A 56590-nucleotide genomic window follows, 5' to 3' on the forward strand; every position below is an offset into this window, starting at 1 on the left:
CCCAACAGCAGATCCACGCGCGCAACACCACCGGTTTTGCCCCGGTTACGGGCGACATCCATTAACTCATTGTTTTTATACAGGTCGCCCCAAAACGGAGGCAGCTTCGAGGCGAGCCTCAGAAAACCGGAGCGGCCGCCGCAGGACGATCGACGGTTCGGGTCGGCATGCTCGGCACTGGCCGACGGTCCGCAGGGATCAGTTTGCGAGCCACGACGTAAATCGCAAACACGACGATGGCGGCGACATAGCCGTCAATTGCATAGTGCCACGCCAGATAGACCGAACTGACCGCAACAACGGCCACGTAGAGCAAAGCGAAGGCGCCGAGCGGGCGGCTGTATTCGCGCACGAACAATGCGTTGAGCATCGCAAGGCCGACGTGAACACTGGGGAACGCCGAGATACCTGTGGCAAAACCAGTCCGCTTGGCCTCATACAGCGACCATAGATATTGCTGATAAGCGGCAGCGGAGTTGCTTGACGCAGCCCCGCGGGCGAGGAATGCAAGCTGTTCGCCAAACCGCGCCGTGTCCCCCGTGACCGCGCCGTAAAATGCCGGACCTGCCGACAGGAACAGCGCCGCCAGGATGTTGCCGACGAGAATCCAGACTGCCATAAAGCAGGCGAGATAGCGCGTTCGGACCGATGCCACCATTGGCGATGTCGCGACGAAGAACAAGGCGCCGAAATTCAGTAGAAACCAGAAGACGTTGTAGTTCCACTCTACTATGTCTCGCACCCGATCGCTTTCGGCCACGGAGTAGAGCCAGCGCCATGGATCGGTGCCAAAATGGAGGAAAGCATCGATGTTGGCCTGCACGACATCGAATCGAAAACCGCCTTGCCAGACCGACATCCCGTTTTTCACGGACGTGAAGTTGCCTTGAAAGATCATGAGCGCCATGAGAAGGCACAATCCCGATAGCGAGTATGCCAAACGCTCGGTGGAAAACACTCGTTTCGCAACCACGCGCCGCCGGGAATTGAAACGATGTATAATGAAAATTGTGTCGGCAAGAATGGCTATTGTGGGCAATACGAAGCCGTTGAGAGAAATCCAGGACCCGAAATATATCGAGAACGCGAGGCGGTCGGCGGCGCCTATCGCGTTCAGAAAGATCAGCCCAGCCAAAACATAGATGACGATGGCCAGATAGAGGCCCGAATCCCTGCGAACGAGTTGGGCTGCCTCCCTGACGATCGCCCACAGGCAGCGGAGGACCGAATAGCTTTCCGTCATTGCCTTACCCCAGGCTGCAATAGCTGACTGTCTTTATGAGAGAAAGTTATAGATTTGGTTAGCTTGCGGGCGCCGTCACCCGCCGCAGCGTCAGATTGATACGGCCGCCATTCTTCAGCAGCGCCGAGGTCGCGGGGTAGATGCGGTCGACGCCGTGGAAACAGAGACGCCCCTCGCCGCCGAGCACGACGACATCGCCGCTCTTCAGCCTGAACGACTTCGTGCCGCCTTCGCGCGTGGTCTGGCCGACCCGGAACAGGCAGTCGTCGCCCAGCGACACCGAAACGACGGGCGCGGCGAAATCCTGCTCGTCGCGGTCCTGGTGCAGGCCCATCTTGGCGTCCGCCGAATAGAAATTGACGAGGCAGGCCTCCGGCGGATGCGGATAGGCCGACACCTCGCGCCATACGTTTAGCAAGGCTTCGGGGATCGGCGGCCATGGCTCACCCGTCACCGGATGCGTCGGCTGGTAGCGATAGCCGCGCTCGCGGTCCGTCACCCAGCCGAGCGTGCCGCAATTGGTCATGCGCACGCTCATCTCCTTGCCGGTGCGCGGCATGGCCGGCACGTAAAGCGGCGCGGCCTGCACGACGCGCCTGATCTCCTCGACCAGCGCTTCCTGCGCCGCGCGCGGCAGATAGCCCGGCATGTGGCGAACGCCCTTGGGCAGAACGAGCATGGGATTCGATCCGATCAATTCGTCCGAGCATGCCACCGATGGAGCGGCTTCGCGACCCGAAAGCGGCCGCCGATCGGAACTCGGGCCTCAGTCGTTCTCCACCCGTCCGCGCAGCTTCTTCACCGTCGCGCGCCCGGCCTTGGTCTTGAGGCGACGCTCGACGGCGCCCTTCGAAGGCTTCGTCTTCTTGCGCGGCGGCGGCGGCGGCTCGGCCGCCTTGGCGACCAGTGTCGTCAGCCGTGCCCGCGCGTCGGCGCGATTCTGCTCCTGGGTGCGGAAACGCCCGGCTTCGATGACGATGACGCCATCCTTGGTGGCACGCTGGCCGGCAAGCCTGATGGCTCGCTCCCGCACCCGCTCCGACAGGCCCGACGCATTCGCGGCGTCGAAGCGCAACTGCACCGCGGTCGCCACCTTGTTGACGTTCTGGCCCCCCGGACCGGAAGAGCGGATGAAATCCTCGTGCAGGTCGCCCGGATGGATGACCGCGTCGCTGGCGATGATGATCCTGTCGTCGGCACTCATGCGCGCAGTCATGGCGCGGCGGCGGGAAAAAGAAAAGGCCCGGCAGAAGTCGGGCCCCGAAGGAAAGGATGCAAGGAGCGGCTATTCGGCCGCCTCCTGCAGACGGGGCGCAGCGCCCATGATGGTCGCGTCGACATGCTTCTCGAACTTCTCGAAGTTGACCGCGAACATGCCGACCAGCTTCGCGGCCTGACGGTCGTAGGCCGGCTTGTCGGCCCAGGTCGAGCGCGGATCGAGGATTGCGCCGTCGACGCCCGGAACCGCTACCGGCACCTCGAAGCCGAAATTGGCGTCGGTGCGGAATTCGGCGGCGTTGAGCGAGCCATCGAGCGCAGCACCCAGCAGGGCGCGCGTCACCTTGATCGGCATGCGGCGGCCGGTGCCGTAGGCGCCGCCGGTCCAGCCAGTATTGACCAGCCAGCAATCGACGCCGTGGCCGGCGATCAGCTCGCGCAGCAGATTGCCGTATTCGGACGGATGGCGCGGCATGAACGGGGCACCGAAGCAGGTCGAGAACGTCGCTTCGGGCTCGGTGACGCCCTTTTCCGTCCCGGCGACCTTGGCGGTGTAGCCGGAGAGGAAGTGATACATCGCCTGCGCCGGCGTCAGTCTGGCGATCGGCGGCATGACGCCGAAGGCATCGGCCGTCAGCATGATGATGTTCTTCGGATGGCCGGCGCGGCCGGTCCTCGAGGCATTGGGAATGTAATCCAGCGGATAGGCGCAGCGGGTGTTTTCGGTGAGGCTGCCGTCGTCGAAATCCGGCACGCGGCCAGCGTCCAGAACCACATTCTCCAGCACCGTGCCGAAGCGCTGCGTGGTGGCGAAGATCTCTGGTTCCGCCTCGGCCGAGAGCCTGATGGTCTTGGCGTAGCAGCCGCCCTCGAAGTTGAAGATGCCGCGCGGACCCCAGCCGTGCTCGTCGTCGCCGATCAGCGTGCGCGACGGGTCGGCCGACAGCGTCGTCTTGCCGGTTCCGGACAGGCCGAAGAAGACGGCCGCGTCGCCGCCGGGCCCCTCATTGGCCGAGCAATGCATCGGCATCACGCACTTCTCAGGCAGCAGGTAGTTCAGCATGGTGAACACCGACTTCTTCATCTCGCCGGCATACGACGTGCCGCCGATCAGCACGATCTTGCGGGTCAGATCGACCGCGATCACCGTCTCGGCGCGGGTGCCGTGACGGGCGGGATCGGCGCGGAAGGACGGCAGGTCGATGATCGTCATCTGCGGCAGGAAGCGGTCGAGTTCCGAAGCTTCCGGGCGGATCAGAAGATTGCGGATGAACAGCGAATGCCAGGCGAATTCGGTGACGACCCGAACCGGCAGCCGGAACTCGGTGTCGGCGCCGCCGACGAGGTCCTGCACGTAGAGATCCTTAGCCGCAGCATGGGCGCGGAAATCGGCATGGAGCGCCTCGAACTGCGCCGGCGAGATCGCCTTGTTGTTGTCCCACCAGACGTGCGGCCCGGTGCTGTCGTCGCGCACGACGAACTTGTCCTTCGGTGAGCGGCCGGTGTGCTGGCCGGTCTCGGCAACCAGCGCGCCCTGCGCCGTCAATTTCGCCTCGCCGCGGCGGATCGCTTCCTCATAGAGCTCGGCGGCGCCGAAATTATATCGCACCGTGCCCGTGGTCTTCAGGCCGATCGCGTCAATGGCGCAGTCGGGGTTGCGTTTGCCGGCTTCCGACATCAAGTTTCCTCTCTGGATTTTGGCCGCGTCTGACCGGTGAATTGCCGGAACGCGCAAGGGGCTAGATAGGTTCAGAACCAGAAAAGGCGAATGATATCAAATCATTAATCGATTTAAAAAATTTGAAAGTTGTTTAAATCGTTTATATGTGCAAAAAATCACAGAGGTTGCCCAAAGGATTGGCAGGCTTCGTTCGTCCAATCCCGTTACGGGTGCGATCGTGTGTAGCGGCAGGCCGCCCGTGACTTCGGACAGGGCCCGTGCCACATTTTGTACCCAATTTGTCCTGCAAAAGCCCTTTCTCGACGACAGAAGGGACAGCTCATGAGGGAGCCGCTTGAAATGGCAACAATCGCGCTTGTCGACGACGACCGCAATATTTTGACTTCGGTGTCGATCGCGCTCGAATCCGAGGGCTACCGCGTCGAAACCTACACCGACGGCGCGTCGGCGCTGGAAGGCCTGGCGGCGCGGCCGCCGAACCTCGCCATCCTCGACATCAAGATGCCGCGCATGGACGGCATGGAGCTGTTGCGCCGGATGCGGCAGAAATCCGATCTGCCGGTGATCTTCCTGACTTCGAAGGACGACGAGATCGACGAATTGTTCGGCCTCAAGATGGGCGCCGACGACTTCATCCGCAAACCGTTCTCGCAGCGCTTGCTTGTCGAGCGGGTACGCGCGGTGCTGCGCCGCACCAGCGCCCGCGAGGCGGCCGCCAAGGCGCCCAGCCAGCAGGCGCGCTCGCTCGAGCGCGGCCAGTTGGTGATGGACCAGGAGCGGCACACCTGCACCTGGAAGGGCGAGCCGGTGACGCTGACGGTGACCGAGTTTCTGATCCTGCATTCGCTGGCGCAGCGCCCCGGCGTGGTAAAAAGCCGTGATGCGCTGATGGATTCGGCCTATGATGAGCAGGTCTATGTCGACGACCGCACCATCGACAGCCACATCAAGCGGCTGCGCAAGAAGTTCAAGGCCGTCGACGACGACTTCGAGATGATCGAGACCCTTTACGGAGTCGGGTACCGGTTCCGCGAAGCATGAGATTGTGAATGGTGAATGGTAAAATGGTGCGAGCGGGCCACTTCATGACATGGGCTCCATCTCAAGCGCTCATTTTCCATTCGCCATTTACCATTCACCATTCACTAGGGACTGCTAGTCGATGGCAGTTGAGATAGAGCGAGGCAGGCGGGCGGGCGCGGCGAAGCGCCCGTCGCGGATCGTGCCCGCATTCCTGTCGAAGATCACCGTGCCGATGCGCCGGTTTCTCGGCCACCACATCTTCTCCAGCCTGACGCGGCGCATCCTGTTCCTCAACCTGGCCGGCCTTGCCGTGCTGGTCACCGGCATTCTCTACCTCAACACCTTCCGCGACGGGCTGATCGACGCCCGGGTCGAAAGCCTGATGACGCAAGGCGAAATCATTGCCGGCGCCATCGCGGCCTCGGCGACGGTCGAGACCGACTCGATCAGCATCGATCCGGAAAAGCTGCTCGAGCTGCAGGCCGGCGAAAGCCTGGGGCCGGGTTCCGACCAGCTCGACAACCTCGACTTCCCGATCAATCCCGAACGCGTGGCGCCGGTGCTGAGAAGGCTGATCTCGCCGACCCGCACACGCGCGCGCATCTATGATCGCGACGCGAACCTTCTGCTCGATTCGCGGCATCTCTATTCGCGCGGCCAGATCCTGCGCTACGACCTGCCGCCTGTCGACGACGAGCAGCCGGACCTTTTGGAGCGCGTCGAGAAATTCGTCTTCGACTTCTTCCGCAACAAGGACCTGCCCGTCTATCACGAGCAGCCCGGCGGCAACGGCGCGGCCTTCCCCGAAGTGGTCAAGGCGCTGACCGGCGGCCCCTCGACCATCGTTCGGGTGAGCGAGCAGGGCGAGCAGATCGTCTCGGTCGCGGTGCCGATCCAGCGCTTCCGCGCCGTGCTCGGCGTCTTGATGCTGTCCACCGAGGGCGGCGACATCGACAAGATCGTCGCGGCCGAGCGCAAGGCGATCCTGCGCGTGTTCGGCATCGCGGCGCTCGTCACCGCGATCCTCTCGCTGCTGCTGGCCTCCACCATCGCCAATCCGCTGCGGCGGCTTTCCGCCGCAGCCGTGCGGGTGCGGCGCGGCGTCAAGAACCGCGAGGAGATCCCGGACTTCTCCGACCGCCAGGACGAGATCGGCAACCTGTCGATCGCGGTGCGCGACATGACAAACGCGCTCTATGCGCGCATCGAGGCGATCGAAAGCTTTGCCGCCGACGTCTCGCACGAGCTCAAGAACCCGCTGACCTCGCTGCGCAGCGCGGTCGAAACACTGCCGCTGGCCAAGAACGACATCTCACGCGCGCGTCTGATGGAGATCATCCAGCATGACGTGAAGCGGCTCGACCGGCTGATCACCGACATTTCCGATGCGTCGCGCCTCGACGCCGAATTGGCGCGCGAGGATGCCTCAACGGTCGACCTGAAGAAGTTCATCACCGATCTCGTCGCGGTCTCGCGCGAGACGACGCGCAACAAGAAGACGGTCGAGATCGAGCTCAAGGTCGCCAAGCTGCCGCAAGGCGTCAAAGGCTATGTCGTCGTCGGTCATGATCTCAGGATCGGCCAGGTCATCACCAACCTGATCGAGAACGCGCGTTCCTTCGTTCCCGAGGAGCACGGCCACATCACCATCTCGCTGGCGCGCGCCGGCAAGTTCAACATCGTCACCGTCGACGACAACGGTCCGGGCATCAGGGCCGAAAAGATCGACCGCATTTTCGAGCGCTTCTACACGGACCGGCCCGCTGGCGAGGCCTTTGGCCAGAATTCCGGCCTTGGCCTGTCGATCAGCCGCCAGATCGTCGAAGCGCATGGCGGCACGCTGACGGCGGAAAACATCCCCGGCACCAAGCCCGGCGAGATCAAGGGCGCGCGTTTCGTGGTGACGCTGCCGGCCGAAGGCTGATGTCCGGTCCCAGACACGATACCAAGACACAGTCATGTCCGATCCTGCGGTGAAGCCTGAAAACATCCATGGTACGGCGATCCTCGTCGGCGAGCGCGGCGTCCTCATCACCGGACCGTCCGGCGCCGGCAAGACGACGCTGGCGCTGACGCTCATCGACCATTGCCGGATCCGGGGCCTGTTTTCGCGGCTGATCGGCGACGACAGGCTGCTTGCCGCCGCGCATGGCGGGCGGCTGGTCTGCCGCGCGCCGGCCACCATCGCCGGTCTCGCCGAAGTGCCGGGCTTCATGCCGCGCCCGCTGCCGTTCGAGCCGGGCGGCGTGATCGATCTCCATGTCCGGCTGGTTCCGAAACCGGAGATGGCCCGTTTTCAGGAAGAGATCCGCGAGCCGGTCGCGGGCTGCCCGGTGCCGCGCATCGATCTTGCCGAGCGCAATGCCGCCACGGCCCTGCCGGCCGTGATGGCGCGGCTGTCGATACCGCCTTTTTCATGATCCGGTCCGGGTTTTTTGCTGCAATGCGTCAAAATGGCCCGGGCCGTCGCAATTTTGGGCTTGTCAACCGGCCGTGCGTCGACAAGATAGCGCTCCCGCCGCCTGGAATGGCTGGCGAACATAAAATACGCCTGTGAAGCGGCGATGACGGGAGCCACCAAAGAATGATCGGACTCGTGCTCGTGACGCACGGTCAACTCGCCACCGAGTTCCGGCATGCCGTAGAACATGTGGTGGGGCCACAGGACAATTTCGAAACGGTCGCGATCGGCGCCGACGACGACATGGAGAAGCGCCGGGCCGACATCGTCGACGCGGTGGCGCGCGTCGACACCGGGGCCGGCGTCATCGTGCTTACCGACATGTTCGGCGGCACGCCTTCCAACCTCGCCATCTCGGTGATGGACTCGGGCCGCACCGAGGTCATCGCCGGCATGAACCTGCCGATGCTGATCAAGCTCTCCTCGGTGCGCAAGGGCGACAACATGGCCGCCGCGCTCGACGAGGCGCAGGCCGCAGGACGCAAATACATCAACGTCGCCAGCCAGCTTCTGAGCAGCAAATGAACGCCCATGCGCCGGAAAGGGACGAGGTGGTGCGAGAGTTCCCGATCGTCAACCAGCGCGGCCTGCATGCCCGCGCTTCGGCCAAGTTCGTCCAGGTCGCCAGCGGCTTCGACGCCACCATCCATGTCGAGAAGGACGGCGTGAAGGTCGGCGGCACCTCGATCATGGGCCTGATGATGCTGGCGGCAAGCCCCGGCTATTCGATCCGCGTCACCGCGACCGGCCCGCAAGCCGGCCCGGCCATGGACGCGCTGGAGCAGCTGGTCGCCTCGCGCTTCGGCGAGGAAATCTGAAGCGCCGCGATCTCTGGAGCGTTCACCGTTTCACGGAAACGCCGACCGCTCTATCTCTTTGGTTTTGACGCAATTCCGGACGGAAAACCGTTACACACTTTTCCTGGAATTGCTCTAACGCGCATTGCCTCGAAGACATGCACGAATAAAGATTTCTTTATATCCCATTGTCGTTTGGCGACCGATCTGCTAGTCAGGCCGGCAATTCGCGCCCTCCATGCGCCGTCCCGGCGCCGGCGCGCTTTTGAAGACAATCACACCGGAGCACTGCCATGACGGGTAGCAAGGACTATGTGGTCGCCGACATCTCGCTTGCCGGCTGGGGCCGCAAGGAGATCGAAATCGCCGAAACCGAAATGCCGGGCCTGATGGCCTGCCGCGAGGAATTCGGCGACAAGAAGCCGCTCAAGGGCGCGCGCATCACCGGCTCGCTGCATATGACGATCCAGACGGCGGTGTTGATCGAGACCCTGAAGGCGCTGGGCGCCGATATCCGCTGGGCCTCCTGCAACATCTTCTCGACGCAGGATCATGCCGCTGCGGCGATCGCCGAAGCCGGCATTCCGGTGTTCGCCATCAAGGGCGAGTCGCTGGAGGATTATTGGGACTACACCGACCGGATCTTCCAGTGGGCCGATGGCGGCACCTCCAACATGATCCTCGACGACGGCGGCGACGCTACCATGTATATTCTGCTCGGCGCCCGCGCCGAGGCGGGCGAGGACGTGCTGTCCAATCCCGGCAGTGAAGAGGAAGAGATCCTGTTCGCGCAGATCAAGAAGCGCATGAAGGCCTCGCCGGGCTTCTTCAGCAAACAGAAGGAAGCGATCCGCGGCGTCACCGAGGAGACGACGACCGGCGTCAACCGGCTCTACCAGCTGCAGAAGAAGGGCCTGCTGCCCTTCCCGGCGATCAACGTCAACGACTCCGTCACCAAGTCGAAGTTCGACAACAAATACGGCTGCAAGGAATCGCTGGTCGACGGCATCCGCCGCGGCACCGACACCATGATGGCCGGCAAGGTCGCGGTGGTCTGCGGCTACGGCGACGTCGGCAAGGGCTCGTCGGCCTCGCTGCGCGGCGCCGGCGCCCGCGTCAAGGTGACCGAGGTCGACCCGATCTGCGCGCTGCAGGCGGCGATGGACGGCTTCGAAGTGGTCACGCTGGAAGACGCAGCCCCAACCGCCGACATCGTCATCACGACCACCGGCAACAAGGACGTCGTCACGCTCGACCATATGCGGGCGATGAAGGACATGGTGATCGTCGGCAACATCGGCCACTTCGACAACGAGATCCAGGTGGCGGCTTTGCGCAACCTGAAATGGACCAACGTCAAGCCGCAGGTCGACCTCATCACCTTCCCGGACGGCAAGCGGATGATCCTTCTGTCCGAAGGCCGCCTGCTCAACCTCGGCAACGCCACCGGTCATCCGAGCTTCGTCATGTCGGCCTCGTTCACCAACCAGGTGCTGGCGCAGATCGAGCTTTTCACCAAGCACGGCCAGTACCAGAACCAGGTCTATGTGCTGCCCAAGCACCTCGACGAGAAGGTGGCGCGGCTGCATCTCGACAAGCTCGGCGCCAAGCTCACCGAGCTGTCCGGCGAACAGGCCGCCTATATCGGCGTGACGCCGCAGGGTCCGTACAAGCCGGAACACTACCGCTATTAACCAAAGCGAAGATTTCTACAACATATTGAAAGCCGGGCGTTGACTTTCCGCCCAGCTTATTTTTTGCGCCGGTGATTCTTCACGCCGATTCCAGCAGGCGCTATTGTTGTGATTCGCGGTCCGGGGATGTAAGGGCCGGGACGCATTCAGGGCGGTCTTGCATTCAAGCGGCGAAGAGGACCAAGACATGCCGGGGGATAACCCGCCACGCGCGGGAAAGGCCGTTTCCGGCGGCCACGAGGATTCGATCTCGGCCGGCTCCGCCGCGACGGGCGGCGGTCTGCCATGGCGCGCCTGCGCCCGCCTCGGGACGCTCCTTGCCGCTGCCGCGCTTACCGGCCCATTGCTTGGCCTTGCGGCGCGTGCCGACACCGGCATCGCACAGGCGTCGCCGGCGGTCGGCACGGTCGAGGTGATGCAGCTTGCCATGTTCGCCGGCGTCATGGGAGCGGCACTCGTCTCCGCCATCTTCCTGATCCGCGAGCGGGCACGGACGGCCTCGCAAAACGTCCAGCTCAGGGCGCGCATCGCCGACGTGAACGCGGCCCTGCAGCGCTCCGAAGCGCTGCTCAATTTGCGCGACCAGCGCGTCGTCGTGTGGAGTTCCGAGACCAAGAAGCCGGAACTGATCGGCAGCCTGCCGCTCGAAAGCGGCGCGCCGGACGAACGGTCGGCCTTCCTCGCCTTCGGCCGCTGGCTGATGCCGCGCTCCGCGGCGGCGCTGGAGAACGCCATCGCAGCGCTCCGCGACCAGGCGAAGGCTTTCGACCTGATCATCGAAACGCAGGCGGGCATGCCGCTCGAGGTGCATGGCCGCAAGAGCGCCATGCATGTGCTGGTCCGCTTCGTCTCGCTGTCGGAAACCCTGCGCAGCCAGGCCCGGCTGAAGATCGAGAACCAGCGGCTCAGCGCCGACTACGACACCATGCTCGGCCTGCTCGACGCGCTGAAGATGCCGACATGGCTGCGCGCGGCCGACGGGCGGCTGAAATGGGTCAACCGCGCCTATGCCGAGGCGGTGGAAGCGGAAGGCGCGGAGGCGGCCGTGCGCGAGGCCAAGGAGTTCCTTGGCGGACAGGCGCGCGAGCAGATCGCCGAGCAGCACAAGTCGCGCCCTGTCTTCGAGCAGACCTTGTCGACGGTGATCGAGGGCGATCGCCACATGTTCTCGGTCACCGACTTCGCCAGCGCCGACGGCTCGGCGGGGCTCGCCTGCGACATCAGCGCCATCGAGACGATCCGCGCCGAATATGAGCGCACCGTGCGCAGCCATGCCGACACGCTGGACCAGCTCAACACGGCTGTGGCGATCTTCGATACGGACGAAAACCTGCGCTTCTTCAACCAGGCATTCCAAAAATTGTGGGGCCTGGACGGCGGCTTCCTGCACAGCGCCCCCTCCAATGCGCTGCTGCTCGACCGGCTGCGCAGCGAAGGCAAGATCGCCGAGCAGCCGGAATGGCGGCGCTGGAAGGAGAACCTGCTCGGCGCCTATCGCGCCGTCGAATCACAGGAGCATTGGTGGCACCTGCCGGACGGCAAGACGATCCGCGTGGTGGCCAACCCGCAGCCCAAGGGCGGCGTCACTTGGGTGTTCGAGAACCTGACCGAGAAGATGGACCTCGAAAGCCGCTACCAGACCGCGGTGCGCGTGCAGGGCGAGACGCTGGACAACCTGGCGGAAGGCGTGGCGGTGTTCGGCCCTGACGGACGGCTTCGCCTGTCCAATCCCGCCTTCATCGCGCTGTGGGGGCTGACGCCGGACGCGATCAAGCCGAACGTGCATGTCTCGACGATCCGCGATCTTTGCGACCGGCGCGCTGCCGACAGTCCGTGGGGCGGCTTCGTCGCCGCCATCACCGGCTTCGACGACGAGCGCCGCGACCGCCACGGCCAGACCGAGCTCGTCAATGGCACGGTGCTGAGCTATGCGGTGATCCACCTGCCCAACGGGCAAGTGATGATGACCTTCGTCGACGTCACCGACACCGTCAATGTCGAACGGGCGCTGAAGGACAGGAACGAGGCGCTGGAGAAATCCGACCAGTTGAAGAACGAGTTCGTGCAGCATGTTTCCTACGAACTGCGCTCGCCGCTGACCAACATCATCGGCTTCACCGAGCTGTTGTCGCTGCCCACCACCGGACCGCTGACGCCGAAGCAGCGCGAATATGTCGAGCATGTCGGCTCGTCGTCCTCGGTGCTGCTCACCATCGTCAACGACATACTGGACCTGGCGACGGTTGACGCCGGCATCATGCAGCTCGACATTTCCGAGATGAGCATCGACAGGACGATCGCGGCGGCGGCCGAGCTGGTCGCCGACCGCCTGGAGGAGCACTCGATCAAGCTCCAGGTCGACGCCGCGGCAGCGCCAAAGAGCTTCCATGGCGACGAGATCCGTGTCCGCCAGATCCTCTACAATCTCCTGAGCAATGCCGCCAACTACGCGCCGGAGGCGAGCACGATCACGCTCACCTGCCGTCAGCTCGCGGGAGGGGTCGAATTCTCCGTCCATGACGACGGGCCCGGGATGCCGCCGGACGTGCTGGAATCGGTCTTCCGCCGCTTCGAGCCGCGCGCCAATGGCGGCCGCCGGCGCGGCGCCGGGTTGGGGCTGTCGATCGTCAAGAGCTTCGTCGAATTGCATGGCGGAACGGTGCGCATCGAGACCGGCATTGACAAAGGCACCACGGTCATCTGCACCTTCCCAGACACGCCTTCGGGCGGCATCCGCGAAGCGGCCGAGTAAACGCGCTTTGGCAGAGACGGTATTGGAACGTTTTCTCGCCGACGAGGCGGCGACGGCAAGGCTAGGCGAAGACTTTGCCATGGCGTTGCGGGCAGGCGACGCGATCGCGCTCAAAGGCGATCTCGGCGCCGGCAAGTCGACGCTGGCCCGTGCCCTGATCCGGACGCTTGCCGATGACAGCAACCTCGAAGTGCCGAGCCCGACTTTCACGCTGGTGCAGAGTTACGAGACGCGGATACCGGTCCATCATTTCGATCTCTACCGCCTGTCCTCGCCGGACGAGCTCGACGAGCTCGGCCTCGACGACGCGCTGGCGCAGGGCGCGGCGCTGATCGAATGGCCGGAACGGGCCGGGAACCAGCTGCCGGCAGATGCGCTCGAAGTCGAGCTTGCCGAGAAGGGCGAGGGCCGGTCGGCAAGAATCTCCGGACAGGGAACCGCGCTCGAGCGCGTCGCGCGCTCGCTGGCGATGCGCGATTTCCTGGCCTTGGCGGGCTGGGGGGAGGCGAGCCGCCGCCATTTCGTCGGCGATGCGTCCGCCCGCTCCTATGAGATCGTCTCGCTACCCGGCCAGGCGCCGCGCGTGCTGATGAACTCGCCCCGCCTCGTGCTCGGTCCGCCCGTGCGCGACGGCAAGCCCTATGCGGTAATCGCCCACACGGCCCAATCGGTCACCGCCTTCGCCGCCATCGACCGCGCGCTTCTTGCCGCCGGCGTCAGCGTGCCGGTGATCCATGCGCAAGACCTGGACCAGGGCTTTTTGCTGCTCGAACATCTCGGCTCGGAGGGATTTTTGGGCAGCGACGGTGAGCCCATCGCCGAACGCTACGAGGCAGCGGCGGAGCTGCTCGCCATGATGCATGGCAAGGCGTGGCCGAACCGCATGGAGGCCGCGCCGGGCGTGTTCCACGACGTGCCACCCTTCGATCGCGACGCCATGCTGATCGAGGCAGACCTTTTGGTCGACTGGTATGTGCCGTGGATTTCAGGCAAGCCGGCAAGCGATGCATTGCGGGCCGACTACCACAAGGAATGGAATGCCTTGCTCGACCGGCTCGAAGCCCGCGAATACACGCTGATGCTGCGCGACTTCCATTCGCCCAACATCATCTGGCGCGCAGAGCGTTCCGGCCTCGACCGGCTCGGCATCGTCGACGTGCAGGACGCGCTGATCGGGCCGGCTGCCTATGATGTCGCCTCGCTCGCCATGGATGCGCGCGTCACCGTCCCGCCCGAGATCGAGCGGCGAGCGGTCGAGGCCTACATGGCCGCACGGCGTGGCGCGGGCGCCTTCGACGACGCCGGTTTTGCCGAGGCCTATGCGATCATGGCGGCGCAACGCAATTCGAAGATCCTCGGCATCTTCGTGCGGCTCGAAAAGCGCGACGGCAAGCCTTACTATCTGAAACACCTGCCGCGCATCCGCGACTATCTGAGGCGGGCGCTGGCGCATCCGGCGCTTGGCGGCCTGAAGGAATTTTACATGGCCCACGGCCTCCTGGAGGAACGCTCGCCATGAAGCCGAAGACCGCGATGGTGCTTGCGGCCGGCCTCGGCAAGCGCATGCGGCCGATCACCGACACGATACCGAAGCCGCTGGTGAAGATCGCCGGCAAGACCTTGCTCGACTGGGGGCTGGACAGCCTGGAAGCGGCCGGCGTCACCAGGGCGATCGTCAACGTGCATTACCTGCCGGAGCAGATCATCGCCCATGTCGCCGCTCGCCGGGCGCCGACGATCGTCATTTCCGACGAGCGCGAGGCCCTGCTGGAATCGGCTGGCGGCATCGTCAAGGCGCTGCCGCTCCTGGGCAGCGAGCCCTTCTACATCATCAATGCCGATACCTTCTGGATCGACAGCGGTAAACCCAGCCTTGAGCGTCTTGCCCTTGCATGGGACGCTGCCAGAATGGATATTCTGCTGATGCTCACCGATCTCGACTCAGCGACCGGACACTGCGTCGGCACCGACTTCCTGGTGGCTTCGGACGGTGCGTTGCGGCGCTCGAAGGGCGATCCGGCCGGCCTCATCTATGCCGGTGCCGCAATCGTCCATCCGCGCATTTTCAAGGACGCGCCGACGGGTTCACATTCGCTCAATGTCTATTTCGACAAGGCGATCGCCGCCGGCCGCCTATTCGGGATGGCGATGAGAGGCCGCTGGATCACTGTCGGCACGCCGGACGCCATTCCGGCGGCCGAAGCGGCGGTTACCGGCGCGCTAGCGAAGGCGGTATGAGCGGCTCGCGCCGCGTCTTTTCCATCCCGCCCGGAGCGCCGTTCCTGCCGACGCTGGCGGAGGCGTTGCTCGACGGCCGCCTGATCCCGGGCTTCCGCTTCGACGGCGATCCGCTGGCGCTCGCCGACGCCACGATCTATGTGCCGACGCGGCGCGCGACGCGCGCGCTACGCGGCGCTTTCGTCGACATGCTCGGCAAGCGTTCAGCCATTCTCCCGACGGTGCGGCCGCTCGGCGAGTTCGACGAGGACGAGGCGGCCTTCGACGCCCAGGCGGCACCGGCAATCGATCTTGCGCCGCCGATCGCCGCACAGGAGCGGCTGCTGCTGCTCGCGCCTTTGGTGCGCGCCTGGAAGGAAAGCCTGCCGGCGCATGTCAGGGCTCGATTCAACGAGGAATTCGTGGTGCCGGCCTCGGCCGCCGATGCCATCTGGCTGGCGCGCGACCTCGCGCGGCTGATGGACGAGATCGAGACCGAGGGCACGGATTGGGCGAAGCTCGCAACGCTGGTCACCGGCAACCTCGCCGGCTGGTGGCAGGTGACGCTCGATTTCCTCGGCATCGTCACCGACAACTGGCCGCAGCTGCTTGAAGAACGCAATCGCTCCAATCCGGCCGCGCACCGCAGCGCGCTGATCCGGCTCGAGGCGGCGCGGCTGAAGCGCAATCCGCCGACCGGGCCGGTGATCGCCGCCGGTTCGACCGGCTCTATCCCCGCGACCGCCGAATTGCTTGCCGTGATCGCCGGGTTGCCTAACGGCGCCGTTATACTGCCAGGCCTCGACCGCGAGCTGGACGATGCGTCCTTCGCGGCTATTACGGCGCCCGGCGCGCGGCCGGCCACGCTCGGCCATCCGCAATACGGTCTCGCCAAGCTGATCGGCAGTATCGGCGTTCCACGCCGCGATATCGAGGAGATCGGCGCCGCCGCCCCGCATCTTGCGCTGCGCGCCGCTCTTGTCGGCGAGGCGCTGCGGCCGGCCGAGACCACCGAGTACTGGACAGAGACGCGGCCACGTTTCGCGGCAAATGACGTCGAACAGGCACTGGCTGGCATGACGCTGGTGGAAGCGGCCAACGAACGCGACGAAGCGGTGGCGATCGCGATCGCGCTCAAGCGCGCGGTTGAAGCGCCGGGAAAGCGCGCGGCGCTCGTCACCGGCGACCGCGCCTTGGCGCGGCGGGTTTCGGCCGAGCTGTTGCGCTTTGGAGTCGTCGCCGACGATTCCGGCGGCGCACCGCTAAGCAATACGCCGGCAGCAAGCCTGCTCCGGCTGGCGCTGAACACCGCGTTCCGGCCCGGCGATCCGGTAGGCTTGGTGTCACTGCTCAAGCATCCACTGCTTGGCCTCGGCCTCGAACGCCAGATCGTTCGCAAGGCGGCAGAATTGATCGAGCTGGTGGCACTGCGCGGAGGCACCGGTCGGCCGGATATCGCCTCGCTGGGTGAGCTTTTCGAGACGCGGCTCGCCGGCCTCGGCAGCGATAGCCGTCCGCCTTTCTGGTTCCCGCGCCTTACCGTGCGGGGTATCGAGCACGCGCGGGACGTGCTTGGCCGTCTTACCGATGCGCTGTCGCCGCTCACGACTATGCGCGGCGAGCAGGACGACGAAATCGCGACGCTGACGCGGGCGAGCGTCGTCGCGCTGGAAGGCCTTGGCCGCGCGGCCGACGGCAGCCTGACCGAACTCTATGCCGGCGACGCCGGCGAGAAGCTCGCCGAGCTGCTGCGCGGGCTGGTCGCCGCATCCTCGTCCTTCACTTTCGCGGCGAGCGAATGGCCGGATGTGATGGAGGCGCTGATCGCGCCGGAAACGGTCAAGCCGGCGCAGGGCACCGACCGCAACATCGCCATCTGGGGCGCGCTGGAGGCCCGGCTGCAGAGCGTCGACACGCTCGTCATCGGCGGGCTCAATGAAGGCGTGTGGCCGCGCAAGCCGGAGAGCGACCGCTTCATGTCGCGGCTGATGAAGACCGGCATCGACCTCGAGCCGCCGGAGCGGCGCATCGGCCTTGCGGCACATGATTTCCAGATGGCGATGGGCACCGAAACGGTGGTGCTGACGCGTTCGGCGCGATCCGGCGACGCGCCGGCCGTACCTTCGCGCTGGCTGCAGCGCATCCTCACCTTCATCGGCAAGGACCAGGCGACGGTACTTAGCCGGCGCGGCGACACGCTGCTTGGCTGGGCGCGGGCGCTCGACGCCGGCGAAAGGAAGGATTTCGCGGCGCGCCCGCTGCCGAAGCCGCCGCTGCACCTGCGGCCACAGCATTTCTCGGTCACCGAGATCGAGACGCTGCGCCGCGACCCCTATGCGATCTATGCCCGGCGTATTCTCGGCCTGATGCCGCTCGACCCGGTGATCCGCGATCCTGGTGCTGCCGAACGCGGCACGCTGTTCCACGAAATCCTGCACCTGTTCTCGCGGCGGGTGGAGGATCCCAGGGCGCCGGGCGCACTGGCGAGCCTCATCGAAGCCGGGCGCATCTGCTTTGCCGGTGCAGCGCTTCCGCCCGACATCGAGGCGGTGTGGTGGCCGCGCTTCGAAAGGCTCGCCGAAAACATCATCGAATGGGAGCATGGCCGCGCCGAAGCCGTCGCCAGGCGCCATGCCGAGGAGCGCGCTGAGAAGACGGTCGTGGGTCGCACCGGCGTCACGCTCTCCGGCTATGCCGACCGCGTCGACCTGCTCGCAGGCGGCATGGCCGATATCCTTGATTACAAGACCGGCTCCTCGCCCTCGAAGGCGCAAGCGCACACGCTGTTGTCGCCGCAGCTGGCGCTCGAAGGCGCGCTGCTCAGACGCGGCGCCTTCAAGGATCTCGGCATTTGCGAACCTTCGCAGCTTGCCTTCGTGCGGCTGAAGCCGAATGGCGAGGTGTTCGAGGAATCGATCCTCGAATACAACCGCAAGCCGAAAACCGCCAACGAGCTTGCCGAGGAAGCCTGGGCGCGGCTGGAGCGATTGCTCTTGCACTATGTCGACCCGCAGACGGGCTATCTGTCTCGCGCGCTGCCTTTCCGCGAGGGCGAGGCCGACGGCGATTATGACCATCTCGCCCGTGTGCTGGAATGGTCGGCGGGCGGCGCAAGCGAAGACGAGGCGGAAGGATGAAATATCCGATCCCCTCCGATACCGCCGCCAGTCAGGCGCGGGCTTCCGACCCGCAAAATTCCGCTTGGGTGTCGGCCAATGCCGGGTCCGGCAAGACTCATGTGCTGGCGCAGCGCGTCATCCGGCTTCTGCTCAACGGCACCGATCCATCGAAGATCCTGTGCCTGACCTATACGCGCGCCGCCGCCGCCAACATGTCGAACCGGGTCTTTTCCACCCTGTCGGAATGGACGGCCTTGCCCGATGCCGAGCTTGCGGTGAGGATCGCCACGCTCGACGGGCGCGGCGCCGACCGCGACACCATGCGGCGCGCACGCCGATTGTTCGCCGAGGCGCTTGAGACGCCGGGCGGCCTAAAAATCCAGACCATCCACGCCTTCTGCGAATCGGTGCTGCACCAGTTCCCGCTCGAAGCCAACATTCCTGCCCATTTCGAGATGCTCGATCCGCAGATGGAGGCCTCGCTGTTCGCGGATGCGCGCCGCGACATGATCTCGGGGGCGGGCGCCGGCGTCGAAGGCCTGGCGGAAGCCTTTGCCACGGTGCTGGAGCGCGGCGGCGAATTCGGGCTCGACATGCTGCTCTCCGAGATCGTCGGCAAGCGCGACGAGTTGCGCGGCTTCATCGCCAAGATCGGCAAGGACCGGGATTTCCGGCCGCTCTTCGCCGAATTCGGTTTCAGGCCCGGTCAGACGGCCGAGGGCATCGCCGCTTCGGTATGGCCGCTGCCGGGCTTTGCGTCCGGTGAGTTCAACGAATTCGCGCGCGCCGCTGAAGCCGCCGAGGCGCGGCAGGTGCTGAACAATGTTCTGCCCTATGCGCGAGGCGCCTTTGCCGAGGCCGATCCGATCCGACGGCTGCGGCTGCTCGCCAAGGCTTTCCTGCGATCCGATGGCGACCCTTACGATCCGCCGAAGATCTTCAAGAAGGCGCTGGTCGATCGGCTGCCGGACCTGCCGGTGCGTTATCTCGCGGCGGCCAAGGCGATCCTCGACGTGTCGGACCGGCTGGCGCTGTTCCGCATGCTCGAGGGTACGGCCGCCGCGCTCACCGTCGCCGGCTGGCTGATAGCGCGCTACGAGCAACTGAAGCGAAGCCGCGGCTTCCTCGACTTCAACGACCTGATCACCCGCACCGTCAGCCTGTTGTCGCGGCCTGATGCCGGCCCCTGGGTGCAGTTCAAGCTCGACCAGGGCATCGACCACATCCTGCTCGACGAGGCGCAGGACACCAGCCCCGACCAGTGGGAGGTGGTGAAGAAGCTGACGGAAGAGTTCTTTGCCGGGCTCGGCCAGCGCGAAGCGGTCAAGCGCACGGTATTCGCCGTCGGCGACGAGAAGCAGTCGATCTATTCCTTTCAAGGGGCGGCACCCGATTCCTTTGCCGAAAGCCGGCTTTTGTTTGCCGGGCGGGTGCGCGATGCGGAAGCCTCCTTCGCCGACCTGAAGCTCACCTGGTCGTTCCGCTCCAGCGACGACGTGCTTGCCGCCGTCGACCGCGTCTTTGCGGAGCCGGGCGTGCGGCGCGGCATCAGCCACGATCCCGATCCGCTCAGCCACAAGGCGATCCGCATCGATGCGCCGGGCTATGTCGAGGTGTGGCCTTCGATCGGCGCCGAAATGGTCGAGGAGCCGGACGACTGGACCTTGCCGGTCAACCACGCCAGCGCGCCCGCGCTGCGGGTGGCCGAGCATGTCGCCACGACCATCCAGAGCTGGTTGCGCAATGGCGAGATCATCGAAGGCAAGGGCCGGAAGCTGACGGCCGGCGACATTCTTGTCCTGGTGCGCAAGCGCGACCGCTTTGTGCACGCGCTGTCGCGAAGCCTCAAGAACCGGCAGATTCCGGTCGCCGGCGCCGACAGGCTGAGCCTGCCCGGCCATATCGCCGTGCAGGACCTGATCGCGCTCGGCCATTTTTTGATCCAGCCGGAGGACGACCTGTCCTTGGCCGCCGTGCTGCGCAGCCCGATCTTCGAGGTTTCCGAGGAGACCTTGCTGGCGCTCGCCGGCGAGAGACCGAAAGGCCAGTCGCTGATTGCCTCGCTGAGGCAGCATGCTGTCGGAGACGAAGCCCTGGTCGCTATCGTTGGCCGGCTCGACGCCTGGGCGAACGAGGTCGCCTTCAAGCCGGTGTTCGAGTTCTACGCCGCCGCGCTGGCGCGCGACGGCCTGCGCCGCAAGATGACGGCGCGGCTCGGGCCGGAAGCCGGCGACATTCTCGACGAATTCCTGAGTTTTTGTCTGGCCGAGGAGCGCGCCGGCCTCCCGGGACTGGAATCCTTCCTCTCGACGCTCGAAAACAGCGGCCCCGAGATCAAGCGCGAGATGGACCAGACCCGCGACGAGGTGCGCGTCATGACCGTGCATGCCGCCAAGGGCCTGGAAGCGCCGGTCGTTTTCCTGGTCGATGGCGGCTCGGCGCCGTTTAGCGACCAGCATCTGCCGCGGCTGATGGCCTTCGAAGGCTCGGGCGGTGAGTGGAAGGGCAAGGGCTATCTCTGGCGCTCGGCCAGCGACGTCGCCAACGGCGTTTCGCGGGCGGCTTCGGCGCGGGCGCGCGAGCTGGCCGACGACGAATACCGGCGGCTGCTCTATGTCGGCATGACGCGCGCCGAGGATCGGCTGATCGTCTGCGGCTATCACGGCAAGCGGGCGCCGAGCACCGGAACCTGGCATTCGATCGTCAGCCGGGCGCTGTTGGGTGAGCCCGAAAGCGCGGAGCGCCGGCACCCGGCAACGGCCGAGGTGGCCGTGCATCGCTTCCACATGACCAAGCTGCCGCCGGTGGCTCTCGCGCGGGCCGACGAGACAACGCCATTCGATCACGCGGCGCCGTTGCCGGACAGCCTGTTCCAGCCGCTGCCGCCCTATGAGGATCTGCCGCGACCGCTGTCGCCCTCCGGCGCCTCGGCGCTGATCGACGAGACGACGGAAAGCTTGCCCGACATACGCTCGCCGGTGCTCGACGCCGTGGCCGAGCCCGGCTTCGCCGTGATGCGCGGGCTGGCCCTGCACAAATTGCTACAGATGCTGCCCGGCATCGTCGAGGAGGACAGGCCTGACGCGGCGGAACGCTATCTGGCGCGCGCCGGCGCCGATTGGCCGGCGGGCGAGCGCGACAAGTCGTTGGAAGCGGTGCTCTCCATCCTCTCCGATAGCCGGTTCGGCGCGCTGTTCTCGCCGTCCTCGCGGGCCGAGGTCGCGGTCATGGGCAGCCTGGAAGCGAAGGGCAAGCTGCGCTCCATCTCCGGCAAGATCGATCGGCTGGCCGTCACGCCGGAAAAAGTCTCGATCGTCGACTACAAGACCAACCGGCCGGCGCCGGCGAGCCTGACCGAAGTGCCGCCGGCCTATGTGCTGCAGCTCGCGCTCTACCGCGCGCTGCTTCAGCCGCTCTATCCGGGCCGCGAGGTGACGGCGGCGCTGCTCTTCACCGAGGCGCCCAGGCTGATTGAGCTGCCGGCAAAGGCCATGGACGATGCCCTTGCCCGACTCACACGAGCGTGACACAAGAACTGCTTGAACATCGCCGCCACAACCACCACATTTGGTGCAACCCGAGTTTTCGAAAGGATTTCAGCATGGCCACCGTCAAGGTCGACAAGGGCAATTTCCAGGCCGATGTGCTCAACGCCAAGGAGCCGGTCGTGGTGGATTTCTGGGCCGAGTGGTGCGGTCCCTGCAAGATGATCGCCCCGGCGCTGGAAGACATCGCCAAGGAGCTCGGTTCGAAGATCAAGGTCGCCAAGCTCAACATCGACGAGAATCCCGAGTTGGCCGCGCAGTACGGCGTGCGCTCGATCCCGACGCTGATGATCTTCAAGGGCGGCGAAGTGGCCGACATGAAGGTGGGCGCGGCGCCGAAGACCGCGCTGTCGCACTGGATCAACGGCAGCCTCGCCTGAGCCAATCCAAAGATTCGACTGATGAGCCCGGCCATCGTGCCGGGCTTTTTCTTGGCGCCATCGCTGACGGCGCTCTGGCCCTGACGCTGAGACCTGCCATCTCCTCTTCTACAGAAAAGGAGGAGTTCATGACCGGAACAGCCAAGGCCACCGTGTTCATCGACAATGAGCGGGTCATCGTCACCGAATACCGTTTCGCCCCGGGCGCCAACACCGGCTGGCACCGCCATGGCCATGACTATGTCGTGGTGCCGCTGATGGACGGCAAGGTGAAGCTGGTGACCAAGGACGGCGTATCCTTCGCCGAGATGAAAAAAGGCGCGCCCTATTTCCGCAGGGAAGGCGTCGAGCACGACGTCATCAACGCCAATGACGGCGAATACGCCTTCATCGAAATCGAGCTGAAGTAACCTTCAAGTCAGGCATCATCTCCAGTCGGCGACGCGATCGCCGCCGGCAAATTGCGCGCTTTTGGCCGTGTATTCGAACAGCTCGATCCTCACGCCGTTGGGGTCGGCGATCCATGCCTGCCAGGTGTCGTCGCAGGCGAGCTTTTTCGGCGTGACCGCGACGCCCTTCGAACGGATATGGGCGATGGCCGCATCGATGTCTTCCACCTCCAGGCAGAAGTGGTTGATCTGGTTGCGGTCGCTGTAATGGGCCTCGGCTCTCTCGAAGACCTCGACATGGCTGCGGCCGCCGCAATCGAGATAGAAGCCGAAGATTCTTCCATCGCGCAGGAAATTGAACCTTGTGTCCATGCCGAGCACGTCGCGGTAGAAGCCTCGCGTCGCCTCCAGGTCATGCGCGAAGATGCAGACATGGGCGAGCTGCTTCACCTTGATCATGCCGGTTCCTCGCGATTCCTCGGGGTGCCTCTATCAGGTCGGCGGCGTGCCGTTCTCGTCCAGCACCGCGCCGGCGAAATAGAGCGAGCCGCCGATGAGGATGCGCGGCGCAGGGCCATCCCATGAGTCGCGCAACAACATCAGCGCACTGGCGACGGAGCTGACCGGCTCGGCGGACAGGCCGGCCTCGGTGGCGCGCAGCGCCAGCTCGTCGTTCGGCACGCCGGCATCGCTCTTGCTGACCGGCACCGTGTAGACATGCCGGGCGAGCCCCTTGAAGGCGCTGAAATAGCCGCTCTGGTCCTTGGTGTTGATCATGCCGGAGATGAGGATCAGCGGGCGCGGGTTCTTTTCCTCCTGCTCGGCCAGCGCTTCGGCGATCACGACCCCGGCGCCCGGATTGTGACCGCCGTCGAGCCAGATCTCGGAGCCCTTGGGCGCCAGGTCCACCAGACGGCCTTGCGACAATTTCTGCATCCGGGCCGGCCAGGCGACTTGTGCCATCGCCTTTTCGGCAGCGCGGTGACCGATCTCGAAGCCGGCAGCCTTGACCGCGGCGATCGCAGCGGCGGCGTTGGCGAACTGGTGCCGCCCCGGCAGGCGCGGCAGCGGCAGGTCCATCAGGCCGTCCTCGTCCTGATAGACCATGCGGCCGTTTTCCTCGAAGGCCAGGAAATCCTGGCCGTAGACGACGGTCGGGCAGTCGAGCCTCTCGGCGGTCTCGATCAGCACCTCAAGCGCCGTCTCGCTTTCCTGCGCGCCGATCACCACCGGGCAACCTCGCTTCATGATGCCGGCCTTTTCAGCCGCGATCAGCTCGACGCGGTCGCCGAGATAGGCTTCGTGATCCATCGATATCGGCATGATCACCGACACGGCAGGCCGCTCGATGACATTGGTGGCGTCGAAACGGCCGCCGAGACCGACCTCGATGATCGCGGCTTCGGCCGGATGCTCGGAAAACAAAATGAAAGTAACGGCGGTCAGTATCTCGAAGACGGTGATCTTCTGGCCTCCATTGGCCTTCGCCACGCGTGCGATCGCCTCGGCAAAGACGTGATCGTCGACCAGCTTGCCGCCGCCCTCGGCGGCCAGCCGGTAGCGCTCGTGCCAGTTCACCAGGTGCGGCGAGGTGTGGACGTGGACGAGGTGACCAGCCGCCTCGAGCAGCGCCCGCGCGAAGGCAGCGCAGGAACCCTTGCCGTTGGTGCCGGCGATGTGGATGACCGGCGGGAGCCGGTCCTGCGGATTGCCGAGACGCTCGAGCAGGCGGGTGATGCGGTCGAGCGAAAGGTCGAAGCCCTTCGGGTGGAGCGTCATCAGATGTTCGATTGCGCGATCGGCGGCGAGCGTTGTCATGGTGGGAATCCTAGGCGCAGCGCAGCCGGCGCGCAATCGCGGTCAAGGCGAACGATGTCGCCTCAGGCCTGCGGCCGCACTTCGGCGTTGACAACCGCCGGCGGCAGGATTTCCGGCTCAAGCGGCTTCTCGGCTTCCGGCACCTTGAGCAGCATCCTCAACAGCCGCGCGATCGTCGGGCGCATCTCCAGACGCGAGACGACCATGTCGACCATGCCGTGCTCCATAAGATATTCGGCGCGCTGGAAGCCGTCCGGCAGCTTCTCGCGGATGGTCTGCTCGATGACGCGCGGCCCGGCAAAGCCGATCAGCGCGCCGGGCTCGGCAATGTGGACGTCGCCCAGCATGGCGTAGGACGCAGTGACGCCGCCGGTGGTCGGATTGGTGAGCACGACGATATAGGGCAGGCCGGCTTCCTTCAGCCGGTCGACCCCGACCGTGGTGCGCGGCAACTGCATCAGGGACAAAATGCCTTCCTGCATGCGTGCGCCGCCGGAGGCGGCAAACAGGATCAGCGGCCGCCTGCGTTGCAAGGCAACCTCGAAAGCGTGCACGATGGCATCGCCCGCCGCCATGCCAAGCGAACCGCCCATGAAGGCGAAATCCTGCACCGTGACGATGACCGGCAGGCCATCGATGGTGCCGGCGGCATTGAGGATCGCGTCCTCCAGGCCGGTCTTGGCTTTCGCCTCCTTGAGGCGATCGGTGTAGCGCTTCTCGTCGCGGAACTTCAGCGGGTCCAGGACGACCTTGGGGTTTTCCAGCGTCTCGTATTTGCCATCGTCGAAGAAGTATTTCAGCCGCTCCTTGGCCGAGATCTTCATGTGATGGCCCGAAGCCGGGATGACGAACTGGTTGGATTCGAGATCCTTGTGGAAGATCATCTCGCCGGTCTCGGGATCCTTGATCCAGAGGTTTTCCGGCATGTCGGTGCGCCGGCCGAGCATCGAATTGATCTTCGGACGGACGTAATTGGTGATCCAGTTCATGCGTCGGCTCCTGTCCTGACGAAGAGGTAGGATGACTATTCGGCGGCAGCAAGGCGGGCCGAACGGACGCCCTGGGCAAGGCCGCTGACCAAAGTGGCGACGGCCTCGGCCGGGTCGGCGGTCTTTTCGCCCTTGGGGCCGAGCACGTTGGCGACCGCGTTGACGATCGCGGTGCCGACGACGACGCCGTCGGCCGAGGCGCCGATGGTGCGAGCCTGCTCGGCGGTCTTGACGCCGAAGCCGACGCAGACCGGCAGCGCCGTATGGCCCTTGATGCGCTTGACCGCCGCCGCAACCTTTGCGGTGTCGGCGAGCGCGGAGCCGGTGATGCCGGTCATCGACACGTAATAGACGAAGCCTGACGTGTTCTGCAGCACCTTGGGCAGGCGCTTGTCGTCGGTGGTGGGCGTCGCCAGCCGGATGAAGTTGACGCCGGCCTTGAGCGCCGGGATGCAGAGCTCCTCGTCCATTTCCGGCGGCAGGTCGACGACGATCAGGCCGTCGATGCCGCTGGCCTTGGCGTCCACGAGGAAGCGATCGACGCCGTAGATGTAGATCGGGTTGTAGTATCCCATCAAAACGATCGGCGTTTCGTCGTCACTGGTTCGGAATTCGGACGCCATCTTCAGCGTCTTGACCAGCGTCTGGCCGCCTTTCAGCGCCCTGAGCCCCGCCGCCTGGATGGCTGGGCCGTCGGCCATCGGATCGGAAAAGGGCATACCGAGTTCGATGACGTCAGCGCCGGCCTCGGGAAGCCCCTTCATGATGGCTAAAGAGGTGTCGTAGTCCGGATCGCCGCCCATGATGTAGGTGACCAAGGCCGGACGGCCCTCGGATTTCAGCTTCGCCATGCGGCGGTCGATGCGGGTGGTCATTGTCAGATCTCCATGCCCAGCATCGAGGCCACCGTGTGCACGTCCTTGTCGCCGCGGCCGGACAGGTTGACGATGACGATCTGGTCCTTGTCCATGGTCGGCACGATCTTCATCGCATGCGCAATGGCGTGCGCGGATTCCAGCGCCGGGATGATGCCTTCGACGCGGGTCGTCAGCTGGAAGGCTTCCAGCGCCTCGTCGTCGAGGATCGGTTCATATTGGACGCGACCCGAATCGCGCAGCCATGAATGCTCGGGCCCGACACCCGGATAATCGAGGCCGGCCGAGATCGAATGACCGTCGAGGATCTGGCCGTCCGCATTCTGCAGGAGATAGGTGCGGTTGCCGTGCAGCACACCGGGCTTGCCGGCATTCATCGAGGCGCAGTGCTCAACGCCGTCGAGGCCGCGCCCGCCGGCCTCGATGCCGATGATGCGCACGTCCTTGTCGTCGAGGAAGGGATGGAACAGGCCAATGGCGTTGGAACCGCCGCCGACGGCGGCGATGATGACGTCCGGCAGGCGACCTTCCTGCTCCAGCATCTGGGCGCGCGCTTCCGTGCCGATCACCGACTGGAAATCGCGCACCAGCTCGGGATAGGGGTGCGGGCCGGCGGCGGTGCCGATCAGGTAATAGGTATCCTCAACATTGGTCACCCAGTCGCGCAGGGCTTCGTTCATGGCGTCCTTCAGCGTGCCGTGGCCGGCGGTGACCGGCCGCACTTCGGCGCCGAGCAGCTTCATGCGGAAGACGTTGGGGCTCTGGCGGGCGACGTCGGTGGCGCCCATGTAGACGACGCAAGGATAGCCGAAGCGCGCCGCAACGGTCGCCGAGGCGACGCCGTGCTGGCCGGCGCCGGTCTCGGCGATGATGCGCTTCTTGCCCATGCGCTTGGCGAGCAGGATCTGGCCGAGGCAGTTGTTGATCTTGTGCGAGCCGGTGTGGTTCAAGTCCTCGCGCTTGAAATAGACCTTGGCGCCGCCCCCGAGGCCCTTCGCCGAGGAAACCTCACGAAGATGTTTGGTGAGGCCTTCGGCGAAATAGAGTTTTGAGGGCCGCCCGGCATAGTGGGTCGAAAGGTTCTGCAGCTCGGCCTTGAACTCCGGATCGTTCTTGGCCTTGTTCCACTGCTCTTCGAGATCGAGGATCAGCGGCATCAGCGTCTCGGCGACAAAGCGGCCGCCAAAAATGCCGAACATGCCCTGCTCGTCGGGCCCGGTGCGGAAGGAATTGGGCATGGCCGGCTTGTTCATCGCCGATCTCCTAAGTCTTGGCTTTCGAGCATGTCCTTGTCGGAAAACCGGTTCCCACTTTTCCGGGACATGCTCGGGTTTGAAAAGTTCGTTCAGGCGGCGCGATCGTCGCGCGCGGCCCTGACGGCCCGGAAAAACTGCTCGATCAGCGCCGGATCCTTGACGCCCGGAGCGCTTTCCACGCCCGACGAGATGTCTATTCCGGGCGGATTGGCCAGTCTCAGGGCATCGCCGACATTGGCGGCGTTGAGCCCTCCGGAAAGCATGTAATCGAGGCCGGCGTCAAGGCCGGCAAGGATGCGCCAGTCGAAGGCGACGCCGTTGCCGCCGGGCAATTGCGACCCCTTTGGCGGCTTGGCGTCGAACATCAAGCGGTCGGCAATGCCAATATAGGGTTTTATCCGTTCGAGATCCGCCGCTTCGCTGACCGACAGCACCTTCATGACCGGCAGGCCGTAGCGAGCCTTCAGTTCCGCCACCCTCGCGGGCGTTTCGGCGCCATGAAGCTGCAGCATGTCGGGGCGCATCTTGGCGACGATCTCGTCCAGGAAGGCATCGTCGGCATCGACGGTGACGGCGACCGCCTTGGCCTTGCCGGCAGCCGCCTGGCGCAGGCGGCCAGCCTCGGCCGGATCGATGAAGCGCGGACTTTTGGCAAAGAAGATGAAGCCGACATGGCTGGCGCCACCGGCAAGGGCGGCGGCCATCGCGGCGTCGGTCTTCAACCCGCAGATCTTGGTGTCGAGCGTCATGGCGCGGGATTGGCACGAAACGGCCGAAGAGTCGAGAAAAAGCATGCTGTTGCCGGGCGAGCGGAAAACACTACCTTTCATATAGGGAACCAGGCGGGAGCAGGATAATGGCCGACCAGTCAGTCGCAGAACTCAGGCAGAAGATCGCGCAGGCGCGCGAGGTGATCGCACATCTGATGGACAAGGCCGCCTTCAACGGCGCCGAGGCGCACCGGGCGCTGGACTATTTCGGCAGCGACGCCTTCGACCGGAATTTCCTGCCGTGGCCGCACCAGGGCGAAGAAGGGCTGAAGCCGGAAGAACTCAACGCGGCGAATGACGATTGAGCGGCTCACGCCGGTACGATGCTAAATGTAAGATATTGCGGAAAGCCGGCGGGACAGCACCCCCCTCTGGCCTGGCACCCGCAAGGGGTCCGCAAGGGGGGAGATCAGCAGCTTCGGCGCTTAGCCCTTCCTGCAACGCTTGAGATTGGCGAAAGCCGTGGCGACATCCGATCTCCCCCCTTGCGGGGGAGATGGCCGGCAGGCCAGAGGGGGGTGGGAAGGATCGCGGCGTGGCAATTTTTGTTCCCTTTCCAGCCGCCGCCAGCCTTACTCAAACACAATCGCCTGCAACGCGCCGCCATTGCGCTTCAGCCAGTCCTTGCAGCGGTCGGTGTCGGGGCAGAGCTTTTCGCACAGCTTCCAGAATTTCGGGCCGTGGTTCATCTCTTTCAGATGCGCGACCTCATGCGCCACCAGGTAATTTATCACCGGCGGCGGAGCCATCATGATGCGCCATGAGAAGGAAAGATTGCCCTCCGAGGTGCATGACCCCCAGCGGCTGGAGGTATCCTTGTACCGGATCGCCTTGGCGCGCTTGCCGATCGCCTCGGTGTGCTTGATCACCAGCTTCTCGATCTCGCGCTTGGCCTCGCGTTTCAAATAGTCGGCGATGCGGCGCGGCAGGTGCACGCGCTCGCCATGGACGATCAGCAGCGGGCCGCGTTCGTCGCGCGCAATGGTGACGGTGCCGCGTTTTGCCGGCTCATGGACGATGCGGTGCGGCACGCCACGGATGGGGACCTTGATGCCGGGCCGCACCTGCGGGCGCGTCGGCACCTTGGCCAGGCGCTGCTCCAGCCAGTCCTGGTGGCGGTCGAGGAACTTCTCCACCTCGCCGCGGCGCAGGCCGGGCGGCACGGTGATGCGCAGGCCCTGGCCGCCGGAATCGATGCGCAACGTCAGCCGCCGGGCCCTGGCGCTCTCGACGATCTTGAGCGGCAGCGTGCGGCCGGCGACGCAATGCTCGCGCTCGACGACGGGCGCGGGCTTGGCTTTGGTCAGGTTGCGAAAGAAGCCGAGGGACATGGCTGGACGATACGCGATTCGAGGAAAACGGCCAGTGGAGTGAAGCTACATAGAGAACAAAAAAGAAACGGCGCCGCTTTGCGCGACGCCGCATATCGTTCCGAGACTTGTCGCAGGGTCTCAGTCGTCGAGCAGGTTCGTACCCTTGCCGCGCTTCGGGGCGGGCTTTCCGGTCGCGTCGTTCGTGGTGGTCGGCGCGGTCCGCTTGTTGCGCTCAGCCATGAAGCGGTCGAACTCTTCCTGGTCCTTGGCGCGGCGCAGTTCACGGGCATACTCGTCGAACTCGGTCAGCATTTCGTCGAGCTTGCGGCGCTCCTCGGCGAGGCGCTCGAGCTCCTTCTCGCGCCAGTCGTCGAAAGCGACATTGCCGGTGCGGGACGAGCCATGGCCCCAGCGGGCGGCTTTGTCGGAGCCGCGGCGGCAGCCGGCGAAGATGCCGTCGGTGGCGCGGTTGACGTCACGCTTGAAGCCATCGAGCCGGTCGCCCCAGATGATGTAGGCGAGCATGGCGAAGCCGAGCGGCCAGAACACCATGAAGCCGATCACCATCAGCGCGATGGTCGCCGGCGTCCAGGCCGGACGGATCAATGCGGTTGTGTTCATTTTCTCCCAATCCTTCCGTTGGAGACAGCCAAACCGGCTGCGTGGAATCGAAATGGGAAGGCGAAATCGGCGATTCAAGGCAAGGTCGGCCAAAACCGGCGAAGCAGCTGAAATGATTATCGCTTTTTGAGTTTTTCGAGGAAAAGCACTGCCATTCCGGCAACCAGCCCCCAAAACGCCGCACCGACACCGAAAAGCGTGAGCCCCGAGGCCGTCACCGCGAAGGTGACGGTCGCCGGCATGCGCTCGCCTGTGTCGTGGAGCGCGATCGACAGCGCGTTGGCTAAAGGCGCCATCAGCGCCAGGCCGGCGACAAGCACAATCAGGCTCTGCGGCAGGACGGCGAAGATCGCCACCAGCGAAGCGCCGAAGACGGCGAAGACCAGGTAGGCGAGCGCATAGAACGGCCCGGTCTTCCAGCGCTCGGCGGGGTCCGGATGAACATCCGGGCCGGTGCAGATGGCGGCCGAGATCGCCGCCAGATTGGTGGTCGAAGCGCCGAACGGCGCCGAAAGCAGCGAAAACAGGCCGGTGACGCCAATCAGCGGGCCGGGCTCCGGATGGTAGCCAGCGGCTTTCAGCACGGCGAGGCCGGACAGGTTCTGCGAGGCCATAGTAACGAGGTAGAGCGGCAGGGCCAGCCCGATGATGGCCGAGATGGTAAACTGCGGCGCGATCAGCGTCAGCGTCGACAGCTCCGGCGCCGGCAGGCCGCCGACCCGGCCGGTGAGGAAGGCGGCAAGGCCGCCGCCGATCAGCACCACCAGCACCGACACCGCTGGGTTGAACAGCCGGATGACGAAGAAAGCGGCGATCAGCGGCAGGATCAGCCAGGGATCGGCGGGAATGGCCTTGACGGCGTTGATGGCGAAGCTGACCAGGATGCCGGCCAGCATGCCGGAAGCCACCGAGGCCGGTATCATCGCGATCAGCCGGGTCAGCGGCTTAAACAGGCCGGTGGCGATCAAAAGGATGCCAGTGACGATGAAGGCGCCGACCGCTTGCGCCATGGTGAAGCCGCTGGAAGCCGCGATCAGCGCCAGGCCCGGCGTCGACCAGGCGGTGATCACCGGCATCTTGGTGCGCCAGGACAGCCACAGGCATTCGATGGCCATGGCCAGGCAGATCGCGGTCACCCCGCTCGCGGTCTCGATCTGGGTGGCGCCGATCGCCTTGGCGGCGGCAATGACGATGGCCAGCGTGCCGCCAAAGCCGACGATCGCCGCGACGAAGGCGGATATCGGGATGGAAATACGCATCGTCAGGCGACCCGCTGGACCATATCGCCGACGGCGCGCTCGAGCATGTCGAGATCCTCGGGGCGGGACAGGCGATGGTCGCCGTCCGGGATCAGCGACAGCGTGACGTCGTCCGCCGGCAAGAGCGCCGCGAGCTTCAGCGCATGGCCGGACGGAACGTCCGGATCGGCCAGGCCCTGCAGGATATGCACGGGGCAATGAGTGTCGATCGGTCCGGTCATCACCCGGTTCGCGCGGCCGTCCTCGATCAGCGCGCGCGTGTAGATATAAGGCTCGTCCGAATAGTCGGACGGCTCCTCAAAAAATCCCTTTTTCGAAAGGTCGCGCTTCTGTGCCTTGGTCAGCACCGGCTCGATCAGCTCGACGGTGAAGTCCGGCGCCGGCGCAAGCAGCACAAGGCCGGCGACGCCGGTGTCGCCCGCCTTGCGCAATTCCTGCACCATGCGCAGCGCGATCCATGCCCCCATCGAGGAGCCGACCAGGATCTGCTTGCCCTTGCTGAACCGCCGGAAGACAGCGAGGCTTTCGGCCAGCCATTTCGAGATCGTGCCGTCGGCAAAATCGCCGCCCGATTCGCCGTGGCCGGAATAGTCATAGCGCAGATAGGCGCGGCCTTCGCGGCTCGTCCAGGCCGACAGCGCCTCGGCCTTGGTGCCCAGCATGTCGGACTTGTAGCCACCGAGCCACACGATGCCGGGCGCGGCACCGGCCACCTGCCTGACAGCGATGTTCGATCCGTCCACATCAAGGAAAACTGGTGCGCTGGCGGTCATGACCTTGTCCTTCCCGTCGGTCTTTTGGCACAACCGGTGGTTCGCCGAAAAGTGCTCGCGCCGTTTCTTTGCTTGGTGCAGACGATGGCAGCTTTCAGTGGCAAGCTTTGAGGTGATTTCCTGGCGAGGCTGTGCTATTGACTCCGGCCGCGCGCTCACCACATAGGCGCGTCCACCGATTTGAACCCAAAGAACCCTAAACGAAACGGCCGAGGAGACCACGACCATTCGCAGACCTTTCAAAGCAGCGGCGCCCACCAAGGATGGCCCGCGCTCCAACCGTGACATCCGGGTGCCCCGGGTCCAGCTCATCGACGCCGAAGGCCAGAACCGCGGCGATGTTTCCATCAACGACGCATTGCTGCTCGCCGAAGAGGCCGGGCTCGATCTGGTCGAGATATCACCCAATGCGGTGCCGCCCGTCGTAAAAATCCTCGATCTCGGCAAGCTGAAATACGCCAACCAGAAGAAGGCGGCCGAAGCGCGCAAGAACCAGAAGGTCATCGAGATCAAGGAGATCAAGATGCGCCCGAACATCGACAGCCATGACTACGAGACCAAGATGAAGGCCGTGCGGCGCTTCTTCGAGGAAGGCGACAAGGTCAAGCTGACGCTGCGCTTCCGCGGCCGCGAGATGGCGCATATGGAGCTCGGCATGCAGCTTCTGAACAAGGTCCGCGAGGAAGTGGCGCCGATCGCCAAGGTCGAGGCGGAGCCTAAGCTCGAAGGCCGCCAGATGATGATGGTGCTGGCGCCCCGCTGACAGCGGGCGCCCCCTTCCTTCCGCTATAGCCGGGCCGGCCCGGGTCGCCGAAATCGGTCGCGCCGATCACGGCTTCGAGAGACAGAGTTGACCGGCCCGCACAGCAAGTCGCTCTAAAATCCGCCCGAATTGCCGGGCACGGCGTCCCGACGATCGGCGGGCGCGTGTTTTCTATCCGATCGCCGGCAATCTCGACGATCGGGTTTTCCCGATCACGAGCAAAACGCGACGATCGGATTGGGCATGGTCGATGAAACAAAGGTTCCGACCGACAACCAGGTAGAGGGGTTGGGCGGCTATCAATACATGCGCCGCATCGTGCTGGCGGTGCTCATCGTGGTGCTGTTCGCGGCACTCTTGTTCGGCCAGTCGACTTTCCCTCCGGACACGCCGATGCACGAGTCGATCGAGATGTTCGGCGTGCTCCTGATCTTCCTCGGCGTCGTCGGGCGCCTTTGGTCCACGCTCTATATCGGCGGGCGCAAATCCTCCGAAGTGGTCACCGGCGGGCCCTATTCGATCACCCGCAACCCGCTCTATGTGTTCTCGACGGTGGCCGCCGCCGGCGTCGGCGCGCAGATCGGCTCGTTCAGCGGCATCATCCTTTTCGCGGTTCTTTGCGCCGGCGCCTTCCACGTCGTGATCCTGCGCGAGGAGCGCTATCTCAAGGAAGTGCTCGGCGCTCCTTATAAAGCCTATCTGGCGAAGGTGCCGCGCTTCTTTCCCAACCTTTCGCTCTACCAGGAGGGCGACACCGGCAGCTTCAAGCCGCGCCTGCTGCTCAACACGCTGCTCGACGGGCTGGTGTTCCTGGTGGCGCTGCCGGCCTTCGAGCTGATCGACGGCGCGCAGCAGTCGGGAATGCTGCCGGTGTGGTTCCGCCTGCCCTAGGATCCGCCCCCCTGTCAGCCGCGGTTTGCATCCGGCAGGACAGAGCGCCGCACCGTCTCGGGTGTTGCGCACAAGCCGTCTTTGACGTATAGGACCGCCGTTCCAAGAAAACCGCCCGGCAGGGCATGCCGTGGCGGTTTCATTTGCTTTTCGGGCTTTGGTCGGCCCGAAGCGAGAAAAGAAGCGCGATGGTGCGCCCACGATACGGAGTAGCAAAATGCCCAAGATGAAGACCAAATCGGCCGCCAAGAAGCGGTTCAAGATTACTGCCACCGGCAAGGTGCTGTCGGCTGCCGCCGGCAAGCGCCATGGCATGATCAAGCGTTCCAACAAGTTCATTCGCGATGCCCGCGGCACGATGGTTCTGGCTGAACCGGACGGCAAAAAGGTCATCAAGAATTTTCTGCCGAACGGCCTCTAAGCATTTCGGTCCGGAACAGCTTTTGTTTTTTACGCAATTCCGAACGGAAAACCGCTAGGCACTTTTCCTGGAATTGCTTTTAAGGAGATCATGACATGGCACGCGTAAAGAGAGGCGTCACCGCCCACGCCAAGCACAAGAAGGTCCTGAAAGCCGCCAAGGGTTTCTACGGCCGCCGCAAGAACACCATCCGCATCGCCAAGCAGGCGGTGGAGAAGTCGCTGCAGTACGCCTATCGCGACCGCAAGAACCGCAAGCGCTCGTTCCGCGCGCTGTGGATCCAGCGCATCAACGCGGCGGTGCATGAGCATGGCCTGACCTATGGCCGCTTCATCGACGGCCTCAACAAGGCCGGCATCGAGATCGACCGCAAGATCCTTTCGGACATGGCCATCCACGAGCCGCAGGCTTTCGCCGCGCTGGTCGCCAAGGCCAAGGTCGCGCTCGAATATCTGAAGAACACCACGCCGAATGCTTTTGAGAGCGCTGTCGCCTAAGCCAGCGCTTCCCAAGCATACGCAAATCTGATTTTGGGGAACCCGCGCTGGCACGGCTGGCGCGGGTTTTTGTTATGCCTGATGTAGCCAAAATGGTGACGCACCGGACGTTGGTGGTTACCCGATCGAGAGAGTTTCGCCGTGAACGCCACCGCTGGAAATCTTGAAACCCTTGAAACTTCGCTGCTTGCAGAGATCGCTTCGGCAACCGACGAGCAGGCGATCGAGGCGGTGCGCGTCTCGGCGCTGGGCAAGAAGGGCTCGGTCTCCGAAATGCTGAAGACACTTGGCGCCATGAGCGCCGAGGAGCGGCAGGTGAAAGGCCCGGCGATCAACGGCCTGAAGAACCGCGTCACCGAGGCGCTGACGGCGCGCAAGGCGGAGTTGAAGGACGTGGCGATCGCCGTACGGCTCGCGGCCGAGACCCTCGACGTCACACTGCCGGTGCGCCAGTCGCCGGCCGAGCGGGGCCGCATCCATCCGATCAGCCAGGTGATCGACGAGATCGCGGCGATTTTCGGCGACCTCGGCTTCTCTATCGCCGAAGGTCCTGACATCGAGACCGACTACTACAACTTCACCGCGCTGAATTTCCCGGAAGGCCATCCGGCGCGCGAGATGCACGACACCTTCTTCTTCCAGCCGGACGAGAAGGGCGAGCGCAAGCTTTTGCGCACGCACACCTCGCCCGTCCAGATCCGCACCATGGAGCGGCAGAAGCCGCCGATCCGCATCGTCATCCCCGGCAAGACCTACCGGCAGGATTCGGACGCCACGCACTCGCCGATGTTCCATCAGGTCGAGGGGCTGGTGATCGACAAGACCGCCAACATCGCCAACATGAAGTGGGTGCTGGAGGAGTTCTGCAAGGCCTTCTTCGAGGTGCCGAGCGTGAAGATGCGCTTCCGGCCGTCCTTCTTCCCGTTCACCGAGCCCAGCCTCGAGGTCGACATCCAGTGCGACCGCTCGCGACCCGGCGAAGTGCGCTTCGGCGAAGGCTCCGACTGGATGGAGATCCTGGGCTGCGGCATGGTGCACCCCAACGTGCTGCGTCACGGCGGGGTCGATCCCGACGAATATCAGGGCTTCGCCTGGGGCATGGGCATCGACCGCATCGCCATGCTGAAATACGGCATGCCGGACCTGCGCGCCTTCTTCGACGCGGATGTGCGCTGGCTGTCGCATTACGGCTTCAGGCCGCTCGACCTGCCGACGCTGTTCGGAGGGCTTTCCGCATGACGGCGCCGCACACCGGCGGCTGCCGCTGCGGCGCGGTGCGGTTCGAGGCGTCAGTCGAGCCGCATCACATCAGCTATTGCCATTGCAGCGATTGCCGGCGGGCGAGCGGCGCGCCGGTGTCGGCCTTCGTCGGCTTCATGACCGACCAGATCGCGCTCGAAGGCAAGTCGCTGAAGGGCTACCGGAACGGCCCGGTGGAGCGATCGTTCTGCGGCATCTGCGGCTCGCCCATCGCCTATACCGATGAGCGGCTCAATGGCCACATCTATTTCACGCTCGGCGCCATGGACATGCCGGCCTATTTCAAGCCGACCCTACATGCCCATGTGCGCGAGCAGCTTCCCTTCCTGCACATGCCGGACGACCTGCCGCGCCATCTCAGGACCAGCGTACCAAGACCCTCAGACGGAACACAGTCATGAAATTCACCCTCTCCTGGCTCAAGGACCATCTCGAGACCGACGCCTCGCTTGCCGAGATCGTCGAGCGGCTGACCGCGATCGGTCTCGAAGTCGAACATGTCGACGACAAGGCGAGCCTGAAGCCCTTCGTCATCGCGAGAGTCCTGACGGCGGTGCAGCATCCCGACGCCGACCGGCTGCGCGTGCTGACCGTCGATACCGGCGACGGCAAGCCGCCGGTGCAAGTGGTGTGCGGCGCGCCGAACGCCCGCGCCGGCCTGATCGGCGCCTTCGCCGCGCCCGGCACCTATGTCCCCGGCATCGACGTGACGCTTTCCGTCGGCAAGATCCGCGGCGTCGAAAGCCACGGCATGATGTGCTCGGAGCGCGAGCTGGAAATCTCCGACGAGCACAACGGCATCATCGACCTGCCCGAAGACGCGCCGGTCGGCACCAGCTTCGCGGCTTACGCGCATCTCGACGATCCGGTGATCGAGATCAATTTGACGCCGAACCGGCCGGACGCGACCAGCGTCTACGGCATCGCCCGCGATTTGGCGGCGAGCGGGCTCGGCCGCCTCACCGGCGGCGCGATCATGCCGCATGCCGGCGAAGGCATGTGCCCGGTCAAGGTCAAGATCGAGGCGCCGGAACTCTGCCCCGGCTTCGCGCTGACCCTGGTCAAAGGCGTGAAGAACGGCCCGTCGCCGAAGTGGCTGCAGCAGCGGCTGATCGCCATCGGGCTGCGGCCGATCAGCGCGCTGGTCGACATCACCAATTTTGTCACCTTCGACCGCGGCCGGCCGCTGCACGTGTTCGACGCCAACAAGGTCGCCGGCAATCTCGTCGTGCGCCGAGCGAAGGACGGCGAGAAGGTGCTTGCGCTCGACGGGCGCGAATACACGCTGACGCCGGAAATGTGCGTGATCGCCGACGACAATGGCGTCGAATCGATCGCCGGCATTATGGGCGGCGAGCATTCGGGCTGCGACGACAACACCACCGACGTGCTGATCGAATCGGCCCTTTGGGACCCGATCACGACGGCGCGCACCGGCCGCACGCTGGGCATCATCAGCGATGCGCGCTACCGCTTCGAGCGCGGCGTCGATCCCGAATTCATGGTGCCTGGCGTCGAGCTCGCGACCAAGCTGGTGCTCGATTTCTGCGGCGGCACGCCGACGGAGATCGAAGTTGCGGGCTATGCCGGCCACAAGCCGAAGATCATCTCCTTCCCGCTGTCGGAAGTGAAGCGGCTGACCGGCATCGAGGTGCCAAGAGAAGAAGCGCTCGGCATCCTGACCCGGCTCGGCTTCGCGCCGCATGGGTCAAGCGACGTCGTCGACGTGAAGGTGCCGTCCTGGCGGCCGGATGTCGACGGCAAGGCCGACCTGGTCGAGGAGGTGATGCGCATCCATGGCGTCGACAATATCGCGCCGCAGCCGCTGACCTCGCATGACGCGGTCAACGGCAAGATCCTGACGACGCTGCAGGTGCGCACCCGTGCGGCGAAGCGTGCGCTTGCCGTGCGCGGCATGATGGAGGCCGTCACCTGGTCGTTCATTCCGGCCAAGCACGCCGAGATGTTCGGCGGCGGCCAGAACGCACTCAAGCTCGCCAATCCGATCGCCGCCGACATGTCCGACATGCGGCCTTCGCTGCTGCCGGGGCTGATCAGCGCCGCGCAGCGCAATGCCGACCGCGGCATCGGCGATGTGGCGCTGTTCGAAGTCTCCGGCACCTATGAAGGCGACGCGGCCGACCAGCAGCGGCGCGTCGCCGCCGGCGTGCGGCGAGGCACCGCCAAGCTCGACGGGTCGGGCCGCAGCTGGGCCGGCAATTCCGGGCCGGTCGGCGTGTTCGACGCCAAGGCCGACGCGATCGCGGCGCTCGAGGCCTGCGGCGCGCCGGTCGACCGACTGCAGATCGAGCCCGGCGGCCCGGCCTGGTACCATCCTGGACGCTCAGGCACCATCAAGCTCGGGCCGAAGACCGTGCTCGGCATCTTCGGCGAGTTCCATCCGAAGACGCTTGCAGCGCTCGACGTTTCCGGGCCGCTCTGCGGCTTCGAGGTCTTTGTCGACGCCGTGCCGGAGCCCAAGGCGAAGCCGACGCGCACCAAGCCGAGGCTCGATCTTTCGCCCTTCCAGGCGGTGAAGCGCGACTTCGCCTTCGTCGTCGACAGGTCGGTCGAGGCCGGCACGCTGGTGCGTGCGGCGCTTGCCGCCGACAAGAAACTGGTCACCGGCGTTTCGGTGTTCGACGTCTTCGAAGGCGCTTCGCTGGGCGCCGCCAAGAAATCGATCGCCATCGAAGTCTCGATCCAGCCGGTCGAAAAGACGTTGACCGACGAGGATTTCGAGGCGCTCGCAAAACGCATCGTCGAGAACGTCAACAAGCAGACGGGCGGTGTGCTGAGAGCTTAGCGCGGCTCAACGCCGCTCTAAGCATTTGTTTTTACGCAATTCCGACGGAAAACCGCTACGCACTTTTCCTGGAATTGCTTGTGAGGATTGCCGGCAGATGGCGAATCGCCCTTCAAAGGGCGATGAACCATCTCCGCTATTCGGGCCTTCCGTTCGAACAGCAGCGCGCGGCCTTCCTCGCCATCGTCGCGGCCGACCCGTTGCTGGCAGAGACGCTGGCGCGGGTGCGTGCGCTTGCCTTGCCTGACTGGCTGGTGGTTTCCGGCGCGCTCTACAACAGCGTCTGGAACCATCTGACCGGCAAGCCGCCGGGCCACGGCATCAAGGATGTCGACCTGTTCTATTTCGACGATGCCGACCTCTCCTACGAGGCCGAGGATGCGGTGATCCGCCGGGCGGCGCGGCATTTCGAAGGATTGCCGCTGCCGGTCGAAGTGCGCAACCAGGCGCGGGTGCATCTGTGGTATCCGGTGAAATTCGGGCAGGAATGCCCGCGCTATGCGAATTCGAGCGAGTCGGTCAGCTACTTTGCGTCGAAGACGCATGCGGTGGGGGTGCGGTTCGATGGCGACGGCGAGCTCGAATTGGTGGCGCCGTTTGGGCTCGACGATGTCTTCTCGTTTCGCATCGAGCCAAATCGGGTGTTGGACAACCAGCGGACGCATGAGGCGAAGGGCAGGCGGGCGAAGGAAGCCTGGCCGGAGATTAGTGTGGTGCCTTGGTGACTACTCTCCCCCTTGGGGGGAGGGTCGATCCGCATAGCGGATCGGGGTGGGGGTTCTCGTAGGGCGCTACCCCCACCCCGTCTCACTGCCTCCGCTTCGCTGCGTCAGCGAGCCGACCCTCCCCACAAGGGGGAGGGTGGTGGGACTCACCCATTCACCAGCGCCAGCAGCTCCTCGGTGTAGCGCTTGCCGACCACCTTGTCGGGCGACAGCGCATCGCCGATCGCCGCCACTTCTGCAGCGCTCAGCTCGATCCCGGCCGCCGCCGTGTTCTGCTCCAGATGGCGGATCTTTCGCGCGCCGGGGATCGGCACGATGAAATCGCCCTGGTGCAGTACCCAGGCGAGCGCCAGTTGCGCCGATGTCACGCCCTTTTCCGCCGCCAGCTTTTCCAGCACCGCGATGACGGCGTTGTTGGCTTCCATGGCTTCGGCCTGGAAGCGCGGCAGGCCGAGCCGCCAGTCGCCGGCGCCGAGTGCATCGGGCTTGGCGATCGTGCCGGTGAGCAGGCCGCGGCCGAGCGGGCTGTAAGGGACAAAGCCGATGCCGAGCTCGCGGCAGACGGCAAAGACCTCGTCCTCGGGATCGCGGCTCCACAGCGAATACTCGCTCTGCACGGCGGCGATCGGATGCACGGCATGGGCCCGGCGGATGGTCGCGGCACTTGCCTCCGACAGGCCGAGCGCGCGCACCTTGCCCTCACGCACCAGCTCGGCCATGGCGCCGACGGTGTCCTCGATCGGCACGTTCGGGTCGACACGGTGCTGGTAGTAGAGATCGATGACGTCTGTGTTCAAGCGCTTCAGCGAGGCTTCCGCCACCGCCTTGACATGCTCGGGGCGGCTGTCGACGCCCGCCATGCGGTCCATGCCGGTGCCTTCGTCGACGATCTTGAAGCCGAATTTGGTGGCGATGGTCACCTTGTCACGCACCGGCTTCAACGCCTTCCCGAGCAGGATCTCGTTCTCGTAGGGGCCGTAGACTTCAGCCGTGTCGAAGAAGGTGAGGCCGATCTCGACGGCTCGGCGCAACGTGGCGATCGCCTCGGCTTCCGGCTGGCCGCCATAGCCGAAGCTCATGCCCATGCAGCCGAGGCCGACGGGGAAGACTTCGAGTTCAGTTCCGAGTTTGCGGGTTTGCATCACGCGTCTCCTTGTTGTGATGGGCAGGAAATAACGTCTTGCACTCCGTTCGATAATCGCGTCTCTTTTGCACAGCTTGTGCTATAAAATAGATCAATGAACCGCACCAACCTCTCTCAGCTCGCCGTGCTTGCCGCCGTTGCCCAATGCGCCAGCTTCCGCGGCGCCGCGCGCGAGCTTGGCATCGCGCCGTCGGCGGTCAGCCACGCGGTGCAGAGCTTGGAAGCGCGACTCGGCGTGCGGCTGCTGGCGCGCAGCACGCGCAGCGTCGCGCCGACCGAAGAAGGCGCGCAGTTGCTCGAACGGCTGCGGCCGGCGCTGTCCGAGATCGACCTGGCGCTGGAGACGGCGGTCGAGGCGCGCGACCGGCCGGCCGGAAATCTCAGACTGACCGTGCCGCGCACCGCCGCGCATCTGGTGTTGACCCCGCGGCTCGCCGCCTTTGCCGCCGCCTATCCCGACATCGTGCTGGAGATCGTCATCGAGGACCGTTTCACCGATGTTGTCGAAGGCGGCTTCGACGCAGGTGTCAGGCTCGGCGAAAGCCTGCAGCGCGACATGATCGCGGTGCGGATCGGGCCGAATATCCGCGGCGCGGTGGTCGGCGCGCCGTCCTATTTCGCGGATATGCCGAAACCGCGCCATCCGCGCGATCTGGCCGGCCACCGTTGCATCCGCTTCCGCTTCTCCAGCGGCATCCTCTACCGCTGGGAATTCGAGAAGGACGGCGAGGAGATCGAGATTGCGGTGGAAGGACCGCTGATCCTCGACGAGGACCACCTGATCGCCCAGGTAGCGGTCGACGGCGCCGGGCTCGCCTTCGTCTTCGAGGACTATGTGCGGGCGCCGCTTGCCGATGGCCGGCTGATCCGCGTGCTGGAGGACTGGTGCCCGTCCTTCGACGGCTTCTTCGTCTACTATCCGAGCCGCCGCCAGATGCGGCCGGCATTGCGAGCTTTCGTGGATTTCTTCAGGGTCAGCTGTTAGGGGCGCCCGGAAGAAAGCCGGAAGCGGGAGCGTTTGCGCACCATGCAGGCATCCATCACCAACTCCCCAACCCGCTACGGCTGGGCGATGATCATCCTCCACTGGCTGATCGGCATCATCTTCATCGGCCAGTTCGTGCTCGGCTTCGTCATGATGCGGATCGAAAGCCAGCGGACGTCCTTCGAGCTGATCCAGCTGCATAAATCCTTCGGCTTCCTGCTGCTCGGCCTGATCATCCTGCGCATCGCCTGGCGGCTCGGCAATGCGGCGCCGGCGCTTCCGCCTTCGGTCGGAACATTGGAGCGGCGAGCAGCGCCGCTGGCGCATTTCGCGCTCTATGCGTTCCAGGTCGCGTTACCTCTGTCCGGCTGGGCGCTGGTTTCGGTATCGACGCTGGAAATCCCGAGCATGCCGTTCAATCTGTTCGTGATGCCGAACCTGCCGCTCGCCGAATCAGACGCCGCCGAAAATTTCTGGTCGGCGGCGCACTGGTATCTCGCCTATGCCGGTATCGCGCTTGTCGTCCTGCATATCGCTGCGGCACTGCGCCACCACTTCCTGCTGCGCGATAGTGTGCTGACGCGTATGATCACGCCTTCGTCAGGCAGGGAATAGAACGGCATCATCATTCGTTGGTGGGGCGAGATGATAGCAATGCGCTGCCTCAGGAAAAGGACCATCCCCATGCATGCGCGTATCCTCGGATTGGCGGCTTTTGCCGCTTGCCTTGTCATGCCTGTTTACGCGGCGGTCGCCCTCAGTGACGCCGCCGGCAGCTACACGATCAGCCCGGCGGGCTCCAGCATCCGCTTCACCATCGGCAAGGCCGGCGGCGGCGGCTTCGACGGCGCCTTCGCCCGCTTCAAGGGCACGATCCGCATCGACAATGCCGATGTCGGGCGCTCGAAGGTCGACCTTACCATCTATCCCGAGAGCGTCGGCACCGGCCAGGGCCGCATCGATGCCTTCCTGCGCTCCGACGCGGTCTTCGACAGCGCCAATAGTCCGGAAATCCATTTCCGCTCGACCAGCGTGACCCGCACCGGCGATACAACTGCCCTTGTCACCGGCCGGCTGACGGCGCGCGGCAAGACGTTTTCGGAAAAGTTCACCGCCGAGCTGGATGGATTGAAAGCCGGCACGATCAAGTTCCATGTCACCGGCAAGGTGCTGAGGTCACGCTACGGCATGGATGTCGGCACGCCGCTCTACTCCAACGTCGTCGACTTCAACATGACGCTGATGGGGAGGAGGGGCTGACCTTTTCCTCGCACCGGCAAGGCGGGGGAGAGGTGACCCGGCGAAGCCGGGACGGAGCGGGGGACGACGTCCGCGACGGCAAGGCCCTCTGAGAAGTTGGTGATTATCAAGCAGCTTCGCTTCCGACGTCGGTTCTTTATGAAGACCCCTCTCCGTCCCGGCTTCGCCGGGCCACCTCTCCCCACTCCGTGGGGCGAGGAATGGAGCGTATCCTTCATTGGCTTTTCCGCCGATTTCGGGCACACCTCCATCGATGTAACCGACATGGAGAAGCACAATGTTCCGATGGGGTGTTCTGTCGACGGCCAAGATCGGCCGCGAGCAGCTTTTGCCGGCGATCGTGGACTCGGAAAACGGCGTGCTGTCGGCGATCGCCAGCCGCGATCTGGCGAAGGCACGCGCGCTTGCCGACCGCTTCGGCGCTCGCCATGCTTTCGGCTCCTATGAGGAATTGCTCGCCTCCAAGGAGGTCGACGGCGTCTACATCCCGCTGCCCACCTCGCAGCATGTCGAGTGGACGGCAAAGGCGATCGAGGCGGGAAAACATGTGCTGGTCGAGAAGCCGCTGGCGCTCGACGCCAAGGACATTCCGCCGCTGATCAAGCTGCGCGACGCCAAGAAGGTGCTGGTCTGCGAGGCCTTCATGGTCACCTACCACCCGCAATGGATCAAGGTGCGCGACCTCATCGCCGGCGGCGCGATCGGCCGACTGCGCCACGTGCAGGGCGCGTTTTCCTACTACAATGTCGACCCCAAGAACATGCGCAACCAGCTCGATCTCGGCGGCGGCGCGCTGCCCGATATCGGTGTCTATCCGACGGTGTCGACTCGGTTCTCAACCGGCAAGGAGCCAGTCCGCGTGCAGGCGACGATCGAGCGCGACAAGACCTTCGGCACCGACATCTACTCCTCGATCCGCGCCGATTTCGGCGACTTCGAACTGTCCTTCTACCTCTCGACGCAGATGGCGGCGCGGCAGGTGATGGTGTTCCACGGCGAGAAGGGTTTCATCGAGGTCTTTGCCCCGTTCAATGCCGGCCTCTACGACCACCACCGCATCGAGTTGCACAACCAGAACCACACCGAGGCGCAGGTATTCCGCTTCCCCGGCACGCAGCAGTACCGGCTGGAGTGCGAGGCCTTCGTGCGTGCCGCCCAGGGCGGCAAGGACCGCGTCTTCACACTGGAGGAATCAGTGCTCAACCAGAAGGTCATCGACGCCATCTTCCGCGCCGGCAACAAGGACGGCTGGGAGCCCGTCTGACACGTCGCCAATGGCTGTTTTGGGGGGAGGAAAACATGGCTGACGACGCGGACGTCATCATCGTCGGCGCGGGGCTGGCGGGCCTCGTCGCCGCGGCCGAGCTGGCCGAGGCCGGCAGAAAGACCATCATCGTCGACCAGGAGCCGGAACAATCGCTGGGCGGCCAAGCCTTCTGGTCGTTCGGCGGGCTGTTCCTGGTCGATTCGCCCGAGCAGCGGCGCATGCGCATCCGCGATTCCCACGACCTCGCGCTCGAAGACTGGATGGGCACCGCCGCCTTCGACCGGCCTGAGGACTTCTGGCCGCGCAAATGGGCGGTGGCCTATGTCGGCTTCGCCGCCGGCGAGAAGCGCTCCTGGCTGATCGAGCGCGGGTTGAAGTTTTTCCCCGTCGTCGGCTGGGCCGAGCGCGGCGGCGGCAATGCGTCCGGCCACGGCAATTCGGTGCCGCGCTTCCACATCACCTGGGGCACCGGGCCGGGCGTGCTCGAACCGTTCGTGCAGCGCGTGCGCGAGGCGCAAAAGCGAGGGCTCGTCCAGTTCAAGTTCCGCCACCGGGTCAACGAGATCACGCAAACCGGCAAGACGGTGACCGGCGTGCGCGGCGACGTCCTCGAGGCAAGCACTGTCGAACGCGGCCGCAAGAGCTCGCGCGACGTGGTCGGCGATTTCGAGCTGCGGGCGCAAGCGGTGATCGTCGCCTCGGGCGGCATCGGCGGCAATCACGAGCTGGTGCGCCAGAACTGGCCGCAGCGCCTGGGCACGGCGCCGAAACGGATGATCACCGGCGTGCCCGATCATGTCGACGGGCGCATGCTGGCAATCTCGGAAGCGGCCGGCGGCAGCGTCATCAACCGCGACCGCATGTGGCACTATGTCGAGGGGATCAAGAACTGGGCGCCGATCTGGACGGATCACGCGATCCGCATCCTGCCCGGTCCGTCATCGCTCTGGCTCGATGCGCGTGGAAAACGGCTGCCGGTGCCGCTTTATCCCGGCTTCGACACCTTAGCCACGCTCGGCCACATCATGAGCACCGGCTTCGACTATTCCTGGTTCATCCTGACCAAGAAGATCATCCAGAAGGAGTTCGCGCTGTCGGGCTCGGAACAAAACCCCGATCTCACCGGCAAAAGCTGGCGGCAGGTTCTGGATCGCGCGACGTCGGGCATTCCCGGCCCGGTGAAAGCCTTCATGGAAAAAGGCGAAGATTTCATCGTCGAGGCCGGGTTGCCGAAGCTGGTGGCGCGGATGAACGCGCTGGCCGGCGGCGAGCCGCTGCTCGATGTGGCGCAGGTCGAACGCGAGATCCGCGCCCGCGACATGCAGCTCGACAATCCGTTCTCCAAGGATGCGCAGATCACCGCGCTGCGCGGCGCGCGCGCCTATCTCGGCGACAGGCTGATCCGCACGGCCAAGCCGCACAAGATGCTCGATCCGGCAAACGGTCCGCTGATTGCCGTGCGCCTCAACGTGCTCACCCGCAAGACGCTGGGCGGCCTGCAGACCGACCTCGACAGCCGCGTGCTCGATGCCGCCGGACAGCCCGTGCCGGGGCTCTATGCGGTCGGCGAGGTCGCCGGCTTCGGCGGCGGCGGCGTGCATGGCTATGCGGCGCTGGAAGGCACCTTCCTCGGCGGTTGCATCTTTTCCGGCCGCAGCGCGGGGCGGGCGGCGGCGGGTGCGGTGGTCTGAACGATCGAACGGTGTTCTTGCAAGCTCGTGAGCCAGACCACCTTGTCTGCTGCGGCATCATTCCGGCGATTGATTATTCCTTGAAGTCGGTCCCAGAAAAAGCGTGACGATGCGCGGAGACTGCAACAGGGCCGGCTCCGGCAACTTTGGACACTTTCCTAAGCAAGAGCGCCTCATGCGGCGGGTACCCACGCGCTTTAACAGATGCTAATATTCTCCGTTACTCGGGAACGTCGCAATGTCCAAGATTTGCTTGTTGTGCGCGTGCCTTCTTTTTCTGGCCGGCTTGTCGACACCGGCTGCCTCTGAAGCCCAAATAGGTCAACGGAGCCACAGATATGCACTTGTGATCGGCAACTCCGCCTACCGCTATGCGCCATCGCTCCCCAACGGGGTGAATGACGCCAATGCGATCGCTCAGGTTTTGCGAGAGACAGGTTTTGAGGTCACCCTCGGATTGGATGCTGACGCATCAACGTTCAGGGAACTCATCGGAAAATTCAGGCGAAACTTGCAGCCGGGTGACGTCTCCCTTTTTTACTACGCCGGACACGGGCTCCAAGCGAACGGAGAAAACTACTTATTGCCTGTTGATGCCGCCCTTCAACGTCCGGCCGACTTGGCTCTCGAGGCTGAGCGCCTGCAAGACATTATCGCCGCCATGACGGCCGAGGAAAATACCGCCATCGTCCTTCTTGATGCCTGTCGGGACAATCCTTTCGTTAAGCAATTGAGTGGACAGGGTCAAAGTCGCGGCCTTGCCATAGGAAAGGGGCTGGGAGCCTTGGAGGCTGGCAGGGGAGTCTTTATCGGCTTTGCAACACAGCCCGGCAACGTCGCCCTCGATGGAGCCGTCAATCATAGCCCGTTTGCAGACTCTCTCGTGAAGCGCATAAAAACTCCTTCGATCGACATTGAAATCCTTATGCGTCGCGTCCGGTTGGACGTCATGAACGAGACTGCCGGGAGGCAGGTCCCCTGGAGCAACTCATCCCTGGTGGAGCCGGGGTTCTCATTCAACCCAGATGCCGCGTCTAGTCGGTCTCCGGCAGAACCCTATCAGCCAGACATCAACACGGCGACGGAGCTCGAATTTTGGAAATCGATCAAGGATACATCCGATGTCTCGATGTATCGCGCCTATCTAGCGGCATTTCCGAATGGTGCATTTATCGAAATTGCAAAGAGCCGAATTGCCAAGTTCGAAGCACCTGCGCCGCCACACAAAAAAATCCTGCCGAAGAAGGTCAGTCGCAAACCGCTAACCTCGTTGCCTATCAATGAACCCTCCGCCAATCGTTCGGCGGAAACGACCGCATCTCCTAAACCAGAATCCATTGGGCGATGCAGGGATGGCAACAAAGAGAGATGTCGCCAGAGATGCCGTGAGGGCGCAAGGCGTGCCTGTCGTAAGCTGCAACAGCTAGGGGGTTAACAACGCCGATGACTGCCTCGTGGGGCGACTTAGGGCGCGTCGCGGCGGGCGTGGTTGACCCGCGATCCGACGACACGATGTGAGGGTATGCCGCCAAACTATCGGCTGGCTAGCATCATGCGGTTGCCTTCGCTGTCGCGGAATTCGGCCACGGTGCGGCCCGGCTGCCATGGCGCTTCCTGCGGCTCGGTGACGATCTCGACGCCCTTGGCCTTGAGCGAAGCGACAGTTGCTTCGACATCATCGTCGACCAGGACGAGCACCGGCTCGGCGCTTGGTGCCGCATCGGTGCGGCTGATGAAATGCAGGTTGGTGACCGCGAAGGGAAAAGCCACCTCGACCCAGCGCCAGCCACCATCGCCCATCGGGTGATCGGCAATGACCTGGCAGGCAAGGTTTTCGGTATAGAACGCCTTGGCGGATACGGGCAGTTCGGCAAACTGGATATGCATTATGTCTCTCCTCATCGCGGCCGCGGGCGCGGCCTCTACGCGTGAAAGACGTCTGCCCCCGGCCGGCGCGGCCTCTACGCGTGAAAGACGTCTGCCCCCGGCAAAAAGATTCGCGAGCCGATGAGAATCTTTTCGGCGACGCGAAACGTCTTCCTCACGCAGACACATGAAACAGGAGACGACAAATGAACTACAACCTCATCCGCTACGGCGTGAAGGACGCCAGCATCGCCGAGAACCGGACGCTGGTGGCAAAGGTGTTCGAGGCGCTGGATGAAACGAAACCGCAATCCGTGCGCTATCTCGTGCTCGAACTCGACAACGGCGAATTCATCCACGTCGTCGGTTATGAAAAAGACAGTTCGGCGCTTACAGGGCTCGAGGCTTTCAAGGCCTTCGGCGCCGATCACGCCGGGCGGCGCTCGACACCGCTGGTCCGCTCGCCGGCGAAGATCATCGGCAACTACCATATGCTGGCGAACACAGACGAGGCCGTGCCGGCCTAACCGGGCGCGGTATGGCCCAGCGAGCCGGCGATTGAGAGAACCAGGACGATGAGCACAGCGAAATTCGACCGCTCAGCACTTGAATCCATGCTCGTCGGCCTGCGGCCTAAACTGCACCGCTATGCCGCCCGCATGGCCGGCTCGGCGATCGAGGGCGAGGACATCGTGCAGGAGGCGGCGGTGAAGGCGCTTGCCGCGCATGACGGCGGCGCCTCGGTCGAGCGTCCAGAGCAGTGGCTGTTCCGCATCGCCCATAATGCGGCGCAGGATCATCTGCGCCGCCGCCAGCGGGAGCGCTCCCGCATGACCGAGGCCGACATGACCGGAATAGAAGATCTCTCCGCCAGCGCGGAGGCGCGGCTCGCGGCGGCGACGAGCCTGCGCAGCTTCATGCAGCTTACGCTGGCGCATCGCAGCGCGGTGATCCTCGTCGACGTGCTCGGCCTCAGCCTGTTTGAGACCTGCGAGGCGACGGGCGCCACGCTTGCCGCCACCAAGGCGGCGCTGCATCGAGGTCGGGCTGAGTTGAAGGCGCTGGCAGCGGCGCCGGACGAAGTGCCCGTACCGAAGCTCGGTCCGCAAGAGGAGCGTTGGCTGCGCCGTTACGTCGACCTGTTCAACGCGCGCGACTTCGACGCCGTCAGGGCGCTGATCGCCGAGGACATCCAGGTCGACGTCGTCAACCGTACCCGCTTGCAGGGCAAGAAGGAGGCCTCGACCTATTTCGGCAATTACGACCGCGTCGGCGACTGGGCGCTGTCGCTCGGCTTCGTCGAGGGCCGGCCGGCGATCCTTATCCGCAACCCGCAGGCGGGCGATGCGGTGCGCGGCTTCGTGCTGATCGACTGGCGCGGCGATCAGGTCGCGGGGATCCGCGATTTCCGTTACGCGCCCTATTGTGTCACAGAGGCGGATATCCGCTTCGTCGAAGATTGAGCCGAGGCGGTGCGAGCAGGTTTGTCGCGCAGCGCGCGCTGACAAGGATCGGCAAGCGCTTTACCGGAGGCATCCCTGGACCGGCACTCGCTCAGTGCCGCCGAATCCCTCTTTTTAACGAAAAATAGTTCGGTTATGGTTGCGGCCATGAAGCTCAAGGACGAGAAGAAACTGGATGCCGTTATTGCCGCGACCTGTCGCCTGGCGGCCGAGCGCGGGCTGTTCGGCCTGACCCTGGCCGAAATCGCCAAGGCGGCCGGCATCGGTACGAGCACGCTTTATGTCTATTTCGCCGATAAGGAGGCGCTGTTCAACGAGGTGTTCCGCCGCGCCAAGCGCGAGGCGGTGGATTTCTATGGCGGCGAAATTGACGCCACGGCGCCGCTCAAGGCGCGAGTGCGCGGCGTGTGGACCAGGATGCTTGATCATCGCCTGCGTTGGCACGACCAGGTCAGCTTCATGGAGCAATTTGTCGGCTCTTCCTTCATGAGCGATGAGAGCCGCGCCTACAGCTCGCGGCTCAGCGACGGGCTGATGCAGATCGTCACCGAGGGACAGGGGGCGGAGGCGCTGAAAGCTGTGCCGGCACCTTTCCTGACCTCGCTGTTCATCGGCTCGGTCCGCGAGACCGCGCGGCTGATTCGCGCCGGGGCGATCACCGACACTGAAGAAAGCCGTGCCGTCGCCTTCCAGCTCTGTTGGGACGGCATCCGGTCCTGACAGGCTTTTTTTGCTTGTTAAGCGAATAAATTTTCGCTAATGATTGGCGAATAAATTTTCGCTAAAGGAGCAATGTCATGTCTGTTGAAGGTTCCCCCGTTGTCCTGATCACCGGCGCCTCGACCGGGATCGGCCACGCCGCCGTGCATCTCTTCGCCGAACGCGGCTGGCGCGTCGCCGCCACCATGCGGAACCCTCCCGCCAGCGCTGCGCCGGCGGAACATCAGCACGTTACGGTGCTGCCGCTCGACGTTACCGATCCTGCTTCGGTCAAGACGGCGGTCACGGCAACGCTGGAGCGATTTGGCCGGATCGATGTCGTCGTCAACAACGCCGGCTACGGTCTGTTCGGCCCGTTCGAAACGGCGACCGACGAACAGATCCGCCGCCAGTTTGCCACCAATGTCGATGGCGTCTTCGCCGTGACTCGCGCGGTCCTGCCGGCAATGCGCCGTCAGGGCAGCGGCACGATCATCAATATCGCCTCGCTTGGAGGTCTGATAACTCTTCCCTTTTTCTCCCTCTATCATGCGACCAAATTCGCAGTGGTCGGCTTCACCGAGTCCTTGTCCTTCGAGCTCGCGCCGCTCGGCATCCGCGCCAAGGTCATCGCGCCGGGCGGGGTGGCCACGGATTTCACCGGTCGATCGCTCGCGCAGACATTCGCGGAGGGTGAGCATGCCTATAGCGACACCCTGTCCAAGGTCATGGCGGCGATGACTGCGCGGCGGGGCAACTATTCCAGCCCTGCGTCAATCGCCGAGATCATTTTCACGGCAGCGACCGACAGCACCGGCCGGGTTCTGTATCTCGCCGGTCCAGATGCCGAACAGGCCTTCGCACTGCGCCAGAGCTTGTCGGAGGCGGAAAGGCTGGAAATGGTGAGGCAACATTCGGGCCTGTGATAGGCGCCGCCCCTCTCCATGACGTGCCATGGACGCACTGGACCATGATGGCATTGCCCCACGATCCGATCGGTACGACCGGAGCCTGGTGCGCCGCAACTCACGCGTCAAAAGCTGCGGCAATCAGGTCCGCCATAAATATCGATGTTTAAAACATCAGTAATTGACGATCAGACCTTTTAATGTATGGTGGAGCACCGAGACCTCATATCTCAGAACTGATCCAGAGGGTCGTCGGTGATAACCGCACCGCAATTGCGCGCCGCCAGATCGCTGCTTGGCATCGATCAGCGCCGGCTAGCCGAATTGTCCGGCTTGTCGGTGCCGACGATCCAACGCATGGAAGCCAGCGGGTCGATCATCCGGGGCAATGTCGATTCACTGATGAAACTGATCGCGGCGCTTGAGATGGCCGGCATCGAATTGATCGGGGAAGGCGCGGCCAGCCAGGGCGGCGGACGCGGCGTGCGGCTGAAGACCGGGATCGATCCGGCCAGGGCATCCGATGCCGGCGATGCCGAGCCCGGCGGGGGTCTGCCGTGATTTCGAGCGTTGCTTTTCTGTTGTGCGGCCCTGCCGCGCTTCTGGGAACAGCCATCATGGCCGCAGTGGTCGGCCGGCGCGCCCCGGCGACGAGCCTGGTTTATGGGGCGGCGCTCGCCATTTCGGCCGCCTTGCTCGCGATCGTCGCGGGCCATCTCGCGGACAATCCCGGCGTGGTATCCGCCGTCGCCTTGCCGCTCGGGCTGCCGTGGACCGGCGCCCGGTTCCGCCTCGACAGCCTGTCGGCATTCTTCCTCGTCGTCGTCAATTTGGGCGGCGCCGTCACCAGTCTCTACGGTCTTGGCTATGGCCGGCACGAATCCCAACCGCATCGGGTGCTGCCGTTCTATCCGGCCTTCCTCGCCGGCATGAACCTCGTCGTGCTGGCCGACGATGCCTTCAGCTTCCTGCTGTCGTGGGAATTCATGTCGCTCGCCTCCTGGGCGCTGGTCATGGCGCACCATCGCGACGAGGCCAACAGGCGGGCCGGCTACATCTATTTGGTGATGGCGAGCTTCGGCACGCTGGCGCTGCTGCTTGCCTTCGGCCTGCTGGCCGGGCCGGCGGGAACCTATGCGTTCGACGCGATGCGGGCGGCGCATCCCGGCCTGCTCGCCGCCGGCGCGGTGCTCGCCCTCATGCTGCTCGGCGCCGGTTCCAAGGCCGGCCTGGTGCCGCTGCACGCCTGGTTGCCGCTTGCTCATCCGGCAGCACCCAGTCACGTCTCGGCATTGATGAGCGGCATCATGACGAAGGTCGCCATCTACGGTTTCATCCGCGTGGTGTTCGACCTGCTGGGCGAGCCGGCGTGGTGGTCGGGCGTCGTCGTCCTTCTCATCGGCGGCGCGACGGCGGTTCTGGGCATCCTCCATGCGCTGATGGAGAAGGACCTCAAGCGGCTGCTGGCCTACAGCACAATCGAGAATATCGGCGTCGTCTTTGCCAGCCTCGGCTTAGCGCTCGCCTTCAAGGCGAACGCCATGCCGTCGGCCGCCGCGCTGGCCTTCACGGCGGCGCTCTTCCACGTGCTGAACCATTCCTTCTTCAAGAGCCTGCTGTTCTTCGGCGCCGGCGCGGTGCTCTCGGCGACCGGCGAACGCGACATGGAGAGACTGGGCGGCCTCATCCATCGCCTGCCGGTGACCAGCTTCGTTTTCCTCGTCGGCTGCGTCTCGATCTCGGCGCTGCCGCCTTTCAACGGCTTCGCCTCCGAATGGCTGGTCTTCCAGGCCATATTGCAGAGCCCCGAGCTGCCGCAATGGGGCCTGAAGGTCATCGTTCCGGCCGTCGGCGGCATGCTGGCGCTGGCGGCGGCATTGGCCGCGGCCTGCTTCGTCAAGGCATTCGGCATCACCTTCCTCGGCCGGGCGCGATCGACGGCGGTGGAACGGGCGCATGAGGTCGACCGCTGGTCGTTGGCTGCCATGGCCATGCTTGCGGTCTTCTGCCTGCTCGCCGGCATTCTGCCCGGCTTTGTCATCGACAGCCTGTCGCCGGTGACGCTTTCGCTCATTGGCGACCGCATGCCGGTTCAGACGGCGCAGCCCTGGCTGTCGATCGTGCCGATCGCCGAGAGCCGCAGCTCCTACAATGGCCTGCTGGTGTTCGTCTTCATCACCATCTCGGCCTCGCTCGCGGCCTTCTTCATCCACCGCTTCGCCTCGCACGCGCTGCGCCGGGGCCCGGCATGGGGATGCGGCTTCGCCGACGCAGTACCCTCCGCGCAATACACGGCCGTCAGCTTCGCACAGCCCATTCGCCGGGTGTTCGGCAGCTTCGCGTTCCGCGCCCGCGAGACGGTGGAAATGCCGGCGCCGGGCGCGCTCGAACCGGCGCGCCTCAAGGTGGATTTCCACGATGTGGCCTGGGAGACGTTCTACCAGCCGATCACCGGCGCGATCGATTTCGCCACCGATCGGCTGAACCACTTGCAGTTCCTGACGATCCGCCGCTATCTGACCCTGGTCTTCCTCTACCTCGTCATCCTGCTTCTGGTGCTCGCGCTATGGCCGTGATTTTCGAGCTGGCCGTGCAGGGCGCGCAGATGCTTCTGGTGCTTTTGCTGGCGCCGCTGCTGATCGGCTTCGTGCGCAAGGTGAAGGCGAGGCTGGTCAGGCGGCAGGGACCTTTGCTGATCCAGCCCTATCGCGATCTCATCCGGCTGATGCGCAAGGAGGTCGTGCTGGCGGACAATGCATCCTGGCTGTTCCGGGTGACGCCCTATCTGATCTTCGCCGCCACCTGGGTTGCGGCGGCGCTCGTTCCGACATTCGCCGCCGGCCTCCAGTTCAGTTGGACCGCCGATCTCATCGTCATCGTGGCGCTGCTCGGCAGCGCGCGCTTCTTCCAGGCGCTGGCCGGAATGGACGTAGGCACCAGCTTCGGCGGCATCGGCGCCAGCCGCGAGGTGATGATCGCCTCGCTTGCCGAACCAGCGATGCTGCTCATCGTGTTCAGCCTGGCGCTCGTCGCCGGCGCCACGCAGCTATCGACGGTCGCCGCCTTCATGGGCTCGCCCGAGGTCGGACTGCGGGTGTCGCTCGGCATGTCGCTGATCGCCCTGGTGATGGTGGCGATCGCCGAGAACGCGCGCATCCCGGTCGACAATCCGGCCACGCATCTGGAGCTCACAATGGTCCATGAGGCGATGATCCTGGAATATTCCGGCCGCCATCTGGCGATGATCGAACTCGCCACCTTCCTCAAGCTCGTGCTCTACGTGTCGCTGATCTCCTGCGTCTTCCTGCCCTGGGGCCTGGCGCATGCCGGGGCGGGGCCGAAAGCGCTGGCGCTCGGCGCCGCCGCCTATCTGGTCAAGCTCGCGGTGCTTGCCGTCCTGCTTGCCGTGTTCGAGACGGCGGTCGCCAAGATGCGCGTCTTCCGCGTGCCGGATTTCCTCGGCGCGGCGCTGATGCTGGCGCTGCTCGGCACGCTCTTGCTGTTCGTCTCGCGGAGCCTGTGATGAACGGTCTCACCTTCGACATCGCCCATCTGCTCGCCGGCAGCCTGGTGCTGGTCTCCTTCATGATGCTCTACCAGGACCGGTTGTTCGCGCTGATCAATGTCTTTGCGCTCCATGCGGTGGTGCTTGCTCTGTCGGTTGCCTGGCAGGCCTATATCCAGGACGCGCATCATCTCTACATCACCGCGGCAATAGCGCTGGTCTTCAAGGCGGTCGTCATTCCGGTCGGGCTGCATCGCATCATCCAGCGGCTCGGCATCCACCGCGACATCGAGACCGCCGTCGGCATCGGCCCGACCATGCTCGCGGGCATAGGGCTGGTGACGCTCTCCATGGTGCTGATGCTTCGCGTGACGCCCGAGGCCGACCCGCTCGCCCGCGAGGATCTCGCCTTCGCGCTGTCGATCATATTGCTGGGGCTCCTGGTGATGGTCACAAGGCGCAACGCCGTCAGCCAGGTCGTCGGCTTCATGTCGCTGGAGAACGGCCTGGTGCTGGCCGCAACCGGCGCCAAGGGCATGCCGCTGGTCGTCGAGATCAGCGTCGCCTTCTCGATCCTGATCGCCTTCATCGTTATCGGGGTCTTCCTGTTCCGCATCCGGGAGCGGTTCGATTCGGTCGATGTCGGCGCGCTCGACGACTACCGGGGAGAGCGCCGGTGACCGCCTTCTCCTTCGACGCCGTGGCCGCCATCCTTTTCATTCCCGCGGGCGCCGCGGCAATCCTGGCGGCGCTGCCGAATTACAAGATGACGGCGAGCGTCAATGTTGCGGCAAGCTTCCTGACCCTGCTTGCGGCACTGTCGCTGTTCGTCACCGACCGGCCGGCGCCGGGGCAATATCTCATCGTCGACGACCTCAACATCGTCTTCATCGTGCTCAACACATTCGTCGGCTTCACCACCAGCGTGTTCAGTGCGTCCTATATCGCGCATGAGCTGGAGACCGGCCGGCTGACCGCGCCCAACCTGCGGTTCTATCACGCGATGTACCAGATCATGATGTTCGGCATGAACCTGGCCTTCGTGTCGAACAATATCGGCCTGATGTGGGTCGCGGTGGAGCTCGCCACGCTGACCACCGTGCTGATGGTCGGCATCTACCGCACGCATGAGGCGCTGGAGGCGGCCTGGAAGTATTTCATCTTGGGAAGCGTCGGCATCGCGCTTGCTCTCTTCGGCACCATCCTGGTCTACATGGCCGCCCAGCCGGTCGTCGGCGCGGGCACCAACGCCATGGTCTGGTCGGTGCTGATCGACAAGGCGGCGCATTTCGACCCGGCCCTGCTCAGCGTCGCCTTCATCTTCCTGCTGCTCGGCTACGGCACCAAGGTCGGGCTCGCGCCGCTGCATGCCTGGCTGCCCGACGCGCATGCCGAAGGCCCGACGCCGATCTCGGCGGTGCTGTCAGGCCTGCTGCTCAACGTCGCGCTCTACGCCGTGCTGCGCTTCAAGCTCCTGCTCGCCGCGAGCCCGGAGGCGATCGGCCCGGGACCGCTGATGGCCACGATGGGGCTAACCTCGCTGATCTTCGCGGCCTTCATGCTCTACCGCCGCCGCGACATCAAACGCCTGTTCGCCTATTCCTCGATCGAGCATATGGGCATCATCGTCTTCGCCTTCGGTATGGGCGGCCCGCTCGCCAACTTCGCCGGCCTGCTACACATGGTCATGCACAGCCTGACCAAGTCGGCGATCTTCTTTGCCGTCGGCCATATCGCGCAGGTCAAGGGCACACAGAAGATCTCCGAGATCAGGGGGTTGACCGAAAGCCACCCAGGGCTCGGCTGGGCGCTCGTCATCGGCGTCGTGGCAATAGCCGGCCTGCCGCCGCTCGGCATCTTCATGAGCGAATTCCTGGTCGTTAGCTCGACCTTCGCCAGATATCCGTGGCTGGCGATCCCGCTGGTGTTCGGACTGCTCATCGCCTTCGGCGCGCTGTTGCTGCGGCTGACCGGCCTCGCCTTCGGCGAGCCGCGCGGCGGTACGGCGCCGGTCGAAGCATCTTACGTGCCGATGTATTCGCACCTCGCTCTGGTGTTTACCGCCGGCATCTATCTGCCGGCGCCGCTGGTCGCGTGGTTCCAGCATGTCGCCGGTATCCTGGGGTAAGGCCATGAGCAGGAAGAACATGCCCGCGCTCGCGGATCTCATCGAGGCCGCCCGCCAGGTCGAGCACCACGCGCCCTGGCGGCGCGCCGTGGTGGCTCCGAAGGCCTGGGACCTTGCC

54 protein-coding genes (1 of these 54 cut by a window edge) are annotated in these 56590 nt (G+C 64.7%); 38 read left to right on the forward strand and 16 right to left on the reverse strand.

The features are described 5' to 3' along the window. Positions 1-118: 118 nt before the first annotated feature. From AU465_RS21760 to AU465_RS21775, 4 genes are all read right to left on the reverse strand, one after another. Positions 119-1243, reverse strand: coding sequence for a phosphatase PAP2 family protein (locus tag AU465_RS21760; RefSeq protein WP_192252759.1), 1125 nt, complete (start codon positions 1241-1243; stop codon positions 119-121). A gap of 58 nt (positions 1244-1301) precedes the next feature. After that, positions 1302-1922: an alpha-ketoglutarate-dependent dioxygenase AlkB family protein gene (locus AU465_RS21765; RefSeq protein WP_192252762.1), complete on the reverse strand. Its 621-nt coding sequence runs from the start codon at positions 1920-1922 to the stop codon at positions 1302-1304. An 87-nt stretch (positions 1923-2009) separates the two neighbouring features. Continuing rightward, positions 2010-2447: an alternative ribosome rescue aminoacyl-tRNA hydrolase ArfB gene (arfB, locus tag AU465_RS21770; protein WP_192252765.1), complete on the reverse strand. Its 438-nt coding sequence runs from the start codon at positions 2445-2447 to the stop codon at positions 2010-2012. A gap of 81 nt (positions 2448-2528) precedes the next feature. Further along, on the reverse strand, positions 2529-4139 hold the full coding sequence (locus AU465_RS21775; RefSeq protein ID WP_192252768.1) for a phosphoenolpyruvate carboxykinase: 1611 nt from the start codon (positions 4137-4139) through the stop codon (positions 2529-2531). 342 nt (positions 4140-4481) lie between these two features. On the opposite strand from AU465_RS21775, the gene AU465_RS21780 reads away from it, so the two are divergent. The 13 genes from AU465_RS21780 (at position 4482) to AU465_RS21840 (ending at position 22540) form a co-directional block, all read left to right on the forward strand. Then, positions 4482-5183, forward strand: a complete 702-nt coding sequence (locus AU465_RS21780) for a response regulator transcription factor (protein ID WP_006201274.1) — start codon at positions 4482-4484, stop codon at positions 5181-5183. Positions 5184-5304: 121 nt separating this feature from the next. Then, the gene (locus AU465_RS21785; protein WP_192252771.1) at positions 5305-7089 is read left to right on the forward strand and encodes a sensor histidine kinase; all 1785 of its coding nucleotides are present in this window, start codon (positions 5305-5307) and stop codon (positions 7087-7089) included. Positions 7090-7123: 34 nt separating this feature from the next. Further along, positions 7124-7585: an HPr kinase/phosphorylase gene (locus AU465_RS21790; protein ID WP_192252774.1), complete on the forward strand. Its 462-nt coding sequence runs from the start codon at positions 7124-7126 to the stop codon at positions 7583-7585. 164 nt (positions 7586-7749) lie between these two features. Next, positions 7750-8151, forward strand: coding sequence for a PTS sugar transporter subunit IIA (locus AU465_RS21795; RefSeq protein ID WP_192252777.1), 402 nt, complete (start codon positions 7750-7752; stop codon positions 8149-8151). Next, on the forward strand, positions 8148-8444 hold the full coding sequence (locus AU465_RS21800) for an HPr family phosphocarrier protein (protein ID WP_192252780.1): 297 nt from the start codon (positions 8148-8150) through the stop codon (positions 8442-8444). The genes AU465_RS21795 and AU465_RS21800 overlap by 4 nt, the downstream gene beginning before the upstream one ends. Positions 8445-8716: 272 nt before the next feature. Then, positions 8717-10117, forward strand: coding sequence for an adenosylhomocysteinase (gene ahcY / locus AU465_RS21805; RefSeq protein ID WP_192252783.1), 1401 nt, complete (start codon positions 8717-8719; stop codon positions 10115-10117). 187 nt (positions 10118-10304) lie between these two features. Next, entirely contained in the window at positions 10305-12869 is a 2565-nt protein-coding gene (locus tag AU465_RS21810) for a sensor histidine kinase (protein ID WP_192252786.1), read from the forward strand. A gap of 7 nt (positions 12870-12876) precedes the next feature. Continuing rightward, on the forward strand, positions 12877-14388 hold the full coding sequence (gene tsaE / locus AU465_RS21815; RefSeq protein ID WP_192252802.1) for a tRNA (adenosine(37)-N6)-threonylcarbamoyltransferase complex ATPase subunit type 1 TsaE: 1512 nt from the start codon (positions 12877-12879) through the stop codon (positions 14386-14388). Then, positions 14385-15107: a nucleotidyltransferase family protein gene (locus AU465_RS21820; protein WP_246506314.1), complete on the forward strand. Its 723-nt coding sequence runs from the start codon at positions 14385-14387 to the stop codon at positions 15105-15107. Before tsaE ends, AU465_RS21820 begins: the two co-directional genes overlap by 4 nt. Next, the gene (addB, locus tag AU465_RS21825; protein ID WP_192252805.1) at positions 15104-18223 is read left to right on the forward strand and encodes a double-strand break repair protein AddB; all 3120 of its coding nucleotides are present in this window, start codon (positions 15104-15106) and stop codon (positions 18221-18223) included. Before AU465_RS21820 ends, addB begins: the two co-directional genes overlap by 4 nt. Beyond that, positions 18220-21732 (forward strand): double-strand break repair helicase AddA, encoded by a 3513-nt coding sequence (gene addA / locus AU465_RS21830; protein ID WP_192252808.1) that lies wholly within the window; start codon positions 18220-18222, stop codon positions 21730-21732. The genes addB and addA overlap by 4 nt, the downstream gene beginning before the upstream one ends. A gap of 74 nt (positions 21733-21806) precedes the next feature. Next, the gene (gene trxA / locus AU465_RS21835) at positions 21807-22130 is read left to right on the forward strand and encodes a thioredoxin (RefSeq protein ID WP_040972836.1); all 324 of its coding nucleotides are present in this window, start codon (positions 21807-21809) and stop codon (positions 22128-22130) included. A 128-nt stretch (positions 22131-22258) separates the two neighbouring features. After that, a complete protein-coding gene (locus AU465_RS21840) occupies positions 22259-22540 on the forward strand; it encodes a cupin domain-containing protein (RefSeq protein WP_192252810.1) in 282 nt (93 codons plus the stop codon). A 15-nt stretch (positions 22541-22555) separates the two neighbouring features. Here the strand turns inward: AU465_RS21840 and AU465_RS21845 are convergent, their stop codons facing one another. The 6 genes from AU465_RS21845 to AU465_RS21870 all read right to left on the reverse strand — a co-directional run bounded on the left by AU465_RS21845 (position 22556) and on the right by AU465_RS21870 (position 28206). After that, the gene (locus AU465_RS21845; protein ID WP_192252814.1) at positions 22556-22978 is read right to left on the reverse strand and encodes a VOC family protein; all 423 of its coding nucleotides are present in this window, start codon (positions 22976-22978) and stop codon (positions 22556-22558) included. A gap of 33 nt (positions 22979-23011) precedes the next feature. Then, positions 23012-24337 (reverse strand): bifunctional folylpolyglutamate synthase/dihydrofolate synthase, encoded by a 1326-nt coding sequence (locus AU465_RS21850; RefSeq protein ID WP_192252817.1) that lies wholly within the window; start codon positions 24335-24337, stop codon positions 23012-23014. Positions 24338-24399: 62 nt separating this feature from the next. After that, on the reverse strand, positions 24400-25326 hold the full coding sequence (gene accD, locus AU465_RS21855; protein WP_192252820.1) for an acetyl-CoA carboxylase, carboxyltransferase subunit beta: 927 nt from the start codon (positions 25324-25326) through the stop codon (positions 24400-24402). Positions 25327-25361: 35 nt separating this feature from the next. Continuing rightward, the gene (trpA, locus tag AU465_RS21860) at positions 25362-26201 is read right to left on the reverse strand and encodes a tryptophan synthase subunit alpha (RefSeq protein WP_192252823.1); all 840 of its coding nucleotides are present in this window, start codon (positions 26199-26201) and stop codon (positions 25362-25364) included. A gap of 2 nt (positions 26202-26203) precedes the next feature. Then, positions 26204-27454 (reverse strand): tryptophan synthase subunit beta, encoded by a 1251-nt coding sequence (gene trpB / locus AU465_RS21865; RefSeq protein ID WP_192252826.1) that lies wholly within the window; start codon positions 27452-27454, stop codon positions 26204-26206. A gap of 92 nt (positions 27455-27546) precedes the next feature. Further along, positions 27547-28206, reverse strand: coding sequence for a phosphoribosylanthranilate isomerase (locus AU465_RS21870; RefSeq protein WP_192252955.1), 660 nt, complete (start codon positions 28204-28206; stop codon positions 27547-27549). 107 nt (positions 28207-28313) lie between these two features. Here AU465_RS21870 and AU465_RS21875 point away from each other — a divergent pair, with 107 nt between their 5' ends. Further along, on the forward strand, positions 28314-28532 hold the full coding sequence (locus AU465_RS21875) for a hypothetical protein (RefSeq protein WP_192252829.1): 219 nt from the start codon (positions 28314-28316) through the stop codon (positions 28530-28532). 267 nt (positions 28533-28799) lie between these two features. Here the strand turns inward: AU465_RS21875 and AU465_RS21880 are convergent, their stop codons facing one another. The 4 genes from AU465_RS21880 to AU465_RS21895 form a co-directional block, all read right to left on the reverse strand. Then, a complete protein-coding gene (locus tag AU465_RS21880) occupies positions 28800-29558 on the reverse strand; it encodes a M48 family metallopeptidase (RefSeq protein WP_192252832.1) in 759 nt (252 codons plus the stop codon). A 120-nt stretch (positions 29559-29678) separates the two neighbouring features. After that, positions 29679-30161: a DUF2852 domain-containing protein gene (locus AU465_RS21885; RefSeq protein ID WP_192252835.1), complete on the reverse strand. Its 483-nt coding sequence runs from the start codon at positions 30159-30161 to the stop codon at positions 29679-29681. Positions 30162-30277: 116 nt separating this feature from the next. Continuing rightward, on the reverse strand, positions 30278-31420 hold the full coding sequence (locus tag AU465_RS21890; protein ID WP_192252838.1) for a benzoate/H(+) symporter BenE family transporter: 1143 nt from the start codon (positions 31418-31420) through the stop codon (positions 30278-30280). A 2-nt stretch (positions 31421-31422) separates the two neighbouring features. After that, positions 31423-32193 carry an alpha/beta hydrolase gene (locus AU465_RS21895; protein ID WP_192252841.1) on the reverse strand — a complete coding sequence of 257 codons (771 nt, stop codon included), beginning with the start codon at positions 32191-32193 and terminating at the stop codon, positions 31423-31425. 226 nt (positions 32194-32419) lie between these two features. On the opposite strand from AU465_RS21895, the gene infC reads away from it, so the two are divergent. The 8 genes from infC to AU465_RS21935 all read left to right on the forward strand — a co-directional run bounded on the left by infC (position 32420) and on the right by AU465_RS21935 (position 39556). Next, positions 32420-32956, forward strand: a complete 537-nt coding sequence (infC, locus tag AU465_RS21900) for a translation initiation factor IF-3 (protein WP_081482097.1) — start codon at positions 32420-32422, stop codon at positions 32954-32956. 243 nt (positions 32957-33199) lie between these two features. After that, a complete protein-coding gene (locus tag AU465_RS21905) occupies positions 33200-33847 on the forward strand; it encodes a methyltransferase family protein (RefSeq protein ID WP_192252844.1) in 648 nt (215 codons plus the stop codon). A 217-nt stretch (positions 33848-34064) separates the two neighbouring features. Beyond that, entirely contained in the window at positions 34065-34268 is a 204-nt protein-coding gene (gene rpmI, locus AU465_RS21910; protein WP_027166935.1) for a 50S ribosomal protein L35, read from the forward strand. 95 nt (positions 34269-34363) lie between these two features. Then, the gene (gene rplT / locus AU465_RS21915; RefSeq protein ID WP_071100686.1) at positions 34364-34765 is read left to right on the forward strand and encodes a 50S ribosomal protein L20; all 402 of its coding nucleotides are present in this window, start codon (positions 34364-34366) and stop codon (positions 34763-34765) included. A 141-nt stretch (positions 34766-34906) separates the two neighbouring features. After that, entirely contained in the window at positions 34907-36004 is a 1098-nt protein-coding gene (gene pheS, locus AU465_RS21920; protein WP_192252846.1) for a phenylalanine--tRNA ligase subunit alpha, read from the forward strand. Continuing rightward, entirely contained in the window at positions 36001-36426 is a 426-nt protein-coding gene (locus AU465_RS21925) for a GFA family protein (protein WP_192252849.1), read from the forward strand. The genes pheS and AU465_RS21925 overlap by 4 nt, the downstream gene beginning before the upstream one ends. Further along, complete coding sequence (pheT, locus tag AU465_RS21930) at positions 36423-38831, forward strand: phenylalanine--tRNA ligase subunit beta (protein ID WP_192252852.1); 2409 nt, start codon at positions 36423-36425, stop codon at positions 38829-38831. Before AU465_RS21925 ends, pheT begins: the two co-directional genes overlap by 4 nt. Positions 38832-38953: 122 nt before the next feature. Then, entirely contained in the window at positions 38954-39556 is a 603-nt protein-coding gene (locus tag AU465_RS21935) for a nucleotidyltransferase family protein (RefSeq protein ID WP_192252855.1), read from the forward strand. Positions 39557-39702: 146 nt separating this feature from the next. Here the strand turns inward: AU465_RS21935 and AU465_RS21940 are convergent, their stop codons facing one another. Next, positions 39703-40698 carry an aldo/keto reductase gene (locus tag AU465_RS21940; RefSeq protein ID WP_192252858.1) on the reverse strand — a complete coding sequence of 332 codons (996 nt, stop codon included), beginning with the start codon at positions 40696-40698 and terminating at the stop codon, positions 39703-39705. A 96-nt stretch (positions 40699-40794) separates the two neighbouring features. Here AU465_RS21940 and AU465_RS21945 point away from each other — a divergent pair, with 96 nt between their 5' ends. The 6 genes from AU465_RS21945 to AU465_RS21970 all read left to right on the forward strand — a co-directional run bounded on the left by AU465_RS21945 (position 40795) and on the right by AU465_RS21970 (position 47338). Then, on the forward strand, positions 40795-41685 hold the full coding sequence (locus tag AU465_RS21945; protein ID WP_192252860.1) for a LysR family transcriptional regulator: 891 nt from the start codon (positions 40795-40797) through the stop codon (positions 41683-41685). Positions 41686-41727: 42 nt separating this feature from the next. After that, entirely contained in the window at positions 41728-42300 is a 573-nt protein-coding gene (locus tag AU465_RS21950) for a cytochrome b (protein WP_192252863.1), read from the forward strand. 69 nt (positions 42301-42369) lie between these two features. Continuing rightward, entirely contained in the window at positions 42370-42945 is a 576-nt protein-coding gene (locus AU465_RS21955; protein WP_192252866.1) for a YceI family protein, read from the forward strand. A 277-nt stretch (positions 42946-43222) separates the two neighbouring features. Continuing rightward, positions 43223-44209, forward strand: coding sequence for a Gfo/Idh/MocA family protein (locus AU465_RS21960; protein ID WP_192252869.1), 987 nt, complete (start codon positions 43223-43225; stop codon positions 44207-44209). A 35-nt stretch (positions 44210-44244) separates the two neighbouring features. Further along, positions 44245-45903 carry an FAD-binding dehydrogenase gene (locus tag AU465_RS21965; protein WP_192252872.1) on the forward strand — a complete coding sequence of 553 codons (1659 nt, stop codon included), beginning with the start codon at positions 44245-44247 and terminating at the stop codon, positions 45901-45903. 238 nt (positions 45904-46141) lie between these two features. Continuing rightward, a complete protein-coding gene (locus tag AU465_RS21970) occupies positions 46142-47338 on the forward strand; it encodes a caspase family protein (RefSeq protein ID WP_192252875.1) in 1197 nt (398 codons plus the stop codon). A 98-nt stretch (positions 47339-47436) separates the two neighbouring features. Here the strand turns inward: AU465_RS21970 and AU465_RS21975 are convergent, their stop codons facing one another. Further along, on the reverse strand, positions 47437-47790 hold the full coding sequence (locus AU465_RS21975; RefSeq protein ID WP_192252878.1) for a VOC family protein: 354 nt from the start codon (positions 47788-47790) through the stop codon (positions 47437-47439). A gap of 185 nt (positions 47791-47975) precedes the next feature. Here AU465_RS21975 and AU465_RS21980 point away from each other — a divergent pair, with 185 nt between their 5' ends. The 10 genes from AU465_RS21980 to AU465_RS22025 form a co-directional block, all read left to right on the forward strand. Continuing rightward, a complete protein-coding gene (locus tag AU465_RS21980; protein ID WP_210325198.1) occupies positions 47976-48296 on the forward strand; it encodes a hypothetical protein in 321 nt (106 codons plus the stop codon). A 48-nt stretch (positions 48297-48344) separates the two neighbouring features. Next, positions 48345-49232 carry an RNA polymerase sigma factor gene (locus AU465_RS21985; RefSeq protein ID WP_192252881.1) on the forward strand — a complete coding sequence of 296 codons (888 nt, stop codon included), beginning with the start codon at positions 48345-48347 and terminating at the stop codon, positions 49230-49232. A 147-nt stretch (positions 49233-49379) separates the two neighbouring features. After that, positions 49380-49952: a TetR/AcrR family transcriptional regulator gene (locus AU465_RS21990; protein ID WP_192252884.1), complete on the forward strand. Its 573-nt coding sequence runs from the start codon at positions 49380-49382 to the stop codon at positions 49950-49952. A 77-nt stretch (positions 49953-50029) separates the two neighbouring features. Then, entirely contained in the window at positions 50030-50857 is an 828-nt protein-coding gene (locus AU465_RS21995; protein ID WP_192252887.1) for an SDR family oxidoreductase, read from the forward strand. Between the two features lie 237 nt (positions 50858-51094). Beyond that, positions 51095-51400 carry a helix-turn-helix domain-containing protein gene (locus AU465_RS22000; RefSeq protein ID WP_192252890.1) on the forward strand — a complete coding sequence of 102 codons (306 nt, stop codon included), beginning with the start codon at positions 51095-51097 and terminating at the stop codon, positions 51398-51400. Further along, complete coding sequence (gene hyfB / locus AU465_RS22005) at positions 51400-53415, forward strand: hydrogenase 4 subunit B (RefSeq protein WP_192252961.1); 2016 nt, start codon at positions 51400-51402, stop codon at positions 53413-53415. The genes AU465_RS22000 and hyfB overlap by 1 nt, the downstream gene beginning before the upstream one ends. Continuing rightward, positions 53406-54362: a respiratory chain complex I subunit 1 family protein gene (locus AU465_RS22010; protein ID WP_192252894.1), complete on the forward strand. Its 957-nt coding sequence runs from the start codon at positions 53406-53408 to the stop codon at positions 54360-54362. Before hyfB ends, AU465_RS22010 begins: the two co-directional genes overlap by 10 nt. After that, positions 54362-55024 carry a hydrogenase-4 component E gene (locus AU465_RS22015; RefSeq protein ID WP_127424884.1) on the forward strand — a complete coding sequence of 221 codons (663 nt, stop codon included), beginning with the start codon at positions 54362-54364 and terminating at the stop codon, positions 55022-55024. Before AU465_RS22010 ends, AU465_RS22015 begins: the two co-directional genes overlap by 1 nt. Next, entirely contained in the window at positions 55021-56472 is a 1452-nt protein-coding gene (locus tag AU465_RS22020) for a hydrogenase 4 subunit F (RefSeq protein ID WP_192252897.1), read from the forward strand. The genes AU465_RS22015 and AU465_RS22020 overlap by 4 nt, the downstream gene beginning before the upstream one ends. Before the next feature lie 19 nt (positions 56473-56491). Beyond that, positions 56492-56590 carry the 5' end (the start) of a hydrogenase large subunit gene (locus AU465_RS22025; protein WP_192252964.1) on the forward strand. Its footprint extends 1413 nt past the window's final position, so only the first 99 of its 1512 coding nucleotides appear in the window; its start codon is at positions 56492-56494; its stop codon lies off the right edge, out of view.

This window comes from Mesorhizobium silamurunense (genome assembly GCF_014843905.1).
Taxonomy (GTDB): Bacteria; Pseudomonadota; Alphaproteobacteria; order Rhizobiales; family Rhizobiaceae; genus Mesorhizobium; species Mesorhizobium silamurunense.

Bases quoted from the DNA above. Each gene is read 5' to 3' on its own strand.
- AU465_RS21760 (WP_192252759.1), bottom strand. From the start codon at position 1,243: ATGACGGAAAGCTATTCGGTCCTCCGCTGCCTGTGGGCGATCGTCAGG.
- AU465_RS21765 (WP_192252762.1), bottom strand. From the start codon at position 1,922: ATGCTCGTTCTGCCCAAGGGCGTTCGCCACATGCCGGGCTATCTGCCG.
- arfB (WP_192252765.1), bottom strand. From the start codon at position 2,447: ATGAGTGCCGACGACAGGATCATCATCGCCAGCGACGCGGTCATCCAT.
- AU465_RS21775 (WP_192252768.1), bottom strand. From the start codon at position 4,139: ATGTCGGAAGCCGGCAAACGCAACCCCGACTGCGCCATTGACGCGATC.
- AU465_RS21780 (WP_006201274.1), top strand. From the start codon at position 4,482: ATGGCAACAATCGCGCTTGTCGACGACGACCGCAATATTTTGACTTCG.
- AU465_RS21785 (WP_192252771.1), top strand. From the start codon at position 5,305: ATGGCAGTTGAGATAGAGCGAGGCAGGCGGGCGGGCGCGGCGAAGCGC.
- AU465_RS21790 (WP_192252774.1), top strand. From the start codon at position 7,124: ATGTCCGATCCTGCGGTGAAGCCTGAAAACATCCATGGTACGGCGATC.
- AU465_RS21795 (WP_192252777.1), top strand. From the start codon at position 7,750: ATGATCGGACTCGTGCTCGTGACGCACGGTCAACTCGCCACCGAGTTC.
- AU465_RS21800 (WP_192252780.1), top strand. From the start codon at position 8,148: ATGAACGCCCATGCGCCGGAAAGGGACGAGGTGGTGCGAGAGTTCCCG.
- ahcY (WP_192252783.1), top strand. From the start codon at position 8,717: ATGACGGGTAGCAAGGACTATGTGGTCGCCGACATCTCGCTTGCCGGC.
- AU465_RS21810 (WP_192252786.1), top strand. From the start codon at position 10,305: ATGCCGGGGGATAACCCGCCACGCGCGGGAAAGGCCGTTTCCGGCGGC.
- AU465_RS21820 (WP_246506314.1), top strand. From the start codon at position 14,385: ATGAAGCCGAAGACCGCGATGGTGCTTGCGGCCGGCCTCGGCAAGCGC.
- addB (WP_192252805.1), top strand. From the start codon at position 15,104: ATGAGCGGCTCGCGCCGCGTCTTTTCCATCCCGCCCGGAGCGCCGTTC.
- addA (WP_192252808.1), top strand. From the start codon at position 18,220: ATGAAATATCCGATCCCCTCCGATACCGCCGCCAGTCAGGCGCGGGCT.
- trxA (WP_040972836.1), top strand. From the start codon at position 21,807: ATGGCCACCGTCAAGGTCGACAAGGGCAATTTCCAGGCCGATGTGCTC.
- AU465_RS21840 (WP_192252810.1), top strand. From the start codon at position 22,259: ATGACCGGAACAGCCAAGGCCACCGTGTTCATCGACAATGAGCGGGTC.
- AU465_RS21845 (WP_192252814.1), bottom strand. From the start codon at position 22,978: ATGATCAAGGTGAAGCAGCTCGCCCATGTCTGCATCTTCGCGCATGAC.
- AU465_RS21850 (WP_192252817.1), bottom strand. From the start codon at position 24,337: ATGACAACGCTCGCCGCCGATCGCGCAATCGAACATCTGATGACGCTC.
- accD (WP_192252820.1), bottom strand. From the start codon at position 25,326: ATGAACTGGATCACCAATTACGTCCGTCCGAAGATCAATTCGATGCTC.
- trpA (WP_192252823.1), bottom strand. From the start codon at position 26,201: ATGACCACCCGCATCGACCGCCGCATGGCGAAGCTGAAATCCGAGGGC.
- trpB (WP_192252826.1), bottom strand. From the start codon at position 27,454: ATGAACAAGCCGGCCATGCCCAATTCCTTCCGCACCGGGCCCGACGAG.
- AU465_RS21870 (WP_192252955.1), bottom strand. From the start codon at position 28,206: ATGACGCTCGACACCAAGATCTGCGGGTTGAAGACCGACGCCGCGATG.
- AU465_RS21875 (WP_192252829.1), top strand. From the start codon at position 28,314: ATGGCCGACCAGTCAGTCGCAGAACTCAGGCAGAAGATCGCGCAGGCG.
- AU465_RS21880 (WP_192252832.1), bottom strand. From the start codon at position 29,558: ATGTCCCTCGGCTTCTTTCGCAACCTGACCAAAGCCAAGCCCGCGCCC.
- AU465_RS21885 (WP_192252835.1), bottom strand. From the start codon at position 30,161: ATGAACACAACCGCATTGATCCGTCCGGCCTGGACGCCGGCGACCATC.
- AU465_RS21890 (WP_192252838.1), bottom strand. From the start codon at position 31,420: ATGCGTATTTCCATCCCGATATCCGCCTTCGTCGCGGCGATCGTCGGC.
- AU465_RS21895 (WP_192252841.1), bottom strand. From the start codon at position 32,193: ATGACCGCCAGCGCACCAGTTTTCCTTGATGTGGACGGATCGAACATC.
- AU465_RS21905 (WP_192252844.1), top strand. From the start codon at position 33,200: ATGGTCGATGAAACAAAGGTTCCGACCGACAACCAGGTAGAGGGGTTG.
- rpmI (WP_027166935.1), top strand. From the start codon at position 34,065: ATGCCCAAGATGAAGACCAAATCGGCCGCCAAGAAGCGGTTCAAGATT.
- rplT (WP_071100686.1), top strand. From the start codon at position 34,364: ATGGCACGCGTAAAGAGAGGCGTCACCGCCCACGCCAAGCACAAGAAG.
- AU465_RS21925 (WP_192252849.1), top strand. From the start codon at position 36,001: ATGACGGCGCCGCACACCGGCGGCTGCCGCTGCGGCGCGGTGCGGTTC.
- pheT (WP_192252852.1), top strand. From the start codon at position 36,423: ATGAAATTCACCCTCTCCTGGCTCAAGGACCATCTCGAGACCGACGCC.
- AU465_RS21935 (WP_192252855.1), top strand. From the start codon at position 38,954: ATGAACCATCTCCGCTATTCGGGCCTTCCGTTCGAACAGCAGCGCGCG.
- AU465_RS21940 (WP_192252858.1), bottom strand. From the start codon at position 40,698: ATGCAAACCCGCAAACTCGGAACTGAACTCGAAGTCTTCCCCGTCGGC.
- AU465_RS21945 (WP_192252860.1), top strand. From the start codon at position 40,795: ATGAACCGCACCAACCTCTCTCAGCTCGCCGTGCTTGCCGCCGTTGCC.
- AU465_RS21950 (WP_192252863.1), top strand. From the start codon at position 41,728: ATGCAGGCATCCATCACCAACTCCCCAACCCGCTACGGCTGGGCGATG.
- AU465_RS21955 (WP_192252866.1), top strand. From the start codon at position 42,370: ATGCATGCGCGTATCCTCGGATTGGCGGCTTTTGCCGCTTGCCTTGTC.
- AU465_RS21960 (WP_192252869.1), top strand. From the start codon at position 43,223: ATGTTCCGATGGGGTGTTCTGTCGACGGCCAAGATCGGCCGCGAGCAG.
- AU465_RS21965 (WP_192252872.1), top strand. From the start codon at position 44,245: ATGGCTGACGACGCGGACGTCATCATCGTCGGCGCGGGGCTGGCGGGC.
- AU465_RS21970 (WP_192252875.1), top strand. From the start codon at position 46,142: ATGTCCAAGATTTGCTTGTTGTGCGCGTGCCTTCTTTTTCTGGCCGGC.
- AU465_RS21975 (WP_192252878.1), bottom strand. From the start codon at position 47,790: ATGCATATCCAGTTTGCCGAACTGCCCGTATCCGCCAAGGCGTTCTAT.
- AU465_RS21980 (WP_210325198.1), top strand. From the start codon at position 47,976: ATGAACTACAACCTCATCCGCTACGGCGTGAAGGACGCCAGCATCGCC.
- AU465_RS21985 (WP_192252881.1), top strand. From the start codon at position 48,345: ATGAGCACAGCGAAATTCGACCGCTCAGCACTTGAATCCATGCTCGTC.
- AU465_RS21990 (WP_192252884.1), top strand. From the start codon at position 49,380: ATGAAGCTCAAGGACGAGAAGAAACTGGATGCCGTTATTGCCGCGACC.
- AU465_RS21995 (WP_192252887.1), top strand. From the start codon at position 50,030: ATGTCTGTTGAAGGTTCCCCCGTTGTCCTGATCACCGGCGCCTCGACC.
- AU465_RS22010 (WP_192252894.1), top strand. From the start codon at position 53,406: ATGGCCGTGATTTTCGAGCTGGCCGTGCAGGGCGCGCAGATGCTTCTG.
- AU465_RS22015 (WP_127424884.1), top strand. From the start codon at position 54,362: ATGAACGGTCTCACCTTCGACATCGCCCATCTGCTCGCCGGCAGCCTG.